Source organism: Enterobacillus tribolii, assembly GCF_003363015.1.
GTDB classification, from domain to species: Bacteria; Pseudomonadota; Gammaproteobacteria; order Enterobacterales; family Enterobacteriaceae; genus Enterobacillus; species Enterobacillus tribolii.
Genome location: NZ_QRAP01000009.1, coordinates 57,367 through 115,037, shown reverse-complemented (window position 1 = coordinate 115,037; position 57,671 = coordinate 57,367). Strand labels below are relative to the sequence as shown.

47 protein-coding genes and 1 pseudogene (2 of these 48 only partly in view) are annotated in these 57,671 nt (G+C 56.3%); 32 read left to right on the top strand and 16 right to left on the bottom strand.

Going from position 1 to position 57,671, the window contains the following annotated elements:
- The 5 genes from C8D90_RS17810 to C8D90_RS17790 form a co-directional block, all read left to right on the top strand.
- Positions 1-78 carry the 3' portion of a molybdopterin-dependent oxidoreductase Mo/Fe-S-binding subunit gene (locus C8D90_RS17810; protein ID WP_115459810.1) on the top strand. It extends 2,802 nt beyond the left edge of the window, so only the last 78 of its 2,880 coding nucleotides appear in the window; its start codon lies off the left edge, out of view; its stop codon occupies positions 76-78.
- Between the two features lie 258 nt (positions 79-336).
- Entirely contained in the window at positions 337-1,743 is a 1,407-nt protein-coding gene (locus C8D90_RS17805; RefSeq protein WP_115459809.1) for a nucleobase:cation symporter-2 family protein, read from the top strand.
- A 29-nt stretch (positions 1,744-1,772) separates the two neighbouring features.
- A complete protein-coding gene (gene guaD, locus C8D90_RS17800; protein WP_115459808.1) occupies positions 1,773-3,089 on the top strand; it encodes a guanine deaminase in 1,317 nt (438 codons plus the stop codon).
- A 515-nt stretch (positions 3,090-3,604) separates the two neighbouring features.
- A complete protein-coding gene (locus C8D90_RS17795; RefSeq protein WP_115459807.1) occupies positions 3,605-4,972 on the top strand; it encodes an NCS2 family permease in 1,368 nt (455 codons plus the stop codon).
- 243 nt (positions 4,973-5,215) lie between these two features.
- Positions 5,216-6,865 (top strand): Na+/H+ antiporter, encoded by a 1,650-nt coding sequence (locus C8D90_RS17790; RefSeq protein WP_115459806.1) that lies wholly within the window; start codon positions 5,216-5,218, stop codon positions 6,863-6,865.
- A gap of 48 nt (positions 6,866-6,913) precedes the next feature.
- On the opposite strand, the gene C8D90_RS17785 is transcribed toward C8D90_RS17790, so the two are convergent.
- Positions 6,914-7,828, bottom strand: a complete 915-nt coding sequence (locus C8D90_RS17785; RefSeq protein WP_115459805.1) for a LysR family transcriptional regulator — start codon at positions 7,826-7,828, stop codon at positions 6,914-6,916.
- A 163-nt stretch (positions 7,829-7,991) separates the two neighbouring features.
- Between C8D90_RS17785 and C8D90_RS17780 the strand changes: the two genes are divergently transcribed.
- On the top strand, positions 7,992-8,414 hold the full coding sequence (locus C8D90_RS17780; protein WP_115459804.1) for a CidA/LrgA family protein: 423 nt from the start codon (positions 7,992-7,994) through the stop codon (positions 8,412-8,414).
- Positions 8,407-9,096 carry an LrgB family protein gene (locus tag C8D90_RS17775; RefSeq protein WP_115459803.1) on the top strand — a complete coding sequence of 230 codons (690 nt, stop codon included), beginning with the start codon at positions 8,407-8,409 and terminating at the stop codon, positions 9,094-9,096. The genes C8D90_RS17780 and C8D90_RS17775 overlap by 8 nt, the downstream gene beginning before the upstream one ends.
- A gap of 15 nt (positions 9,097-9,111) precedes the next feature.
- Here C8D90_RS17775 and C8D90_RS17770 read toward each other — a convergent pair whose 3' ends face one another.
- A complete protein-coding gene (locus C8D90_RS17770) occupies positions 9,112-9,447 on the bottom strand; it encodes a DUF2002 family protein (protein ID WP_115459868.1) in 336 nt (111 codons plus the stop codon).
- Positions 9,448-9,657: 210 nt separating this feature from the next.
- On the opposite strand from C8D90_RS17770, the gene agp reads away from it, so the two are divergent.
- Entirely contained in the window at positions 9,658-10,974 is a 1,317-nt protein-coding gene (gene agp, locus C8D90_RS17765; protein WP_115459802.1) for a bifunctional glucose-1-phosphatase/inositol phosphatase, read from the top strand.
- Positions 10,975-11,144: 170 nt separating this feature from the next.
- On the opposite strand, the gene C8D90_RS17760 is transcribed toward agp, so the two are convergent.
- Positions 11,145-11,504 (bottom strand): hypothetical protein, encoded by a 360-nt coding sequence (locus C8D90_RS17760; protein WP_115459801.1) that lies wholly within the window; start codon positions 11,502-11,504, stop codon positions 11,145-11,147.
- Positions 11,505-12,353: 849 nt separating this feature from the next.
- Between C8D90_RS17760 and C8D90_RS17755 the strand changes: the two genes are divergently transcribed.
- The 11 genes and pseudogenes from C8D90_RS17755 (at position 12,354) to C8D90_RS17710 (ending at position 28,499) form a co-directional block, all read left to right on the top strand.
- Positions 12,354-14,003, top strand: coding sequence for a ShlB/FhaC/HecB family hemolysin secretion/activation protein (locus tag C8D90_RS17755; protein WP_376744969.1), 1,650 nt, complete (start codon positions 12,354-12,356; stop codon positions 14,001-14,003).
- A 1-nt stretch (position 14,004) separates the two neighbouring features.
- Entirely contained in the window at positions 14,005-14,532 is a 528-nt protein-coding gene (locus C8D90_RS17750; protein ID WP_115459799.1) for a toxin-activating lysine-acyltransferase, read from the top strand.
- A gap of 15 nt (positions 14,533-14,547) precedes the next feature.
- The gene (locus C8D90_RS17745; RefSeq protein ID WP_115459798.1) at positions 14,548-23,601 is read left to right on the top strand and encodes a hemagglutinin repeat-containing protein; all 9,054 of its coding nucleotides are present in this window, start codon (positions 14,548-14,550) and stop codon (positions 23,599-23,601) included.
- Positions 23,598-23,831 carry a hypothetical protein gene (locus C8D90_RS17740; protein ID WP_115459797.1) on the top strand — a complete coding sequence of 78 codons (234 nt, stop codon included), beginning with the start codon at positions 23,598-23,600 and terminating at the stop codon, positions 23,829-23,831. Before C8D90_RS17745 ends, C8D90_RS17740 begins: the two co-directional genes overlap by 4 nt.
- A gap of 234 nt (positions 23,832-24,065) precedes the next feature.
- A pseudogene (locus C8D90_RS17735) lies at positions 24,066-24,308 on the top strand (helix-turn-helix domain-containing protein); the annotation flags it as partial.
- A gap of 36 nt (positions 24,309-24,344) precedes the next feature.
- Positions 24,345-25,292: a VENN motif pre-toxin domain-containing protein gene (locus C8D90_RS22275; protein WP_230473046.1), complete on the top strand. Its 948-nt coding sequence runs from the start codon at positions 24,345-24,347 to the stop codon at positions 25,290-25,292.
- Between the two features lie 20 nt (positions 25,293-25,312).
- Positions 25,313-25,771: a hypothetical protein gene (locus C8D90_RS17725; protein WP_115459796.1), complete on the top strand. Its 459-nt coding sequence runs from the start codon at positions 25,313-25,315 to the stop codon at positions 25,769-25,771.
- Between the two features lie 62 nt (positions 25,772-25,833).
- Entirely contained in the window at positions 25,834-26,103 is a 270-nt protein-coding gene (locus C8D90_RS22015; RefSeq protein ID WP_147291382.1) for a hypothetical protein, read from the top strand.
- A 44-nt stretch (positions 26,104-26,147) separates the two neighbouring features.
- Positions 26,148-26,387 (top strand): hypothetical protein, encoded by a 240-nt coding sequence (locus C8D90_RS17720; protein ID WP_115459795.1) that lies wholly within the window; start codon positions 26,148-26,150, stop codon positions 26,385-26,387.
- Positions 26,388-26,643: 256 nt separating this feature from the next.
- The gene (locus tag C8D90_RS22010; RefSeq protein WP_147291381.1) at positions 26,644-27,081 is read left to right on the top strand and encodes a hypothetical protein; all 438 of its coding nucleotides are present in this window, start codon (positions 26,644-26,646) and stop codon (positions 27,079-27,081) included.
- A gap of 839 nt (positions 27,082-27,920) precedes the next feature.
- The gene (locus C8D90_RS17710; protein ID WP_115459794.1) at positions 27,921-28,499 is read left to right on the top strand and encodes an Ail/Lom family outer membrane beta-barrel protein; all 579 of its coding nucleotides are present in this window, start codon (positions 27,921-27,923) and stop codon (positions 28,497-28,499) included.
- 211 nt (positions 28,500-28,710) lie between these two features.
- Here C8D90_RS17710 and fis read toward each other — a convergent pair whose 3' ends face one another.
- Together fis and dusB are read right to left on the bottom strand one after the other, a co-directional pair.
- Positions 28,711-29,007: a DNA-binding transcriptional regulator Fis gene (gene fis, locus C8D90_RS17705; protein ID WP_000462905.1), complete on the bottom strand. Its 297-nt coding sequence runs from the start codon at positions 29,005-29,007 to the stop codon at positions 28,711-28,713.
- 21 nt (positions 29,008-29,028) lie between these two features.
- Positions 29,029-29,994, bottom strand: coding sequence for a tRNA dihydrouridine synthase DusB (gene dusB / locus C8D90_RS17700; protein ID WP_115459867.1), 966 nt, complete (start codon positions 29,992-29,994; stop codon positions 29,029-29,031).
- Between the two features lie 338 nt (positions 29,995-30,332).
- Between dusB and C8D90_RS17695 the strand changes: the two genes are divergently transcribed.
- Positions 30,333-30,809 (top strand): ASCH domain-containing protein, encoded by a 477-nt coding sequence (locus C8D90_RS17695; protein WP_115459793.1) that lies wholly within the window; start codon positions 30,333-30,335, stop codon positions 30,807-30,809.
- A 13-nt stretch (positions 30,810-30,822) separates the two neighbouring features.
- Here the strand turns inward: C8D90_RS17695 and C8D90_RS17690 are convergent, their stop codons facing one another.
- The 10 genes from C8D90_RS17690 to acuI all read right to left on the bottom strand — a co-directional run bounded on the left by C8D90_RS17690 (position 30,823) and on the right by acuI (position 40,009).
- Positions 30,823-31,563, bottom strand: coding sequence for a carbonic anhydrase (locus tag C8D90_RS17690; RefSeq protein ID WP_196238521.1), 741 nt, complete (start codon positions 31,561-31,563; stop codon positions 30,823-30,825).
- Positions 31,564-31,690: 127 nt separating this feature from the next.
- On the bottom strand, positions 31,691-32,572 hold the full coding sequence (gene prmA, locus C8D90_RS17685) for a 50S ribosomal protein L11 methyltransferase (RefSeq protein ID WP_115459792.1): 882 nt from the start codon (positions 32,570-32,572) through the stop codon (positions 31,691-31,693).
- An 11-nt stretch (positions 32,573-32,583) separates the two neighbouring features.
- Positions 32,584-34,032 (bottom strand): sodium/pantothenate symporter, encoded by a 1,449-nt coding sequence (panF, locus tag C8D90_RS17680; protein WP_115459791.1) that lies wholly within the window; start codon positions 34,030-34,032, stop codon positions 32,584-32,586.
- Positions 34,022-34,264, bottom strand: coding sequence for a YhdT family protein (locus tag C8D90_RS17675; RefSeq protein ID WP_115459790.1), 243 nt, complete (start codon positions 34,262-34,264; stop codon positions 34,022-34,024). Before C8D90_RS17675 ends, panF begins: the two co-directional genes overlap by 11 nt.
- 376 nt (positions 34,265-34,640) lie before the next feature.
- A complete protein-coding gene (gene accC, locus C8D90_RS17670; RefSeq protein ID WP_115459789.1) occupies positions 34,641-35,990 on the bottom strand; it encodes an acetyl-CoA carboxylase biotin carboxylase subunit in 1,350 nt (449 codons plus the stop codon).
- An 11-nt stretch (positions 35,991-36,001) separates the two neighbouring features.
- The gene (accB, locus tag C8D90_RS17665) at positions 36,002-36,466 is read right to left on the bottom strand and encodes an acetyl-CoA carboxylase biotin carboxyl carrier protein (protein WP_115459788.1); all 465 of its coding nucleotides are present in this window, start codon (positions 36,464-36,466) and stop codon (positions 36,002-36,004) included.
- Positions 36,467-36,521: 55 nt separating this feature from the next.
- Positions 36,522-36,974: a type II 3-dehydroquinate dehydratase gene (aroQ, locus tag C8D90_RS17660; RefSeq protein WP_115459787.1), complete on the bottom strand. Its 453-nt coding sequence runs from the start codon at positions 36,972-36,974 to the stop codon at positions 36,522-36,524.
- 241 nt (positions 36,975-37,215) lie between these two features.
- Complete coding sequence (msrQ, locus tag C8D90_RS17655) at positions 37,216-37,812, bottom strand: protein-methionine-sulfoxide reductase heme-binding subunit MsrQ (RefSeq protein ID WP_115459786.1); 597 nt, start codon at positions 37,810-37,812, stop codon at positions 37,216-37,218.
- Between the two features lies 1 nt (position 37,813).
- Positions 37,814-38,815, bottom strand: coding sequence for a protein-methionine-sulfoxide reductase catalytic subunit MsrP (gene msrP, locus C8D90_RS17650; protein WP_115459785.1), 1,002 nt, complete (start codon positions 38,813-38,815; stop codon positions 37,814-37,816).
- Between the two features lie 216 nt (positions 38,816-39,031).
- Positions 39,032-40,009, bottom strand: coding sequence for an acrylyl-CoA reductase (NADPH) (gene acuI, locus C8D90_RS17645; protein WP_115459784.1), 978 nt, complete (start codon positions 40,007-40,009; stop codon positions 39,032-39,034).
- Positions 40,010-40,471: 462 nt separating this feature from the next.
- Here acuI and csrD point away from each other — a divergent pair, with 462 nt between their 5' ends.
- The 9 genes from csrD (at position 40,472) to tldD (ending at position 54,088) form a co-directional block, all read left to right on the top strand.
- Entirely contained in the window at positions 40,472-42,406 is a 1,935-nt protein-coding gene (csrD, locus tag C8D90_RS17640; RefSeq protein WP_115459783.1) for an RNase E specificity factor CsrD, read from the top strand.
- A gap of 438 nt (positions 42,407-42,844) precedes the next feature.
- On the top strand, positions 42,845-43,888 hold the full coding sequence (mreB, locus tag C8D90_RS17635) for a rod shape-determining protein MreB (RefSeq protein WP_115459782.1): 1,044 nt from the start codon (positions 42,845-42,847) through the stop codon (positions 43,886-43,888).
- Positions 43,889-44,045: 157 nt separating this feature from the next.
- On the top strand, positions 44,046-45,092 hold the full coding sequence (gene mreC, locus C8D90_RS17630; protein ID WP_115459781.1) for a rod shape-determining protein MreC: 1,047 nt from the start codon (positions 44,046-44,048) through the stop codon (positions 45,090-45,092).
- Positions 45,092-45,580 carry a rod shape-determining protein MreD gene (mreD, locus tag C8D90_RS17625; protein ID WP_115459780.1) on the top strand — a complete coding sequence of 163 codons (489 nt, stop codon included), beginning with the start codon at positions 45,092-45,094 and terminating at the stop codon, positions 45,578-45,580. Before mreC ends, mreD begins: the two co-directional genes overlap by 1 nt.
- Before the next feature lie 74 nt (positions 45,581-45,654).
- Complete coding sequence (locus C8D90_RS17620; RefSeq protein WP_115459779.1) at positions 45,655-46,248, top strand: Maf family protein; 594 nt, start codon at positions 45,655-45,657, stop codon at positions 46,246-46,248.
- Positions 46,238-47,707: a ribonuclease G gene (gene rng, locus C8D90_RS17615; RefSeq protein ID WP_115459778.1), complete on the top strand. Its 1,470-nt coding sequence runs from the start codon at positions 46,238-46,240 to the stop codon at positions 47,705-47,707. Before C8D90_RS17620 ends, rng begins: the two co-directional genes overlap by 11 nt.
- 52 nt (positions 47,708-47,759) lie before the next feature.
- Positions 47,760-51,797, top strand: coding sequence for a YhdP family protein (locus C8D90_RS17610; protein ID WP_230473045.1), 4,038 nt, complete (start codon positions 47,760-47,762; stop codon positions 51,795-51,797).
- Complete coding sequence (nit1, locus tag C8D90_RS17605; RefSeq protein WP_115459777.1) at positions 51,794-52,636, top strand: deaminated glutathione amidase; 843 nt, start codon at positions 51,794-51,796, stop codon at positions 52,634-52,636. Before C8D90_RS17610 ends, nit1 begins: the two co-directional genes overlap by 4 nt.
- A 6-nt stretch (positions 52,637-52,642) precedes the next feature.
- On the top strand, positions 52,643-54,088 hold the full coding sequence (tldD, locus tag C8D90_RS17600; RefSeq protein ID WP_115459776.1) for a metalloprotease TldD: 1,446 nt from the start codon (positions 52,643-52,645) through the stop codon (positions 54,086-54,088).
- A 49-nt stretch (positions 54,089-54,137) separates the two neighbouring features.
- Here the strand turns inward: tldD and aaeR are convergent, their stop codons facing one another.
- Positions 54,138-55,049: an HTH-type transcriptional activator AaeR gene (gene aaeR, locus C8D90_RS17595; RefSeq protein ID WP_115459775.1), complete on the bottom strand. Its 912-nt coding sequence runs from the start codon at positions 55,047-55,049 to the stop codon at positions 54,138-54,140.
- Between the two features lie 429 nt (positions 55,050-55,478).
- Here aaeR and aaeX point away from each other — a divergent pair, with 429 nt between their 5' ends.
- The 3 genes in view from aaeX to aaeB are tightly spaced (at most 19 nt apart) and all read left to right on the top strand, a layout consistent with a single transcriptional unit that may run on beyond the window.
- The gene (aaeX, locus tag C8D90_RS17590; protein ID WP_115459864.1) at positions 55,479-55,682 is read left to right on the top strand and encodes a p-hydroxybenzoic acid efflux pump operon protein AaeX; all 204 of its coding nucleotides are present in this window, start codon (positions 55,479-55,481) and stop codon (positions 55,680-55,682) included.
- A gap of 19 nt (positions 55,683-55,701) precedes the next feature.
- Positions 55,702-56,625, top strand: coding sequence for a p-hydroxybenzoic acid efflux pump subunit AaeA (gene aaeA / locus C8D90_RS17585; protein ID WP_115459774.1), 924 nt, complete (start codon positions 55,702-55,704; stop codon positions 56,623-56,625).
- Between the two features lie 12 nt (positions 56,626-56,637).
- Positions 56,638-57,671: the 5' portion of a p-hydroxybenzoic acid efflux pump subunit AaeB gene (aaeB, locus tag C8D90_RS17580; RefSeq protein WP_115459773.1), read on the top strand. It continues 925 nt past the right edge of the window; only the first 1,034 of its 1,959 coding nucleotides appear in the window; the start codon lies at positions 56,638-56,640; its stop codon lies beyond the right edge, outside the window.

The following is a 57,671-nucleotide window of genomic DNA, read 5'->3' as shown; positions in this document are numbered from 1 at the left end:
GCCTGCGGTGTATGGCTGCGTGAGTGGCATTTCACGCCGGAAAAAATCCTGCGTGGGCTGAATAAACTCTCTGCCTGAATAAAGGAGCTGTAGCTATAGGATTATCTATTCGTTGATTGTCGAACCGGGGCATCAGCCGATGCTCCGGTGAACGATTCAATATATCGGGCTGTTCTGTCGTTGCGCCGGAAATATTCCCGAATAACGGGAAGAAATGAATAAGCGTAAAAAGCTTAGGGTGGGTTGTTTTTGTTGAGCGGCGTTGTACAGGGAATACGGCCGATTATATGTCGTTATTGAATCAGGCGATCGAATTTACTGTGAAGGAGTAAAGGGATGTCTGATATACAACACTCTACCGGGGATCTTATTTATCAACTGGAGGACAAACCTCCGTTTTACCAGGCGCTGGTCGGTGCCGTTACCCATCTGTTGGCGATTTTCGTGCCGATGGTGGCGCCCGCATTAATTGTTGGTACGGCGCTGGGGTTGTCCACTGAAATCACTTCTTACCTGGTTTCCATGGCAATGATCGCCTCCGGCGTCGGCACATGGCTGCAGGTGAATCGCTACGGGCCGGTGGGCTCCGGGCTGTTGTCCATTCAATCCGTTAACTTTTCTTTCGTGACCGTGATGATAGCGCTGGGCAGCGCGATGAAAAGCGACGGGCTGCATGAGGAACTCATCGTATCCACGCTGTTGGGCGTGTCGTTCGTCGGTGCGTTTCTGGTGGTTGGCGCATCTTTTATCCTGCCTTATCTGCGCAGGGTTATCACGCCGACGGTCAGCGGCGTAGTGGTGCTGATGATCGGCCTGAGCCTGATCAAAGTCGGCATTATTGATTTCGGCGGCGGCTTTGCGGCGAAAAGTGCGGGCACCTACGGTAATTATCAGAACATCGGCGTGGGTTTGCTGGTGCTGCTGGTGGTTATCGGCTTTAACTGCTGCAAAAGCGCGCTGCTGCGCATGGGGGGGATCGCCATCGGGCTGATCGTGGGCTACATCGTTGCGCTATGCCTGGGAATGGTCGATTTCTCCCCGCTGCAAAATCTGCCGGTCATTACGGTTCCCATTCCCTTCAAATACGGCTTTACCTTCGATATGCATGCTTTCCTGGTGGCTGGCACCATCTATTTGCTGAGCGTACTGGAAGCGGTGGGCGATATCACCGCCACGGCAATGGTGTCCAACCGTCCCATAGAAGGGGAAGAGTACAACGCGCGTCTGAGCGGCGGCGTGCTGGCGGACGGTCTGGTTTCCGTTATCGCCGCAGCGCTCGGCTCGCTGCCACTGACCACGTTCGCCCAGAACAACGGCGTGATCCAGATGACCGGCGTCGCTTCGCGCCACGTAGGCAAACTGATCGCCATCATCCTGGTGATTCTGGGGCTGTTCCCCGTCATTGGCCGCTTCTTCACTACCATTCCCGCACCCGTGCTGGGCGGGGCGATGACGCTGATGTTCTCCATGATCGCCATCGCGGGTATCCGCATCATCATTTCCAACGGCCTGAGGCGCAGGGAAACTATTATCGTGGCGACCTCCCTCGGTCTGGGGCTGGGCGTGTCTTATGACCCGGACGTATTCCGCGTGCTGCCGGATTCTTTGTACGTGCTGGTGGAAAACCCCATCTGCGCCGGCGGCCTGACGGCCATTATTCTCAATCTGTTATTACCCATGGGCAAAAAAGAGACGCAGGGCGCCGGTGCGATCCGCACTGCTGCGGACGAAGAGGCGGAATAGACGCTGTTGCCTGATTAAAGGAGTCAACAATGGGGTGTGAAAATACGATCAAGGCCGTGCGCGGCAGCTTTCTGGATGTGACCGGCACCGTACAACATCCGGAAGAAATTGAGCCGAAGCTGCGTTTTATTCAGGACGGGCTGCTGTTGATCAAGCAGGGGAAAGTGAGCTGGTTCGGGGAGTGGGAGGAGGGGAAGCACCTGATCCCGCCGGATATCCGTATCCGGGATTACAGCGGCAAGATTGTGGTTCCTGGGTTTGTGGATACTCACATTCACTATCCGCAGAGCGAGATGGTGGGCGCTTACGGCGAGCAGTTGCTGGAGTGGCTCAACAAGCACACGTTCCCGGCCGAACGGCGCTACAACGATCTGGAATATGCGCGTGAGATGTCCGCGTTTTTTATCAAACAACTGTTGCGCAACGGCACCACCACGGCGCTGGTATTCGGCACGGTGCATCCTGAGTCGGTGGACGCCCTGTTCGAGGCGGCGCACACCATCAATATGCGTATGATCGCCGGTAAAGTGATGATGGACCGCAACGCGCCGGATTACCTGCTGGATACCGCGGAAAGCAGCTATACCCAGAGCAAGGCGTTAATTGAACGCTGGCACCGTAATGGCCGCCTGCTTTATGCCGTCACGCCGCGTTTTGCGCCGACCTCCAGCCCGGAGCAACTGGCGATGGCGCAGCGGCTGCGGGAAGAGTATCCCGATACCTATCTGCATACGCATCTGTGCGAAAACAAAGATGAAATTGCCTGGGTAAAGTCGTTGTACCCTGAGCAGGATGGTTATCTGGACGTTTATCATCATTACGGGCTGACCGGAAAGAACTGCGTGTTCGCGCACTGTGTCCACCTTGAAGAGAAAGAGTGGGATTGCCTGCACGATACCGGATCTTCCATCGCGTTTTGCCCGACCTCGAACCTGTATCTCGGCAGCGGCCTGTTCAATCTGCAAAAGGCCTGGCGCAAACGCGTCAAGGTCGGGATGGGCACTGATATCGGCGCAGGCACCACGTTTAACATGCTGCAAACGCTGAACGAAGCCTACAAAGTGGTGCAGTTGCAGGGATACCGGCTGTCTGCCTATGAGGCGTTTTATCTCGCCACGCTGGGCGGGGCGCATGCGCTGGGGCTGGATGACATCATCGGCAACTTTAACATCGGCAAGGAGGCGGATTTCGTGGTGCTGGAACCGACGGCGACGCCGTTGCAGCAGCTTCGTTACGATAACTCCGTGACGCTGATGGATAAATTGTTCGTCATGATGACGTTGGGGGATGACCGGAGTATTTACCGGACCTATGTGGATGGTCGATTAGTGTACGAACGCACATAGCAGAGGGTGCTTTTTGGTTGAAATAGGGGGCGGGAAGGTCAGATAATCGTTTGCTTTTTGATTATGGGTGGGTGGGAAACGTTTGCGGAGTAGTTTTTGTGGGTATTGGAAAGAGTTCCGTACGCTATGGCTCCCGAGCAATATGCGGCTCCGTGCGGCGTCCGGGCAGGGGCGGTGAGGCGACCGCCCCTGCACCCCGCGCCCAGGGTGCGGGCCGCATCCCCCGCCCGCTGCGCGGGTTCCCTCCTTCGCACATCGGGCCTTAACGCACCGGCGCGGGAAGGACGTCCCTTCCCCCCGCGCCTCGCCCCGCTTCCCGGCGGGGCGTGCTGGCCCGATGAGCTCGTCGGCGGGGGCTGAGGCCAGTGGCTTTGGTGTAGAAATATTTAAGTTGTATGGCGCGATGCGTCGTGATGAGAAAAATAAGTGGTAGTGCGGTTTTCTTTTTTCCGGGAAGTCTTCGCATAGCGAAACCGGGCAGGGTTAGGGTTTGTAAACATTCAGAGGGCATCGATATGTCTAGTCATGATTCTCAGGCGTCTCAGGGAGCGAAACCGAACGGTTCGCTTGACGCCTATTTTAAGATTTCTGCCAGAGGAAGCAGCGTGCGGCAGGAAGTGCTGGCGGGGCTGACCACGTTTCTGGCGATGGTGTATTCCGTCATCGTCGTGCCCAGTATGTTGGGTAAGGCGGGTTTTCCTCCCGGCGCAGTGTTTGTTGCGACCTGTCTGGTTGCCGGTTTCGGTTCGTTGCTGATGGGGCTGTGGGCCAACCTGCCGATGGCGATCGGTTGTGCTATCTCGCTGACCGCGTTTACCGCCTTCAGCCTGGTGCTGGGGCAGCAGATCAGTATTCCGGTTGCGTTGGGCGCGGTGTTCCTGATGGGTATTCTGTTTACCGCCATCTCCATTACCGGCATTCGTTCCTGGATTTTGCGTAACCTGCCGATGGGCATTGCGCACGGTACCGGCATCGGTATCGGGCTGTTCCTGCTGTTGATTGCGGCTAACGGTGTTGGGCTGGTGATTAAGAACCCGCTGGAAGGTTTACCGGTGTCGCTGGGCCACTTTACGTCTTTCCCCGTTATTATGACCCTGCTGGGCCTGGCGGTGATTTTCGGTCTGGAAAAGCTGAAAGTTCCCGGCGGTATCCTGCTGGTGATTATCGCGATTTCCGTTATCGGCCTGATTTTTGACCCAAGCGTGAAATATCATGGCTTCTTTGCGCTGCCCAGCTTGGCGGGTGAAGATGGCAAGTCGCTGATTTTCAGCCTTGATATCATGGGCGCGCTGAAGATGGCGGTATTGCCGAGCGTGCTGGCGCTGGTGATGACCGCGGTGTTCGACGCCACCGGGACCATCCGTGCGGTGGCCGGGCAGGCTAACCTGCTGGATAAAGATGGTCAGATCATCAACGGTGGAAAAGCGCTGACGGCAGACTCCGTGAGCAGCATTTTCTCCGGCCTGGTCGGCGCTGCGCCGGCTGCGGTGTATATTGAATCTGCCGCAGGAACCGCCGCAGGCGGGAAAACCGGGCTGACGGCCACGGTCGTCGGGATTCTGTTCCTGGTGATCCTGTTCCTCTCTCCGCTCTCTTACCTGGTTCCCGGTTACGCCACGGCGCCGGCGCTGATGTACGTGGGCCTGCTGATGCTGAGCAACGTAACGAAGCTGGACTTCAACGACTTCGTTGACGCGATGTCCGGCCTGGTTTGCGCAGTCTTCATCGTGCTGACCTGTAACATCGTTACCGGGATCATGCTGGGCTTCAGCACCCTGGTGATTGGCCGCATCTTCTCCAACGAATGGCGCCGCCTGAATATCGGCACCGTCATCATTGCTGTTCTGCTGGTGGCATTCTACGCCAGCGGCTGGGCTATCTGAGTATTCTCTGCTGCTTCCGGGAATATAACCGGAAGCAGCAGTTATTCTTTTCTGCGTTTTCAGTCTTTTCCCACCTTCAACTGCACATTTTCCTTTAGGCCGAAATTGATATGGTGCTATTTTTAATGGCACTGCCAAACATATGTGTATATCCGCCGTGAGGTAATACCCGGTTCCGCGACGCACCGGGCGTTTGCGGATCGCGGAAAACACGCAGCAACATGTAGTGAGCCTAAGGAAAGCATGGAAATCTTCTTTACTATTCTGATACTTATACTGGTTGTTTCTCTTTCCGGGGTGGTGACGCGCATGCTGCCGTTCCAGATCCCGTTGCCGCTGATGCAGATCGCCATCGGGGCAATGCTGGCCTGGCCGCATTTTGGTTTGCATGTCGATTTCGATCCCGAACTGTTTCTGGTGCTGTTTATCCCGCCGTTGCTGTTTGCCGACGGATGGAAAACGCCGACGCGCGAGTTTTTGCATCACGGCCGTGAAATATTGGGGCTGGCGCTGGTGTTGGTGCTGATCACCGTGATCGGCGTGGGGTACTTCCTGCATCTGCTGCTGCCGGACGTGCCGCTGGTGGCCGCGTTTGCGCTGGCGGCGGTACTTTCCCCCACCGATGCCGTGGCGCTTTCGGGGATCGTCGGTAAAGGGCGCATTCCGAAAACCATCATGGGCGTGCTGGAGGGCGAAGCCCTGATGAATGACGCGTCCGGCCTGGTTTCGCTGAAGTTCGCTATCGCCGTGGCGATGGGAACCATGGTGTTTACCGTGGGCGGCGCAACGCTGGAGTTCCTGAAGGTGGCCGTGGGCGGCCTGCTTGCGGGCGCGGCCATTACCTGGCTGTACAGTAAGTCGCTGCGCCTGATGAGCCGCTGGAGCGGCGACGATCCGGCCACGCAGATTGTATTCCTGATGCTGCTGCCGTTTGCCAGCTACCTGATTGCGGAACATATCGGCGTCTCCGGCATCCTGGCCGCCGTGGCGGCGGGGATGACGATCAGCCAGTCCGGCGTTATCCGCAACGCGCCGCTGACTATGCGCCTGCGCGCCAACAGCGTATGGGCGATGCTGGAATTCGTGTTTAACGGCATGGTGTTTATCATGCTGGGCCTGCAACTGCCGGGCATTCTGGAAAGCTCAATCATCCAGGCCGATCGCGACCCGACCATTCAAACCTGGTATCTGTTTGCCGACGTGGCGCTGGTGTACGTGGTTCTGCTGTTGCTGCGTTTTACCTGGCTGTGGGCGATGCGCCGTTTCAGCCGTCGTTTCCTGAAACGTAACCCGATGCAGTTCGCCAGCTACACGATGCGTGAACTGTGGATCGCCTCTTTTGCCGGCGTGCGCGGGGCGATTACCCTGGCGGGCGTGCTCTCCATTCCTTTGTTCCTGACCGACGGTACGCCGTTCCCCGGCCGTTATCAGCTGGTGTTTCTGGCGACCGGCGTGATCCTGTTTTCTTTGGTTATCGGCGTTATGGTGTTGCCGCTGCTGCTGCGCGGCGTGGAGGTTTCCGATTCCCGCGTTTACCGTGAGGAAGAGCGCATGGCGAAATCGATCTCCGCCGAAGTGGCGATTGAAAGCCTGAAAAAGATGCAGGAACGGCTGGAAGCGGATACCGAAGAGAATATCGATCCGCAGGTGCTGACGGAGGTCAGCTCACGGGTTATCGGTAGCCTGCGCCGGCGCGTCAGCACCAAAGAGAACGCCGAGGAAACGCTGAAGGTGGAAAACCTGGAGCGCCGCTTCCGCCTGACCGCGCTGCGTGCGGAACGCGGGGAACTGTATCACCTGCGCGCGACGCAGAAGATCAGCAACGAAACGCTGCAAAAGCTGCTGCATGACCTTGATTTGCTGGAAGCGCTGCTGCTGGAGAAAAGCGAGTAACGCGAAGAGTAACCGGGCAGCGCGTGCTGCCCGGAAAGGTCGGGGCGCTCAGCGCTGGGTGAGGTGTTCCGGGTGCATCACGCCGTCCGGCCAGAAGTCCCGGCAGCGGGCGATCCAGGCCTGAGCGCTGTGGGAAAGATAGCGCCCGTGGCACCAAATCAGCCCCAGCCGCCACATCAGCGCCGGCTCCAGCGGTATCCAGAGCAACGCATGCGGGTCCAGCCGCTGGCAGATGGGTTCCGGCAAGATTGCGATACCGACGCCGGTTTGTACCATGGCAGCGAGAAAATCCCACTGGCCGCTGCGGACCGCAATCTGCGGCGTAACGCCCTGCGCGCGGAACGTTTCCATCAGTTGCCGGTAAAGCGCAAAATCTTCGTTATAAATCAGGATATTCTGCCCGGCCAGGTCACGGATGTGCAGCCGGGTTCGCCTCAGCCAGGGCGTCGTGCGCGGCACCAGTACACACATCGGGTGGCTGAACAACGGCAGGGAATCAATGTCCGGGTTGTCGTCGTCCGACAGCGCGGTCAGCGCCAGATCCAGCTCCCCGGAAAGTACCGCCTGTTCCACGGTCAGCCCGCCGAATTCGGAAATAAGTAATTCAATGCCGGGGTAACGCTGGCGAAACTCACCGATCAGCCCGGCGATTTGGGTGCCCACCATCGGCGGGATCCCCAGCTTGAGCCGGCCTTTCTTCAGGCTGCTGATGTCTTCCAGCTCGGCGCGCAACTGGCCGAACTGATCGAGGATCGCCACGCCGCGCTGATACACGGCCTGCCCGCTGTCGGTAAGGTGCAACTGGCGCCCTTCCCGGATCAACAACGTACATTCCAGCTCATCTTCCAGATTTTTCAGCATCTTACTGATGGTGGGTTGGGTAACAAACATCTTCTCTGCCGCGCGGGTAAAACTCTGCTGGCGCACCACTTCAACGAAATAACGCAACGTTCTGACGTCCATTGACACCCTCAACGAAGACACATAGCGCACGCCGGGTATCCGGTGTTCAGACGATATCTAAACCATTCACGCCGCGCATGATTTCAATAATATTAATTCATTTTATGCCGTTCTTCCGCTGCCACTATACTGGCCGCCTTTCGGCCATCATTTCGGGGTTTTCATGTCACTGGCGTTGCGCTCCGGCGCGCCTTCTTTCCTCAACCGCATTCAGGTGCCGGTTCAGGTTGCGCTGTATGCCGCACTGTTTATCGTTGCCCAACAGGCGGTCACCGTTTTTCATCTCCCGCTCCCCGCCAATATCGTCGGCATGCTGATGATGTTGTTGCTGATCGCGGCGCGCATTTTGCCCCTTAACTGGGTCAGGGCCGGTTCACGCTGGTTGCTGGCGGAAATGCTGTTGTTTTTCGTGCCGGCGGTGGTGGCGGTGGTGAACTACGCGACGTTGCTGATGACGGAAGGATGGAAGATTTTTGCAGTTATCGCGTTGAGCACGTTGCTGACCTTAGGGGCGACGGCGCTCGTGGTGGACCGGGTGTATCGCCTGGAAATCTGGCTGCAACGCAGGCGCCGTCGCCATGAGTAATATGCTGCTCAGCGTAAGCTGCCTGCTGGTGACCCTGGCGCTCTATTTCAGCAATAAGCGGCTTTATCGTCGCATCCACAAGGTGTGGATGATGCCGCTGGTTCTGACGCCGTTGATTTTGGTGCTGTTTCTGGTTGCCGGCCGCATTTCTTATCAGGATTACATGGGGGAAAGCCACTGGCTGCTGTGGTTGCTGGGGCCGGCAACCATTGCCTTTGCCGTGCCGGTGTATGAGAACATGGCGGTGATCCGCCGTCACTGGATGTCGCTGAGCGCCGGAGTGATAACGTCGACGGTGGTGGCGGTGGGCAGCTCGGTATGGCTGGCGCGCCTGTTTATGTTGCCGGAAGCGCTGCAGCGCAGCCTGGCGGTGCGTTCCATCACGACGCCGTTCGCGCTGGCGGCGGCGAAGTCGCTGGGCGGTGAGCCGGACCTGGTGGCGCTGTTCGTGGTCATCACCGGCGTATTCGGGATGGCGGTCGGCGACGTGCTGTTTCTGCGGTTGGCCGTGCGCAGCAGGATGGCGAAGGGCGCCGGGCTGGGCGCTTCGTCGCACGGCGCCGGAACGGCCAGGGCGTATGAAATCGGTCAGACCGAAGGCGTGGTCTCGAGCCTGGTGATGATGCTGGCCGGCGTCGTCACCGTGGTGCTGGCGCCGTTTATCGGGCGCCTGCTATGGTGACGCCCGGTATGCGTGTTACCTGAACATTCGCTCCAGATAGCGGGTCAGCATGGCGCGTGAGGTAAAGCCGTGCGGAATGCCGACGTAAACCGGCGCTTCGCTGTCCGGATCACGCGGGAAGCGGTCGTAAGCGGGGCTTAACTTACGCTCTTCGGCAGGATGTGCGAATTTAAGACTTTTCTTACCCAAATCAGGATGAATAACCAGCGCCGTACGGCCCATTCTGGCTTCCCGGTTGACGTAAACGTAGTACTCTCCCTTATAAAATCCATACGCCTTGTTAGTGACGTAGTCCCTGATGAATCCCGAATGTTCAAGGACTTGTGCAACTTCATCAGGACGTAAATACATCATCGGCTCTCCCGTTTGTTAGCGTGATAATGGATGACCTTATCGCGCATTCGTGCTCAGACAACCGGACTTTTCTGGAAGAGAAAGCACGTAAATTCCCTGCTTTTTTTATTCTGTGACATTTTCCCGGGTATTTTTCTTATAGGTATCTAAGATGTACTAGCTTGGAAAATCACTGATTCTTATATAAAAACAGAAGGATGGATTGCCATGAAAAAAAGAATGCCTCTTTTCTCCCTTTCCGCACTGGCCCTGGCTTTGCCTTTGTCGCTACAGGCCGCAGAAGCGCCCGCGGCGCCCGCCGAGGGTTATCAACTGGAGCAGGTGCTGATTTTCAGCCGCCACGGCATCCGCGCGCCGTTGGTGGGGTATGGCGATATTCTGGCGGAGTCGACGCCGCATACCTGGCCGGTATGGAAAACCGAGGGCGGGTTGCTGACGCCGAAGGGCGGGGAAGTCGAGGTACTGTTCGGTAAATATCTGCGCACCTGGCTGGCTCAGACAGAAATCCTGCCTGCCAACGGATGCCCGACCGAAGGCAGCGTTTTTGTCTATGCCAACAGCCTGCCGCGCACGATTGATACCGCAAAAAGCTTTGTCAGCGGCGCTTTCCCTGACTGTTCACTGACCGTGAACCATCAGGAGAAAATCGGCACCATGGACCCGACCTTCAACCCGATCGTAACAGCAGAGGTTACGGAGACGTTTAAGCAGAAGGCCATTGACTCGATCAACAGCCATGCGGGCGAAGGCGGCATTGAAGGGCTGAACAAGCGCCTGGAGCCGAACTACAACGTGCTGCAGCAGGTGATGGATTACGGCCAGTCCAAGGTCTGTACCGAGAAGAAAACCTGCTCAATGGCTGCTCAGCCTAACGAAGTGATTATTGAGCAGAATAAGGAGCCGGGTATCAAAGGGCCGTTGCGCGTGGGTACCGGGGCGTCTGACGGCTTTATGCTGCAGTATTACGAAGGCTATCCGCTCAATGAGGTGGCGTGGGGGAAAATCACTGATGCTAAACAGTGGCAGCAGTTGGAAGAGATCAAAAACCTGTATCACGAAACCCTGTTCGGCTCCTCTGCCATCGCGCAAAATGCCGCGGCTCCGTTGCTGAGGTTTATCAGCGCAGCGCTTAACGGCACGCCGGACGAGAGCAATAAGCTGGCGGAGCAGGCGCATAAAGCGAAGGTAGCGGTGATGGTCGGCCACGACTCCAACATTGCTTCACTGCTGGCCGCGATGAAGACCGCGCCTTACGAACTGCCGCAGCAGTATGAGAAAACACCAATCAGCGGCAAGATCGTTTTCCAGCGCTGGCATGATAAGAAGGCTGATAAGGATCTGATGAAGATTGAATATGTGTATCAATCAACGGATCAGATCCGTAACGCAACGCCGCTGACTGCGGATGCACCGCCGATGCGTGTGACGCTGGAAATTGACGGCTGCAAAACGGACGCGAACGGCTTCTGCCCGATGGACGATTTTAAAACGGCCATCGCCAGCGATCTGAAAGGCGGCGAGTAAACAGGGTTCCCCGTCAGCGGCCGGTGACGCTGACGGGGATGACTGCATAAGGAAAGTGTGGGAAAGACAGGTTGGCAATCGGCCTGTCGCCGAATATGCTGCCGGTTGTTTACAGCGGCAAAAAAAGGGAACCATACTGGTTCCCCCCGCGCAAATTTACGCGAACTCGGTTAGAAAATATAAGTATAGTTTTGACGGGCTTTATAATCGCGAATAAACAGGTTCTGCCCGCTGATATGACCATTGAAATGGGAACGGGTTTTGTAGTTATAACCGTGAACCTTATTATCTGCAATTCTCAGCATTACCTGGGCATGCGTGCCGTAGTCGTAAAAGCTGAGATCGGTAGTTGAATTTCCTGAGAAATAGCAGCGAGCTGAGGTGTCGTAGCCAGAAACTTTACCGCGCGTGGTATCTGCGGCAACGGAAACATAATGACGGGTGGCGTTGTTATAAACGGCTAAAATCGGTTTCTTAAGCGACGCGGAGCCAACGATAGCGGCAATACGTGCAAACAGAGTATTTTCCATACTGCGAATTCCTTTTGTTTATCAATGAAGTTTGCGATGGATAAAGTACTACAGGGGCGGTTGTGCTACCAGAGGCGCTCCTGATTATCAGAAATTCGGCCTTTTTTTAACCGCGGGAGACAGGGGGGGAGGTATACATTTGAAGGGGAAGGGCTGATATCTTCTTAGATATGCGCTTTCTTGTTGATTAGCGATGAGCATCAGCGTATCGGGTTAAGGGATTCTCCATAACGTATGCAAAAAGCAGGGGGATCAAAGGGAAATTGATGTAATGCTCTCTGCTGAAATGTGAAGCCCTGTTATTGTTTATTATCTCGTGTCCACAGGGGTATTCATTTTTCTTTATTCGATTAAGCGATGGGCAGAGAGAAAAATGAAGCACCTGCTATTTATTGTTTGTACGTTTGCTGTTGTGATTATTGCAGCGTTGCATTTGGCGTTTTTGTTATGAATATCTTTTTTATGGGCCAATATCATTATCCTTGGCAAAATTTATCATTATAAATCATGCGCATACCCTGGTGTTTCTTTGCATTTTTGCACACTTTGATAATACTAAAATAAATAATAAGAAAACGAAGGGGTTAATTATTTGATTGGTGAATATTTCACTTTCTATAAATTAAATATCGTAATGCCCGATGAGAATGAAAAAATAAGCGTTTTATAAGTATTTATTAATTTACACGATATTGCCAACTAAGGTATAGGGTTGATACCATGCTTACGGCCAGATGATGGCGTGGTTCTGACAGCGTTTGGCATAGCTAAGGTATGTATATTTTTTGTGACAGGGATCGTCATGCGCAATTGCTTTTTCCTTTTTCCCGGCCAACCGGCGTACGCCTGCTGCCGTTGACGTGTTTGCTGCTTATCGGCCCGCTGGGTGCCGCGCCGCAGGAAACAAACCAGTTTATTCATCAGGAACAACAGCAAAAAGCGCTGGAGCAACAGCTCACGCCGCCGACGCCGGATATCCGGCTCTCACCGCCTTCCACTGCGACGGGGAAGCTGATTTTCCCGGCCGAGACACCCTGTTTCCCAATCCGTCATGTTGAGCTGTCCGGCCAGGAAGCTCTGCCTCACTGGCTGCCGCTCCGGCGTATCGCCGGGCGGGCGGAAGGGTTTTGCCTGGGCAGCAAGGGCATCAATATGCTGATGAGCGCAGTGCAAAACCGGCTGGTTGACAGCGGCTATGTCACGACGCGCGTGCTGGCGCCGGCGCAGGATTTAAAAAGCGGTACGCTGCAGCTGGTCATTGTGCCGGGTAATATCCGCCGGGTCATGCTGACGCAAGACAGCAGCCGCTACGCCACGCTGTACAGCGCTTTCCCTGCCCATGAAGGCAACCTGCTCGATCTGCGTGATATCGAGCAGGGGCTGGAAAACCTGCAACGTCTGCCTACCGTGCAGGCGAGTATGGAGATCGTCCCCGGCGAGCAGCCGGGAGAAAGCGATATCGTGCTGCAACGCCAGCAGAGCAAAATCTGGCGCGTGGGGGCGTCGCTGGACGACTCCGGCACCCGCAGCACCGGTCGTTACCAGGGCGGGTTAACGCTGTCACTGGATAACCCGCTGTCGCTGAGCGACCTGTTTTATATTTCCGGCACGCATGACCTGAATACCCACGGCGGCAAAGGCACCAAAAACCTGACCGGCCACTACTCGGTGCCGTTTGGTTACTGGATGTTCAGCGTTAACGCCAACGATTATGACTACCACCAAACCGTCGCCCAGCTAAACGGCGACGCCCGTTACAGTGGCAACAGCAAAACGCTCGGCGCACAGCTCAGCCGCGTGCTGCACCGTAACGGCAGCCAGAAAACCACCCTGACCTACGACGTGACGGTGCGCGAAAACAAAAACTTCATCAACGACACCGAAGTCGAGGTGCAGCGCCGCCTGACCTCTGCCTGGAAACTGGGCCTGCAGCACCGTCATTACCTGACGTGGGCAACGATCGACGCCGGCGTCAGCTACCAGCGTGGCACCCGTTGGTTCGGCGCCCGTCCCGCACCGGAAGAATACTGGGGGGAAGCTACCGCGCTGAGCAAAATCCTGCGTTTCGACGCCCAGGTTGACGTGCCTTTTCACCTTGGCGGGCAGAACTTCCATTACAACGCGCAGTATTCACGTCAGATGAGCAACACGCCGCTGACCACGCAGGAGCAGTTCTCCATCGGCGGACGCTGGACGGTGCGCGGCTTCGACGGCGAACGTTCGCTGAGCGCCGACCGTGGCTGGTATGTACGCAACGATCTCGGCTGGTACACGCCGCTGCCGGGTCAGGAGCTGTACCTTGGCGTTGACTACGGCGAAATCGGCGGACGCGGTAGCGAAAATAATGTCGGCAAGCGCCTGGCGGGCGGCGTGGTTGGTCTGCGCGGCAGCGCTTTGCGCACCGGTTATGACCTGTTTGCCGGTATTCCGCTCTCCAAGCCGGACGGCTACCACACCAGCCCGGTCACTTTCGGTTTCAACCTGAACTGGAGCTACTGAAATGAGGCTCGGGGACTATGACGTTCAGGCGCCGATGCTGCTTGGCGGCGGGATGAGTGAGGCCGAAGCGCTCGGCGCCGCGGTCTGGCTGTGGATGCATTCTCCGATGCACCGCGACACCCCGCTGTATGCGCTGCCGACCCTGTTGCTGCCTGCGATCAAGCGTCAGCAGTACGCCATCGCCAGCCGTGGCGGAAAACCGGTGTTTTACCTGAGCTGGATGTGGCTCAGTGAGGACGCCGAGCGTCGTTACCTCACCGAAGCCGCTGTTCTCACGCGCGATGAGGACTGGGCCAGCGGTGAACGTATGTGGTTGCGCGACTGTATTGCGCCTTTCGGCGACATGTTGCCGATGCGCCGGCTGATCACCGGTTCGCTGTTTCCCGATCGCTGTTTTCGTTCGCAATATCACCGCGGGGAAAGCCGCGGACAGTGCGTTATCAATTTTCGCGGGGACGACGTGACGTCCGCGCAGGCCAAACTCTGGCGCGCTGCCCATCCTCTGGCGGCCCCGGTGTGTGAAAGGTAAGTCAAGGACGCTGCCATGAACAAGAATCTGTATCGTATCATTTTCAACAAGGCCCGCGGCATGCTGATGGTGGTGGCGGACATCGCCCGTTCCGGACGCGCCGGTAGCGGACGAGCTTCCCGGCCGGGTCATGCGCCGGGGAAATTGACCGGCACGCTCAATCCGCTGCGGTTGTGCCTGTGGCTGGCGTTGGGCGCGGTGCTGCCGGTGCAGGCCGGCGTGGTGGCGGACCGCAACGCGCCGGGCAACCAGCAACCGACCATCATCAGCAGCGCCAACGGCACGCCGCAGGTGAATATTCAGACCCCGAGCCAGGGCGGCGTTTCACGCAACGTTTACAGCCAGTTCGACGTGGACAAAAAAGGCGTCATCCTCAATAACTCCCATGCCAACACCCAGACCCAGTTGGGCGGGATGATCACCGCCAACCCGTGGCTGGCGAAAGGTGAAGCGAAGGTGATCCTCAATGAGGTCAATACCCGCGATCCGAGCAAGCTCAACGGCTTTATTGAAGTGGCGGGCCGAAAAGCGCAGGTGATCATCGCCAACCCGGCAGGCATCACCTGCGACGGCTGCGGGTTCATTAACGCCAACCGCGCTACGCTGACCACCGGCAATGTGCAAATGAACAACGGCTTAGTCACCGGTTATGACGTTGAGCGCGGCGAAATTGTGGTGCAGGGCAACGGGCTGGACGCCAGCCGGGCGGATCACACGGACCTGATTGCCCGCTCAGTTAAAGTAAATGCCGGTATCTGGGCCAACGAACTGAACGTCACCACCGGCGCCAACCGGGTTGATGCACAGCATCAGACCATCAGCGCGAAAAGCGCCGATAGCGCGACCCGGTCTGCTTTCGCGTTGGACGTGTCACAGATTGGCGGCATGTACGCCGGAAAAATCCGCCTGCGCGGTACTGAGCAAGGGTTAGGGGTGCGTAACGCCGGCACCATCGGCGCATCGGCCGGCGACGTGGTGGTCAATGCGGACGGCAGTATCAGCAACAGCGGCGCCATCAGCGCGGCTCAGAATTTGCGCATCGATGCGCAGGGCGGCGTCAGCAACCAGGGCACGCTTTATGCTTCGGGCAATACGTCCCTGACCGCGCGCGATGCGGTCAATAACAGCGGCATCATTGCCGCACGCAACGACACAACCCTTAACGCAGCGTCAATCACCAACAGCGCCTCCGGCGCGCTTGCCGCCGGGATGAACGGCGACGGCAAACTCGGCGGTAGCGGCAACCTGACGCTCAACAGCAAGGGCATGCTCACCTCCAATGGCCAGAACCTTGCTGCGTCGTCGATGAATGTTCACGCCAGCGCCATCGACCTGAGTGGCAGCCAGACCGGTGCGACGGACATCACCCTTAACGCAACCCAGGGCGACATCAGTACCGCCAATGCCAGCGTGGCCGCCAGCGGAAAGCTGAGCGCCATCACCTCCGGGGTGGTGAATAACGACGGCGGAAAAGTGTCTGCCGACAAGCTGGAACTGACCGCCCGCCGGCTTTCTAACCAGAAAGGCACGTTACAACAGGTCGGCAAGGCCGATCTCCAGCTCGCCATGCAGGAAGGCATCAATAACCGCGCCGGCACCATTGCCAGCAACGGTAACAACCTGACGCTCAGCGGCAGCGCCATTAACAACCAGCAGGGCAGCATCATCCATGCCGGCGAGGGGCGGCTTGATATCCGTACTGGCCGTTTTGACGGCGATGGCGGCACCATGGTCAGCAATGGCAGCCTGGCGCTGCGCGGTACGGACCTCAAGCTGGATAATACCGTCACGCAGGCGGGCAACATCACGATTCAGGCGGACAGTCTGTCACACCGCAAGGGTCAGATGACGCACAGCGGCAAGGGCCGGATGCAGCTTGATATCGCCAATGCGCTGGATAACCAGGGCGGCACGATTACCGCCGGCGGCAACATCGCGCTTAACGCCGCTCAGCTTAACAACCTGAGCGGCAGCCTGATCGCCGCCGACGCCAGCGACCTCTCGCTGTTCCTCACCGGTGAACTCGACAACCGTGACGGATTGATTGCTGCTGCGGGCAGCCTGAATTCGCTCAGCAACACCGTGGATAACCGTGGCGGGCTGATTCAGGGCGGCACCCTGCTTAGCCTCGATACCCGGGGTTACACCCTGCTCAATGCTGACAGCGGCGAACAGGGCGGCCTGCTCAGCTTTGGCGACATGCGGCTTACTACCGGCGACATCGATAACCATAACGGCCTGATTGCGGCTAAAACCCTTGACGCCGCTACCGGCAACATCAACAACCAGTCCGGCAGGCTGGTTGCGGATGCGCAGCTGGCGCTCAGCAGCGGGGCGATCGATAACCGTGCGGGAGCCCTGCAATCCGGCGGTGAACTGCGCCTGGACAGCCGGGGTGAAAAACTCGACAACGCGGCAGGCCTGCTCGCCGCCAACGGTGCGCTGGCACTTGCCGTCGGCGAGGTAGATAACCGTAACGGCCAACTGCTCAGCGGCGCAGGCGCCACGCTGAACACCGCCGGGTTCGACAACCGGGGCGGCCAATTAACCGCGCTCGGTGATTTCTCCCTGACCACGTTAACGTTGCAAAACGACGATGCGGGGATGATTCAAAGCGGCGGCGATCTGCGCCTTGATACGCAGAATATGCGCCTCAGTAACGCCAACGGCGGCGGTATCACCAGTCAGGGCAACCTGACCTTGTTCAGCGGCGATGTGAATAACCAGAGCGGTTTTATCATCAGCAACCAGCAACTGACCTTCAACGGCGGTGCGGTTAATAACCGGGCGGGGCAGATCGTTGCGCTCGGCGGGCTTTCCGCGACCAGCCTCGCGCTGGACAACACAGGCGGCACCCTGCAATCCGGGGGAGCATTGCACTGGGACACGCGCGGTTACCTGCTCAGCAACCTGAACGGCACGCTGAGCGCACAGGGCGCGCTGACCCTTAACGCGGGCGATACCGACAACCGCAACGGGTTGCTGGCGGCAGGCGGGGCGATAAACCTTGCCACCGGCGCGCTGGATAACCGCAATGGCGGGCAGATTGCGGCAACAGAGAGCCTGACCCTGACCAGCGCGGATATCAACAACCAGCAGGGCCAGATCCAGGCGTTGGGTGAGCTGACCCTCAATGCCCTGAGTGCATTGCTTAACAACAGCGACGGGCTGATTCAGGGTGGCGGCGCCGTAACGCTGAACGCCGCGGATGTGTTGAACCGGGATACCCTTGCCGAAGGCAAAGGCATTCAGGGAAGCGACGTGAGTGTTAACGCGGGCGGGCTTGATAACACCGGTGGTAAGATTTTGGCGGACAATGCGCTCAGCCTGGCGCTTGATGGCCTGCTCAACAACAGCAACGGCCTGCTCAGCACGCAGAAAACTGCATCCATTACGGCGCATGACGTTCTGAATACCGCCGGCAGCATCGAAGCCGGTGAGAACCTGCGGCTGAAAGCCGATGCTCTCAGCGGCGACGGCAAACTGCTTTCGCTGGGCGATATGACCCTGACGCTGAACCAGGATCTGCATAACACAGGTTCGATTCAGGCCAACCACGATCTTCACATCGCCACCACGGGAAGCGTGATTAACGATGTCCTGATTCAGGCCGGTAACCTGCTCGACGTCGCGGCGAACGCCATCCTCAACAATCAGGATGCGGAAATCAGTGCCGGCACCACCCAGTTAACCGCCGCTAACACCATTACCAACTATGGCCTGATTGACGGCTTTTACACGCGCCTGAACGGCGCCACGGTCAATAACATCGGCAGCGGGCGCATTTACGGCGATGCGCTGGCGATCCAGGCCGGTACGCTCAACAACCTGGCACTGGATGGTCAGGCGGCCACCATTGCTGCCCGCCAGCGGCTGGATCTCGGGGTCGGCGTACTCAACAACCGCGATCATGCCCTGATTTACAGCGACGGCAGCCTCGCCCTTGGCGGCACGCTCAACGCCGATTATCTCGCCACCGGGCAGGCTTCGGTGCTCAATAATCACAGTTCAACCATCGAATCCGCCGGCGATATGGCACTCAACGTTGCCACCCTCAATAACGTTAACGATCGTTTCGAGCTGGAAAATGTATTGGTGTCTCAGGAAGACATCTCCGAATATGAAGTCGCGCGCCTCAACAACGGCGTGCGCTACAACGACAAAGATTACAACATCTACATTTACTGGGATGAGGTGCGCATTTTGTGCATCGAAGGGGTTATCTGTCACACCACCGACGGCGACCGATTCACCCATTACCAGTACACCCGCACCGTCACCGAAGACCGGGTGAAAGAGAGCGAGCCGGGCAAAATTATTGCCGGCGGCGATCTCAGCATTAATGCCGACAAGGTGTTCAACGACAAGAGCCAGATCGTCGCCGGCGGCCAGCTGGCATTGCAGGCGCGTGATGTCGAGAACGTGGAAGTGGCGGCTTACCGCCAGATTAACGACGATGGCACCGCCACCAACTACTGGCGTAAAAGGAATAAAGGCGGCGATTCCTCCAAAATGGAGACGGTGGATTACACGCCGCCGACGGTTATTCAGGGTATCACCCTCAAACCCAGCACCATTGAAGAATATACCCAGACGCAGGGCAGCGGCCTGAGCCTGGACGATCGCCAGGCGGCGGATATCAACGGCGACATTCAGGGCACCGGCAGCCTGAACCTGGGCGACATTAACGCGCCGGGTGCGGGGGCTGCGCTGCCTTCGGCGCCGGGTGCGGTGACTTTACCGCCGGGCAAAACCTTCGAAGTGAATGCCGGGGAAGACGGCAACGTAGTGCGCATCACCGGTCCCAACACCCAACTGCCGGACAACAGCCTGTTCCAGGTCCGTCCGGACAGTACCGCCGGTTATCTGGTTGAAACCGATCCGCGCTTCACCAATAACAAGAAGTGGCTCGGCTCCGATTACATGATGGAGGCCTTCACCACCGATCCGAACAACGTGCTTAAACGCCTTGGCGATGGTTACTACGAGCAGAAGCTGATTCGCGAACAGGTTATCGCCATGACCGGCAACCGTTACCTCGGCGGCTACAATAACGACGAGGAGCAGTACAAGGCGCTGATGAACAATGGCGTCGAGTTCGGCAAAAAATACGGCCTGACGCTCGGCGTGGCGCTGACGCCGGAACAGATGAGCCTGCTTACCGGCGATATGGTGTGGATGGTGGCGCAGACCGTGCGCCTGCCGGATGGCAGCACCCAGCAGGTGCTGGTGCCGCAGGTTTATGCGGTGGTGAAAGAGGGCGATCTCGACGGCAGCGGCGCGCTGCTGGCGGGTAAATACGTCGCCCTGAACCTGGCCGGCGACCTGACCAACAGCGGCCGTATCAACGGGCAGCAGAGCACGCAGATTCTGGCTGACAATATCAACAACCTGGGCGGCATCATTCGCGGTAATGATGTGGCTTTGCAGGCCCGCACCGACATCAACAACGTCGGCGGCATGATTTCCGCCGGCCAAAGCCTGCTGGCGGGGGCCGGACGTGACATCAACGCCACCACCACGACCCGCACGGCGCAAAGCGCGAACGGTGATTTCTCCCGCACGACTATCGATCGCGTCGCGGGCTTCTACGTCGAACAACCGGACGGCAAGCTGGTGTTGCAGGCCGGGCGTGACGTGAACCTTACCGCTGCGCAGGTGGTCAACAGCGGTGACGGCGGGCAAACCACCCTTGCCGCCGGGCGCGACCTGAACCTCGGCACCGTGACCACCGGCAGCCGTGATGACCTTAATTTCAGCAACAACAACTGGGCGCACCATGCGCAGACCCAGCAGGTTGGCAGCGACGTGGTGGGCAAAGGCGACGTTACCCTGGCGGCGCAGCACGACGTCAATATCACCGCCGGTAACGTTTCTGCCGGGCAGCAGCTTGGCGTTGCGGCCGGCAACGACATCAATGTTCAGCACGCGACTGACACGGCCAGCTTCGACCAGTATTACAAAACAACCGGCAGCAGCAGCGTCGGCTCAAAAACGACCAGCGAGACACGCCACACGTTCAACGAACAAAGCGTGAACGGCAGTCGCCTTGGCGGCGACACCGTGACGATGCAGGCCGGCAACAACCTCACCGTCACCGGCAGCAGCGTGGCCGGCACGAATGACGTCAGCCTGAGCGCCGGTAATAACCTGACCATTCAGGCCGCCACGGAAAGCCGTGACGAGATGCACATGTACCGCGAGAAAAAGAGCGGCATCTCCGGCACCGGCGGGATTGGCGTCAGCGTCGGCACCCAAAGCGTGAAGACCACGGACGACAGCACGACGCTGAGCAGCGTGGGCAGCACCGTCGGCAGTGCACAGGGCAACGTCAGCCTGACCGCGGGTAATCAGCTGACCGTCAAAGGTTCTGACGTGCTCAGCGGCCAGAACATGACGCTGACCGGCAAAGAGGTCAATATCCTGGCGGCAGAGAACCAGAGCAGCCAGACACACAAGGTTGAGCAGAAGCAGAGCGGGCTGACGCTGGCCCTCTCCGGCGCGGCGGGCAGTGCGCTCAGCGGTGCGGTCCAGGCGGTGCAGGACGCGAAGAAAGAAGACGACAGCCGCCTGAGCGCCCTGCAGGGCACCAAAGCGGCGCTGGCCGGGGTGCAGGCTTCGCAGGCGCTGCGGCTGGATGATGCCAAAGGGGCGGCCGACGCCAGTAATAACAACACCATTGGCGTCAGCGTTTCGTACGGCAGCCAGTCGTCCACTTCCACCCAAACCCAGACCAACACCACCTCGCAGGGCAGCTCGCTGACGGCGGGCAAGAACCTCACGGTCAACGCCACCGGCGGCGACCTTAACGTTCAGGGCAGCCAGCTTCAGGCGGGCAGCGACATACTGCTTTCCGCCGAACGCGATGTTAATCTGCTGTCAGGACAAAACACCTCGCGGCTCGATGGCAAAAACGAGAGCCGTGGCGGTAGCGTGGGCGTTGGTATCAGCGCGGGCGGCGGCGGCATGGGCGTGAACATCTCCGCCAGCGCCAACAAAGGCAAAGGCTCCGAGAGCGGCAATGGCACGACGCATACCGAGACGACCGTCAACGCCGGCAATCAGGTCACTATCGTCAGCGGGCGCGACACCACGCTCAAGGGTGCACAGGTCAGCGGCGAGCGCGTGAAGGCCGAGGTCGGGCGCGACCTGACGCTGATATCCGAGCAGGACAGCGACCGTTACGACATGAAGCAGCAGAACGTCAGCGGTGGCATCAGCGTACCAGTAGGGACGGGCATCGGCGGTTCGCTGAGCGTAAACGCCAGCCAGGACAAGATGCACAGCAATTACGACTCGGTGCAGGAGCAGACCGGGATTTTTGCGGGTAAGGGCGGTTTTGATATCACGGTTGGCAAGCATACCCAGCTTGACGGCGCGGTGATTGGCTCAACGGCCACGTCAGACAAGAACCGTCTGGATACCGGCACGCTGGGCTTCAGCGATATCGAGAACAAGGCTGACTTTAAGGTTGAGCACCAGAGCGCGGGGATGAGCACCGGCGGCAGCATCGGCGGGCAGTTTGCGGGCAACATGGCGAACTCACTGCTGGTCGGCGCGGATAATGAAGGGCATGCCAGCAGCACGACTAAATCGGCGGTGTCGGAAGGGACTATCACCATTCGCGATAAGGAAAACCAGCAGCAGGACGTGGCGGATTTAAGCCGCGATGTCGAGCATGCGAACCAGACGCTGTCGCCTATCTTCGACAAAGAGAAAGAGCAGGAGCGTCTGAAGCAGGCGCAGCTGATTGGCGAGATAGGTAATCAGGTAGCGGATATCGCGCGTACGGAAGGGGATATCGCGGCGACCAGGGCGGCGAATGAGAAGCTGAAGAATATCGAACAAAGTGATGTCGATGCGGCGAAGAAAGCGCTGGCTCAGCAGGGTAAAACCGACATTACTGATAAAGATATTCAAAATCAGATTTACCAGACGGCTTATGACCAGGCGATGAATGAGTCCGGGTTTGGGACCGGGGGTAAATATCAGCAGGCGATCCAGGCAGCAACGGCAGCGGTGCAGGGATTAGCTGGCGGGGATTTGAAAGCGGCGTTGGCCGGCGGGGCTGCGCCTTATTTGGCTGAAGTCGTAAAAAGCATGACAACGGATCCGGTCACTGGCAAGGTGAATGCAGAAGCCAACCTGACCGCACATGCCATTTTGAATGCCGCGCTGGCGCTCGCTCAGGACAAAAATGCCATGGCAGGCGCAGCCGGAGCGCTGACCGGTGAAGCGATGGGCATGTTGGCGCTGGAGTTGTATGGTAAGAAAGCTGATGAACTGACGGAGACGCAGAAACAGACTATCAGCGCGTTTGCTACGTTGGCGGCGGGGCTGGCCGGAGGGCTTGCTGGAGACAGTACAGCAGATGTTGTGGCCGGGGCGCAGGCTGGGAAGACGACGGTGGAAAACAATAGCATGGGGGCTGTTGGTTCAGATCTTGGCTTTTGGTTCGCCAAAATACCGGACTGCGATATTACTTGTAAAGGTCAGCTAGCTGGGGACATTGCAGAAGCAAATGCAGCAGTGTCTGCGGGAATGATCAATGTTACTGGTCTTAGCTTATTGACGGCCGAACAGGCAGCGATGTGGGCACTGGGAGCGGGAATGAACACTGCGTTTCAGTATGCTGATAAAGGAGAAATCAACCCTGTGAATGCTGTTATTACTGGTTGGGCAAACGTAGCCAGTATGGGGCACGGCTTCTGGGGTACAGTGGGTTGGAATGCTGGTGGTGGTGCGCTAATTAATCAGATTAATGGTGATGATCCTCTTACTGGTGCAATTACAACAGGGGCTGGTGCTGGCTTAGGTTATGGTGTGGGTAACTACTTAGTGAAACCTGCAGCTAACTCGGCAGGAAAATGGCTGACAGGTGGCTGGGATCCAAAATTTGATCCGAATTGGCTGAAGTATACAGATATAAGAGGGCAATTGGGAGTAAGGAAGGATATGTTACCGAACAATATCCCTGGAGCTTTGGGAAATACAAGCGGTAGCTTTTTATCAGAGTTCGGTAGTTCGGTTATTCAGGATAAAATAGATGGGAGGAATAATAAAAAATGAAAAATTTATTTTTTTTATTAGCGCTTATAGCTATCTGTTCCTTTGGGCTGTTCTTTATTGGAGTTGTTTTTTACGCCTGTATAGAAGTATTTTTCTATTTTTTCCAAAATATCCCAATTTCTTTCGAAATTTTTCAATTTAGAAGGATGTTGAAAATGAGCATTTGGGGTGGGTTTTTTTTAGGTTTTGGCATCACTTTTCTTCGTTTACTAAAAATAAAAGGGTTTTGATGTTGAGAATAATGCGCTGAGTGATATTGTAGAAAATAAAATCTCAGGCATGACGCAGCAGGAGAAGTATCAGAATGCGCAGAAAGAGCTTGTGGCTGCAGTTGAGGCGTGGATTTGCCCCTATATATCCAGATGTATTAGTCGCGACTTGATCTGACATATGGCCTTGAAAGTTGAGAGTTACCGGTTTTGATATGGGTGTCGAATCCTTATACAAAACACGAGGTAACTCTCATGGTTCATACTACCAATTCCGTTATCAAACACAAAGCTGGTTTGCTCAATCTGGCTGAAGAACTCAGCAATGTATCGAAAGCCTGTAAAATCATGGGTGTTTCACGTGATACATTATATCGTTACCGCGAACTGGTCGATGAAGGTGGCGTGGATGCGCTGATAAACCGGAGTCGCCGCGCACCAAACCTTAAGAACCGTACCGATGAGGCCACTGAGTGGGCGGTGGTTGATTATGCTATCCGAACTCAGTGAAGACAAAAACGGACTATTTCTGCATTGGCAACACTGGCTGGTGGGCTTGCTGGAGGCTTGGCAGGAGACAGTACAGGAAGTGCTGTGTCTGGAGCGCAGGCGGGTAAAGTCACCGCTGAAAATAACGCCACAAGTATGGGAATGCTCCAGCGAATACAGGCACAAAATATTCTCACTCTGGCTGCGTTGGCGGAAGCTGGGGGCGGTGATGCGCAAGAGGCCGCTGCCCTGGCATTGACCAAGAAAGTAAAAGCAGGTCTGAGTACATCCTGCCTGGCAAATGATGTCTGCGTCATAATGGCCATTGTGGCTGCTCAGCAGGATAAGAATGCTAATGTTTCCGGCCCGACAGATTTGCCGACAAACACGGGTGGAGATCAACTGGTAGATGCAGGACAGTTCCCGAATAATACGGGTGGTAAACAGACATTATATCCAAATGAAGTGTCTAATGACACAGGGCATCATGGTGAAGTTACAGATGTGGGTAAGAACCACACAGGAAACGATAGCGGTGTTCCAGATATTGGTGATATCACGACCATAACACCTATCTCTGATAATCCATCATTGGACGATCTGATTTATTTAAACGAAAAAATTCCTGGTCTTGAGGACGTTAGACCAGAAAACCCAGGATATCCTGCAAATCAAAGTGTTGTTGATAAAGTGAAAGATCCGAATTTTATCAGTTGGATTTCAAATACAGATTGCACTGATTGCTCAGATATTGCTCCTAAATTACTCGAAGTTGCTGGGAGACAGGAGAAAATTATTGAAGTTAGACCATTAAAACCTAACACATTGAATGTATACGAAAATGGGTATATGGAGAATAATATGACGTTTCACCAAGTATATACTGATGGTCGCTATGTTTATGATCCTCGAATATCTTTAAATCCAATACATAAGGGTGATTGGGAAAAACATATCAAAGCTATTAATCCTGATGGTGTAAATATTTCATAAAAACCACGAGGATTTAAATAATGCAAGTGGAAAAGGGAAGGGAGTTAATATCAGTTATTGAAAAGCTTGGAGAGATAGAGTGGCAGCGTTGCCACTCTAGATACCCAGTTTTCAGATTTAAAGATCAAAAAGAGTTTACAGAGGATAGGTCTACTAGACCACCTGCAACAAGTTTTCGATTCAAAAATGAAGATCCACAAATAATTAATTTATTGCAACACGCCATTAACTCATATAAAGGTAAATTGCAATGGATTATGGATAGTCAGAAGAAAGAATACGGTTCGGGAATAAATAGAGTTATTTATCCAAAACATGTCCATGATATGAAACATAAAGCTATACAAATATATAAAATGCCAGTTGAGAAATACATGGCTTTATATGAGCCTGAATTTGGTCCTATTGCCTATGATGATCTTGTTGATTTGACTAAGCATGTCATTTTTACTTTGAGAAATTCTGGGATTGATATTTAAAAACACTCAGAAAGGCTATTGTTTTATGATGGACTATTTTCTGGCTATTTAAACTAAACTTTATGACTCTATTAAAATTGAAAAGTAAATCCGCTCATGGAGCAGGAGTATTAGGAATTGATGCCAGCACTTGGTATAGAGAGGGTAAGCTTATCAGCTTGGGGAGTAATAAATGGGGAAATTTAAGAATGGATGGTTTTGATCCGAAATATAATCCTAAGCTGCAAGGTGGAACAATTCAAGGACAATTAGGTATATCGAAAAATATGAAACCAGTTCAATTTCCAGGTGTATTGGGTAATATGGAAGCATCTGCTACTACTGAAGGCTAAAATTATATTTTGCAAGAATAAATTAAAAATTGAGGGGAGGACAGGTGATAACAAAAAGTAAAGGATTAAGGTTCTTTATCATAGTCGGTATTTTAAGCGGTTTTGCAATATTCATCATTGCAGTGATGACTTTTCTTATTAGTCATGGTGTGACCAATTTATTTATGGAACGAGAGTTTATGTTTCCATTTGACTATGTAACAAAAGCATTAATAATGGGAGTGGTGGCAGGTTTTTTAGTAGGAGGAGGGATGTGGATTCAAGAGTACAAAAAACGTAATTAATTTAGAAATGTATATTGGACAAGATCCCGGCACTGCAGCCTGGGTCAGGTGGTAATTTGATGCCTGGAATGCTTGATAGAGGTAATACTTATAGAGGTAACTTAATAAATGTTAATGATCCCACGAGCTCCAACATACATGATCAAGGTAAACATGCAGATCAATCACATTACAATATCGATATTAGGTCCATCGATAAAAATGGTGTGGAAATTAAGAAAAAGCCTGCAATATTTATAGATAATTGAGGTGATTAATGCTTGTATCAGATATTGATAGATATATACATTTAGGTAGAAATGCAAACATTTGCGTTTATCGTGAGAAATTATCCGGGTTGGATATTATTATACAGTCACTCTATATAATACCAAGAGGAAATAATAATTATGCTATACAAGTTGTTTTTGATCCAATTGGGATGATTGACTATGGGGAGGGCTGGGTATGGGAAACATCTGGCATTTCTGTCAACGCAGCAATAACAATTGTTGAGGAGTTTTCGGGGCTCCCCTTAATAGCATGGGAGAATATTTCAAAAACAGGGAAACTAGAATCTCTTACATTAGAGCTAGAACGTGAGGAAGTAAGGAGACAAAATAAAGAATTTATTAGTGAATTCAAAGGGGGGGAGCCATTTCTTCCATCATTACCACAAACTGTATACTGGAAAGTTGTTCCTTACCCTCAATAAGCTAAAAAGTAAGCTTATGCAATGAAAAATAGTATGCCAACGTCAATTAAGAAGGTCACCACTGATAAGAAAGATAATTTGGTTAATACGTTCACGGGTAAGACGGTGGTGAGGTAACTATATGTTTATTGTTTACTTATGTGATAAAGTTATTGGTGAAAGCATTGCCTCATTGGAAGACTTTCCGGGAAATGAAAATAGAAACTGAACTTATACACAATCTCCCAAAAAATCTTCTGGACGAGAATATAACTGAATACGATATTTGGTTTCTAAATAACCAAGCTAAATACTATTTTGAAAAGTGCAATGATAATATATCCCCAAATTATAATAAGCATTTGGAATACATTAGCCTTCTTTTTTTAATGGTGCCCGATGAGCTAAAAAATAAGCTGGAATGGAAGGGGCCACGAAGATTTCAGTAAATAAGATAAGATCTTTTTTGCCAAGGTATTAGTCCATCGTTTCAATATATTATTGATATCCTGCTACTCTTCTTCTAAATTCGAATGCATCTTATTAGCACATCTTTTAACAACGCCATTCGGTAAAATAATAACTCTCGGCTATTCAAAACCAGAGTTTATACAACAAGAGTAGTCAATAGAAAGTCCGGAATTAAAAGTTAAAAATGCAATTTTAATGGTGTTTTTATCTAAAAAACTAATTTTTAATAAAATTAACCTCTAAACACTCCCCCCCTGACCAACATCCCCCTAAAAAACATAAAAAATATTTACACTTTATAGCGACCTGATATAATCCGGCTCGTTTCAAACTGTTATCAAAAAATATTCTGTCGTACATAACCTTTTCCCAAATTAAGGATAATCTAAATGAAAAAGCTTGCCATTGCCGCGGCTATTCTTTCAATCCTCACCATCTCCACCCAAGCCAATGCCGATTCTCAAACAATTACCGCCGGTTACGCTTACGGAAAGGTTCAGGATCTTAAAAACCTGAATGGCATTAACATCAAATACCGCTACGAATGGGATTCCCCCTTCAGCGTTATTGGTTCTTTTACTTATATGAGCGGTGACAGCGATTATTCATATTATTTAGGTCGTGACTATATAAAGAACGACGTTGATATGAAGTATTACTCTTTCTCTGCTGGCCCGGCCTACCGTATTAATCAATACATCAGCATCTATGGTTTGCTCGGTGTTAACTACAACAAAGCCGACTACAAAACCCATTGGTACAACTATGAAGGCAGAGAGAATCTTGTCGACATGGGTACAGAAAATGGCTCTCAGAGCAAAAGTTCCTTTATGTACGGCGCAGGTATCCAAATCAACCCTCTCGACTATCTGGCCATCGACATCGGCTACGAAGGTTCCAGCTTTGATGATGGCAGAAAAAGCCACTCCATTAATGGTTTTAACATCAACGTCGGGTATCGCTTCTAATCAAATTAAATACCGCCATAACATTTGGCGGTATTAACCTTTCCCTCAGAAAAAGATGAAAATAGGGAGCATGGCACTACAGGCTTCATGAAATCCACGATACAGTTTTTTACACCTTCAGCGTCTCCCGAAAGTTAACCCCCCAAAAAGAAAAAGGCACCTTCACCAAACAGTGAAAAGCGCCTTTTTTCAAGGAATTAACTGACTAGTATCAGTTCATACCATATTTTTTCAATTTCTTACGCAGCGTACCGCGGTTGATACCCATCATCAGGGCCGCACGGGTCTGGTTGCCGCGGGTGTATTGCATCACCATGTCCAACAGGGGCTGTTCCACCTCAGCCAGTACCAGCTCATACAGGTCGTTTACGTCCTGACCGTTCAGTTGAGCAAAATAGTTCTTCAGTGCTTGTTTAACCGAGTCGCGCAGGGGCTTTTGGGTTACCTGATCCTGTGAGTTTACGGTAGAAACGGTCAGTACGTCAGAATTTACGCGTTGTTCGAACATAGTTCTGTCAGCTCTTTTTTGTTACGCAAGATTTTCGAAGTATGCCTCCAACGCCTCCAGCTGTGCGCTGGCGTCCTCTATGGCGTTGAATGTGCGCCGAAACTGGTCATCCGGGGCGTGTTCCTGGAGATACCAGGACACGTGCTTGCGGGCGATGCGCAATCCCTTACCGGAACCGTAAAAACGATGCAGTTCCCGTACATGCGCTATCAGCAAGCGCCTGACTTCCGCCAACGGCATGGGCGAAAGCAGCTCCCCTGTGTCCAGATAATGCTGGATTTCCCGGAAGATCCAGGGTCTTCCCTGAGCGGCCCGGCCTATCATCAGAGCATCCGCTCCGGTGTAGTCCAGTACCGCCCTGGCTTTATGCGGGTCAGTAATGTCTCCGTTCGCGATGACCGGAATGGAAACAGTCTGCTTAACTGTCCGGATGCTGTCGTATTCGGCGTGACCATTAAACAGGCAGGCTCGCGTCCTGCCGTGAATCGTCAGCGCCTGAATGCCGCAGCGTTCGGCCAATCGGGCAATTTCAACACAGTTACGGTGCTCCGGCGCCCAACCCGTACGGATTTTCAGCGTGACCGGTACATCCACCGCGGCAACCACCGCGCGCAGAATGCGTTCAACCTGCTCGGGATACTGCAATAATGCCGATCCCGCCAGCTTGCGGTTCATCTTCTTGGCCGGGCAACCCATGTTGATGTCGATGATTTGCGCGCCGCCGTCAGCGTTAATTCTGGCCGCCGCCGCCATCTCATCGGGATCGTTACCGGCAATCTGCACTGCCCGGATCCCAGGTTCATCAAAATGCACCATGCGCAGTCGTGATTTATCCGTACGCCACACCTCCGGATTGGAGGAAAGCATCTCGGATACCGTCATTCCAGCACCCATTTCATGACACAACGTGCGAAAAGGGCGGTCGGTGATGCCGGCCATCGGGGCGGCGATCAGGCGATTTTTAAGCTGGATATGTCCAATGCGCATCGACAGAGAGTTGACCATACTGTGTCTGTAAGGGCGCGTATCTTACGCATTTTTCCGCCCAGATGAAAGGCCAAACTTTGAACAATCCGCTGTTATAGATCAAGGAAATCTCTCAGTTCGCTACCATATTGCATAATTATTGTTATTTTACATTGAGTTAAACATTTTTGACTATTTAGTGCTCTTTTTTATTTTTCTTACCGGATTCGTTGCCTGGCGGGGCTGTCAAGGCGATAAACGGACGAAATAGCAACTTTGTGCCACACTTATTGTTCATAACGAAAATTGCTCATAACGAAAATGATTTATCACGGGAACAAATCATTTCAGGAGAAATCATGACGGACGAACTGGAGCGTTTTTGGCAGGAAACCTTGCGCCGTCATCCGGCGCTGGCCGGCAGAAGCTGGCGAACTGACTATTTCGGCAACCCCGGCCAACAGGCGCAGGAATTGGCCGGGCTTATCGTGTGTGGTGAGAAAAAAGCGACCTGTTCCTTGCTGGAGGACGATGAACCGTTACCCGCGCCGGGGATGATTTCCCTGGTGCTGGATGGCCGTGAGCGCCCCGTAGCGGCGATAGAAACCACGCATGTGTCCCTGAGGCGCTTTCGTGACGTTGACGCCGTATTTGCCGCCGCAGAGGGTGAGGACGATAAATCGTTGTACAGCTGGCGGAAGGCGCACCGGGAGTTTTTCGGCAACATTCTGGAGGCGCGCGGAGAGGCATTCCGCGATGACATCTGGCTGGTGTGCGAGCATTTCCGGCTGCTGTATGCCGAAGACAAAAACGCCGCCCCGAACGGGACGGCGTAAAACGAGTGCGGAATTACTCTACGATCACCCGTCCGTGCAGCGGCTGCACCGGGCGGTTGTTGTGGTGATGCATCGTTGCGGCGAATTTCTCCACCTGCTGCTCGGAAACGGTCATCGGCTGTTTTAATACCAGCCAGCGCACGCCTTCGGTGCAGGGCGGGGTCGTCAGGGAGCCGCTGAAGCGGTAGTAGCTTAAATCGGCCGGAAACAGCCCTCTCAGCTCCATTTTCTCCTTGATACTGACGGTTTCACCGGCTTTTCCCGGCATCTGTTGCCAAAGCTTTTGCAACTCCGGGTTTTCCTTGCCGATCTGGAACATCACGGCAATAACCGCGATTTCGTCTTTGTCATTTTTATGGACGAAGTGCGCTTCCAGCGGGAAGGATTTACCGTCGATGGTGTTTTCGCTCGGGGTATGGAAATGGAACTGTTGCAGGGAGAATTTCTCATTATCCAGCGTCAGCTCATCGCCGCCATCGTCGTTCACCTGCACGGTGTGCCCGTTGTTGATTTCCGTCAGTGGTACGTCGCCGAAGCGAAAATCGAGGGGAGCCAGATGCGTTTTCTGTGTGGAAGTGATGTTGACCGGTGATTGATTCATACCGGTTTTGCATTGGTTGAAGTCCGGGGAAAGATCGCCCCAGTGTTCCGGCGCGCCATCGCCTTCATAAGACCAGGCCGGATGTTCGCTGGCATAGGCGCCGGCACTGCCGGTCATCAGCAATGCTGTCATCAATAAAGTCAGATATTTCATTGTCTTTGTCCATAAAGCTAAATTAGATAACCCGTTGGTTACAGCGGTTATTATATGCCTGGTAACAAAGACGGCCTAGCCGAGAGGAGTCCTGAAAACCGCCCAAAAAGGGCGGTTTTTGTAAGGATTATTTTCTGACGCCGGTGATACGGCACCACTCTTCACGTTCGGCAACGGGGTCGAGGATGAATTTATCCTGATACGCTTCTCCTACGCCGGCAGCCTGCGTTGCCAGCACACCGGAGAGGCCCAGCAATCCACCTGAAACCGGCAGATCGCCGATCAATGGCGCCAGCTCACGCAGCGGGCCGGCAAGAATATTGGCGACGACGACATCAGCACGCAGATCGGCGGGCTGATCTTTCGGCAGGTACAGTTCAAGGCGCTCAGACACGCCGTTACGCTGCGCGTTGTCGCGGCTGGCCTGAATGGCCTGGGGATCAATATCGATCCCGATAGCGCGCGCAGCACCCAGCTTCAGCGCCGCAATCGCCAGAATGCCGGAGCCGCAGCCGAAGTCGATTACCGTTTTGCCCGCCAGATCCAGACCGTCAAGCCATTGCAGGCACAGGGCGGTGGTGGGATGGGTGCCGGTGCCGAAGGCCAGGCCGGGATCGAGCATCACGTTCACGGCATTGGGGTCGGGAATATCGCGCCAGCTCGGGCAGATCCACAGCCGTTTGCCGAACTGCATCGGGTGGAAGTTATCCATCCATTCCCGCTCCCAGTCCTTGTCTTCCAACTGCTCAACCTTGTGGGCAAAACCTGCGCCCAGCAGCGGATGATGCTCCAGCTCCGCGACCACGACGGCCATGTCGGTTTCCGCATCATACAGGCCGATAACGTCGGTATCGCCCCACAGCAGCGTTTCGCCCGGCAGCGGCTCGAATACCGGATTATCGTGGGTATCCTGAAATGTCACGGAGACCGCGCCGCTTTCCATCAGTGCGTCGCTCAGCGCTTCCGCCCGATCGCCGGTGGTGTTGATTTTGATTTGAATCCAGGGCATAGCACACTCTCTCAAATGGATGATTCAGGTTCAGCCGCCGGGGAAGGGGAGCCGAAACGGTTTCCCACCACGAAGGCAATCAGGCCGAGCACCAGCGCAGGAATGATCGGATGCAGGCTGAAAGGTTGCAGTTTGGCGGCGGCCAGCACGGTATAGCAGCCCGCGCCGCTCACCATGGAGCACAGGGCGCCTGCGGCGTTGGTGCGCTTCCAGTAAAGCCCCAGCACCAGCGGCCACAGGAATACGGCTTCCAGCCCGCCAAAGGCCAGCAGGTTCAGCCAGATGATCATTTCCGGCGGACGCCAGGCGGCCAGCAGTAACAGCATCCCGAGGAGCAGGGTAGACAGCCAGGACAGCCGCGCCAGCCGCTTCTCGTTGTTGATCGCCTGCGGGCGCATGCCCAGATAAAGATCTTTGACGATCGTAGCAGAAGACTGCAACAGCTGGGCGTTGATTGTCGACATGATGGCGGCCATCGGCGCGGCAAGGAAGATCCCGGCGGCGAACGGCGGCAATACCTGCACCATCAGGGTGGGGATCACCAGGTCGGGAATGGTGAGATCGGGCAAAATGGCCCGGCCAAGCGCGCCGGCCAGGTGCATGCCGAACATCAGCACCGCTACCACAACGGTGCCGATGATGATCGCCCGGTGCACCGCTTTACTGTCTTTGTAGGAAATGCAGCGCACGGCGGTATGCGGCAGGCCGATAACGCCGAAGCACACCAGCACCCAGAACGACGCCATAAACGGCACGCTGAGGATATCGTCCGCGCCCTGTGGGGAAACCAGCTTTGGATCGATATGCTGCAATTTATCCACCGCCGCATGTAAACCACCGGCGGCGTGAACCACGGCAACCAGCAACAGCACGGTGCCCAGCAGCATCACCAGCCCCTGCATGGCGTCGTTGAGCACGCTGGCGCGAAAGCCGCCGAATGAGGTATACAGCGCAATGCTGATGCCGAAAATTAACAGCCCGGTGTCGTAGGGAATGCCCGCCGCAGACTCCAGCAGACGTGCGCCGCCGATAAACTGCACCGTCATGGCGCCGACGAAGGCGACCAGCAGGCTGAGGCTGGCGAGCCACACCAGCAGGCGGCTCTGATAACGCGCATACAACATATCATTGAGCGTAATGGCATTATATTTACGCGCCAGGATAGCGAACTTCTTACCCAGAATACCGAGCGACAGCCATACCGCCGGTAACTGAATCATCGCCAGCAATACCCAGCCCAGCCCGTACTTATAGGCTGCGCCGGGGCCGCCGATAAACGAACTGGCGCTGATGTAGGTTGCGGTCAGCGTCATGGCCAGCACAAAGCCGCCCATCGAACGTTCGCCGATAAAATAGTCGTTAAGAAAGTTATTTTTCTGCCGGCGGCGGTAGGCGTATACCGACAGCCCGAACACCAGCAGCAAGTAGCCGATTAACGGCAGGATAACGTCAGTCTGCACGATCGCCTCCGAGCGGAATATCCCGGAACACCAGGCGCACCATCACCCAGCACAACAGGATGAATACCAGCGGCAACAGCAGGCAGGCCATTTCAAACCAATGCGGCAGACCGGTAATACCCTGCACGCTATCCGGCACATAAGCCATCACAATCCAGCCGGCCAGATAGGCCAGCGTCAGCCAGAGCGCCCACCGGGCTTCCCGGTGAGCCTGCGCAAAACGTGAGTCCATACACACACTCCGTCAGCCAAAAAGCAAAGGGCCGGAAACCCGGCCCAATACGAAATACATTTAAAAAAGCAGCACAACGGCCACTGGCGTCATGACCCGCCTCTTTCCCCTGTCAGGTCAGCACGCCCAGCATGGATGCCGGGCGGGGCGGGGATGGGCAGGAAGCCCTTCCGCAGCCGGTGCGTAAAGACCTGACAGGGGGAGGAGGGGACCCGTGCAGCGGGCGGGGAATGCAGCCCGCACCCTGGCGCGGGAGTGCAGAGGGCGGTCGCTGCCGCCCTTTGCCCGGACGCCTGAAGGGAGTCACATAAGGATCTGATGCTTATAGCGTACGGAACCTCTTCAGGCCCACATACACCTCTCAACACCAATTCCCTTATCTTTCCTGTAACCCCAACTTCTTCTCCAGATAATGGATATTCGTCCCACCATGCTGGAAGTTTTCATCATTCATGATCTTCAGCTGAAGATCGATATTGGTCTTGATCCCATCGATGATCAGCTCCGCCAACGCATTCTTCATACGGGCGATCGCCACATCACGGTTCTCACCGTAACAGATCAACTTACCGATCATGGAGTCATAATACGGCGGCACAGTATAGCCGGCATAAATATGAGACTCCCAACGCACGCCGAATCCTCCCGGTGCGTGAAAACGCGTGATCTTTCCGGGGCTGGGCATAAAGGTTTCCGGATCTTCCGCGTTAATACGGCATTCCACCGCATGGCCGCGCACCTGAACCTCATGCTGCTTGATGGACAACGGCTGACCGGCAGCAATACGCAGCTGCTCTTTGATCAGATCGACGCCGGTGATCATCTCGGTAACCGGATGTTCCACCTGAATACGGGTGTTCATCTCGATGAAGTAGAACTCGCCGTTTTCGAACAGGAACTCGAAGGTGCCTGCGCCGCGGTAGCCGATATCCAGGCAAGCTTTGGAACAACGCTCGCCGATGTAACGGCGCAGTTCCGGCGTAATGCCCGGCGCCGGCGCTTCTTCCACCACTTTCTGGTGGCGGCGCTGCATGGAGCAGTCACGCTCGGCCAGATAGATGGCGTTACCCTGACCATCGGCCAGCACCTGAATTTCGATGTGGCGCGGATTCTCCAGGTACTTCTCCATGTAAACCATGTCGTTGTTGAAGGCGGCTTTGGCTTCCGCTTTCGTCATGGCAATGGATTGTTCCAGATCTTTGTCGCCGCGCACGACGCGCATGCCGCGACCGCCGCCGCCGCCGGAAGCTTTGATGATCACCGGATAACCGATGCGCTTGGCGATGGCTTTGTTCTTCGCCATATCTTCGCCCAACGGGCCGTCAGAACCCGGCACGCACGGCACGCCTGCTTTCTTCATCGCGTTGATGGCGGAAACCTTGTCGCCCATCAGGCGGATGGTTTCAGCGCGTGGACCGATGAAGATAAAACCGGAACGTTCAACCTGTTCGGCGAAGTCGGCGTTTTCCGACAGAAAACCATAACCCGGGTGAATTGCCACTGCGCCGGTGATTTCGGCGGCGGAGATGATCGCCGGGATGTTCAGGTAGCTTTTGACCGACTGCGCCGGTCCGATGCAGACGGTTTCATCCGCCAGCAACACGTGTTTCAGATCGCGATCCGCAGCGGAGTGAACGGCAACGGTTTTGATCCCCAGCTCTTTACAGGCCCGGAGAATACGCAGCGCGATCTCACCACGGTTAGCGATAACAATTTTATCTAGCATGGATCGCCCCGTTATTCGATGACAACCAGCGGCTCGTCAAATTCAACCGGTTGACCGTTTTCAACCAGAATGGCTTTCACCACGCCGGACTTGTCGGCTTCGATCTGGTTCATCATCTTCATGGCTTCTACGATGCACAGGGTGTCACCTGCGTTTACCTGCTGGCCGATTTCCACGAATGCCTTGGCATCCGGGCTCGGCGTGCGGTAGAAAGTACCCACCATCGGAGAACGCACGATATGGCCGCTGATCGCTGCCGGCGCGTCGGACGCAGCGGCGGCGGCAACCGGTGCTGCCGCTGCCGCAGGTGCGGCCGGAGCTGCCATCGGTGCGGCGTAATACGGCTGCATCATGGGAGCGGTGGCCGGCTGACCACGGCTGATGCGCACTGACTCTTCGCCTTCAGAGATTTCCAGCTCAGAAATGCCGGATTCTTCAACCAGCTCGATCAGTTTTTTAATTTTACGAATATCCATGTGTGATTCCGTACTCGTTGTTGTTGCGTAGAAATAGCGGGGTTCGTGATGAACCCTAGTCAGATTTTTTCAGGCGGTTCATCGCCGCCTGCAGGGCAAAACCGTAACCATCGGCGCCCAGCCCGCAGATGACGCCAACGGCGATATCCGACAGGTAGGAGTGATGGCGGAAAGGCTCCCGGGCATGCACGTTGGAGAGGTGGATTTCGATAAAGGGAATTTCCACCGCCAGCAGCGCATCGCGCAGGGCGACGCTGGTATGGGTGAACGCGCCGGGGTTGATCAGGATGAAATCCGTATTGCCGCGCGCCGCATGAATGCGGTCGATCAACGCGTGCTCCGCGTTGGATTGCAGATGGCTGAACGCTGCGCCGAGCGAAGCGGCCTGCTTCTCCAGCGAATCAACGATCGCCGGCAGCGTGGTGTGACCGTACTTATCCGGCTCACGGCTGCCCAGCAGATTCAGGTTGGGACCGTTCAAAAGCAAAATGTGAAACTTATCAGCCATTGTGCTGCTATCTCCGGCAATCAGACGAACATCGTCAAAAATAACCCGACGTCACCGCTTTGTCACCTTTTCCGTGCGGGGTTCGCCGGGAAAAAGAGATTGAGGTCGGGCATTATAATGATTTCGTGGCATTTCGCAGCTAAATACTCGTCGAATCAGCGAAGATATTCAACAACAAACGTCACCGGTTCACGGCACGTTAACGGAAATTACGCTTAAAAAACTGTGCAAGTTCCAGCCGTTACCGCCACCATTGCCGAATTTTCCGATAACGGGATGCTAACAGAATTGTGGCGCCGATCGCATAAAAAACAGGCAGTGGAGACAAGGATTTAACCGACCAGAGGTAGTGAATCGGCGCCAGAATGGCGGCGAGATAGACAAAATTGTGCAGTTTTTGCCAGCCGGTTCCCAGCTTTTGTTGCGCCCAGCGGGTAGACGTCGCGGCTAAGGCCAGCAAAATCAACCAACTGGTGATGCCGAGCGTCAGATAGGGGCGCTTGATCAGTTCACTGCCGAGCAGGGTGAAGTCCAGCCCCAGCTCCAGCACGGTATAGCTGATCAGGTGCAAGGTCGCCCAGGCGAAACACCATAGCCCCAGCAACCGGCGGCAGCGGATGAGCAGGGGCTGTTTGGCGTAACGCGCCAGCGGCGTGACGAGCAGCGTCGCCAGCAGGAATTTAAGCGCCATTCTGCCGGTAAAATGCTGGATATCCTTGGCCGGATCGGCGCTGAGCCAGTTTTGGTTAACGGCCAGTATCAGCCAGCATAACGGCAGTAAGGCCAGCAGCCAGATAACGCCTTTCAGCCAGAGAATCTGTCGGGGATTCAGGCGCATATTAAAAATTCTCCCGCAAATCCAAACCCCGGTACAGCGACGCGACCTGCTCGGCATAGCCATTAAACAGCAGCGTGGGCTGACGTTTTACATCCAGCAGGCCGCCGGACCCGATGAGGCGTTCGGAGGCTTGTGACCAGCGCGGATGATCGACGTGCGGATTGACGTTGGCATAAAAACCGTACTCATTCGGCGCGGAAAGGTTCCAGGTGGTGGGCGGCATGTCATGCACCAGCCGGATACTGACGATGGATTTGATGCCTTTAAAGCCATACTTCCACGGCACTGTCAGGCGGATCGGCGCACCGTTTTGCGGCGGCAGCGCTTTGCCGTAAACGCCGACGCTGAGCAGGGTCAGCGGGTGCATGGCCTCATCCATGCGCAGCCCTTCCACATAGGGGTACTTCAGCCCGCCGCCGATAAAGCGATCTTTCTGTCCCGGCATGTTTTCAGGATCGTACAGGGTCTGGAACGCGACGTAGCGGGCATTGCCGGTCGGCTGCGCATACTTGATCAGCCGGCTCAGCTCAAACCCGACCCAGGGCACCACCATCGACCAGGCCTCGACGCAGCGCATGCGGTAAATCCGCTCCTGTAGCGGGAAAAGCCGCAAAATGTCGTCCATATCCAGCGTAATCGGCTTCGCTACCTCGCCTTCCAGGCGGATTTTCCAGCCGTCGAGCGGCAGCGTTCCTGCGTTGGCGGCGGGGTCGGCCTTATCCAGCCCGAATTCGTAATAGTTGTTGTAACCGGTGACCTTGTCTTCCGGCGTCAGCGCCAGTTTCGCCTGGTATTCCGCCGGTTGGGCGAACGTCAGTGGTTTGCCGGAAGGCGCTTTGGGCCGGTCGTGGCCTTTGAACCAGGAGAGGATATCCGCCTGAGCGCCCGGCGTCAGCGCGAGCGCGGCGGTCGTTATCCCCAGCGCTTTCAGAACCCGCCGCCGCTGGTGGAAAATGTCCTCTGGCGTTACGTCCGCGTCGGTGAAGCGGCCATCTCTTTTCATTTATGTTCTCTCCCAAATGAGCAAAACATCCGGATCTGGATGCGAAGGCGCTTCCTGCGTACGGAATTCCGTAAAATCTATATACTTCTAGTATGAATGTATTTGCCTGATTGGCGATAAACAGCGGGTCAATGAAGGTAAAATCAGAGCGGGTTCGGAGTGAACCCGCTTTATGCATCATGCCGGATGGCGTTGCTTATATAAAGGGAGAAAAAATTACCGGACTTTAACCAGCGTTCTTCCCGTCACTTTATTCTCCAGCAGCGCAGCCGCCACCTCCGCAGCTTTATCCAGCGAAATTTCCGTTGCGGCCTGGTGGTAGAAGCTTTCCGGCAACAACTGCGCCAGGCGTTTCCAGGCTTCCTGCCTTCTTGTCTGCGGCGTCATTACTGAGTCCACGCCCTGCAGACGCACATTACGCAAAATGAACGGCATTACCGTCGTCGGCAACAGGTAGCCTCCCGCCAGTCCGCAGGCAGCGACGGTACTGTTGTAGTCCATCTGCGCCAGCACTTTCGCCAGCACTTTGTCGCCGACGGTGTCGATGGCGCCGGCCCACACCTGCTTCTCCAGCGGGCGGGCATCTGCGCTGAATTCGCTGCGCGGCAATACCCGTTCAGCGCCCAGCGCTTTCAGATAGGCCTCATTGCTCTCGCGTCCGCTGACCGCCACTACGCGATAACCCAGCGCTTTCAGCAACGCTACTGCGGTGCTGCCCACGCCGCCGCTGGCGCCGGTGACCAACACCTCGCCCGATTGCGGCGTTACGCCGCCGTCTTCCAGCGCCATTACGCACAGCATGGCGGTGAAACCGGCGGTGCCGATAATCATCGCCTTGCGCGGATCCAACCCGTCGGGCAGGGGAACCAGCCACTCACTGTTGACCCGCGCCTGCTGCGCCAGCCCGCCCCAATGATTTTCACCTACGCCCCAGCCGGTAAGGATAACCTGCTGACCAGTGTGAAAACGGGGATCTTCGCTGTGGTGTACCGTGCCGGAAAAATCGATGCCCGGCACCATCGGGAAGTTACGGATGATTTTGCCTTTTCCGGTGATCGCCAGGGCGTCTTTATAGTTCAGACCGGACCAGAGCACGTCAACCAACACGTTCCCGGCGGGAAGATCATCGGTGGTCAGGGTTTTCAGGCTGGCGAGGGTCTTGCCGTCCGTGTTGTCGAGTACGAGCGCTTGCATGATGGCTCTCCGTTGATGATAGATAATGGCTGCCGCCACGGAATGACCGGTGGCGGCACTGAATCTTTTGCTTATCGCACGCTTTCGCCCCGGATTTTTTGCCAAAGGCGCATTTTTTCATAAAATAAGTGGCCGGATGTCGTGAAAAGACTGCAAAACGTTTTTTTTGCATTAAGCTATGAATGAGAAAATTGTAAGCAAAAAAGCGGTTGTCCGCGCTAAGATTGATAAAAATCGTCTTTACGGCGGGTTTTATTCGTTATGCTTTATCCGCTGATTTGGCGCTCTCTCTCCGGAGATCGTACAGTGAAACATAAGCCGGACTATCAAAGTTCATTGAACCGGGTTTGTCTTTGATGCAGCGCAACCCGGTAATCAGAAGTTGTGTTTATTGTCAGGTGCCGGCGACATCCGCGGGCAAACGGGTATTTTCATCGACAGAGGCGACGGGCATATACAGGGATGCGTATCACGACCAAACTTTTTGCATTAATCACTGTATTGGTATCCGTGGCCATGCTGCTCATGTTGCTGGGGAGTTCGCTGAGTTTTTTTTATCAAAACAACCAGCGGACGGAATACAACCTCAATACACTGACGACTTCGCTGGATCAGGCATTGCTGACCGAAAGCCGCCCGGAAATCAAAAAATGGTTGCCGGCGCTGATGCGTTCGACGGGCGTGGTCGAGCTGGCGGTGATGAACAACGGAAAGGTGGTGTATGAACATCACTTGCCCGGCACCTACGGCAACGCCTGGGAAACCTACAATAATCTGCGCACTTACTATACCCAGCTGATGCATTTCCCCGGCTACTCGCTGCGCCTGGTGTACGTCGACCCGATGTCCAGCTTCAGCCGTTCGCTGCGTTCTACCTTATCCATCTCTTTCTCTATCGCCATCATGATCGTGATCCTGATGCTGTGCTACCGCTGGCTTAAAGAGCAGACCGAGGGGATGGAAAAGCTGGAGCGCCGTGCCCGTCGCATCCTGGCAGGTGACGGTGAAAACGTGAAAACCGGCGATATCTATGAGTTCCCGCCCAACGCCAGCAGCGCCATCGATCGCCTGCTGCATGATCTGAGTGACGCGCGCGAGGAGCGCAGCCGGGTAGATACGCTGATCCGCTCTTTTGCCGCCCAGGATTCAAGCACCGGGCTGAACAACCGCCTGTTTTTTGATAACCAACTGACCACGCAGTTGGAAGACGAAGGCGCGCACGGCGTGGTGATGATGGTGCGCCTGCCTGATGTCGATACGCTGCGGGTGAAGCAGAGCCTGCGCGAAACCGAGGAGTTCCGCAACGGTATCGTCAACCTGCTTTCCACCTTCGTGATGCGTTACCCTTCCGCGCTGCTGGCGCGCTATTTCCAAGCGAACTTCGCCATCATGCTGCCGCACCGCTCCCTGAAAGAAGCGGAAGGATTCGCCGCCCAGCTCATCAATGCGATTGATTCGCTGCCGCCGATGCCGGGCGTTCCCAAAGACGAAGTGATGCATATCGGTATTTGCCTCTACCACTACGGGCAAAGCGCAGAGCAGATTATGGACGCCACGGAGCAGGCCGCGCGTAACGCTATGCTTCAGGGCGGCAACAGCTGGTTTGTGGATTACAACCAGACCAACGAGGTGGTGCGCGGCAGCGTGAAATGGCGCACGCTGCTGGAGCAAACCATCACGCGCGGCGGGCCGGTGCTCTATCAGAAGCCGGCGGTTTCCGCCGAGGGCGAGGTTCATCACCGCGATATCATCGCCCACATCTACGACGGCAAACAAACGTTGCTCAGCGCGGAGTTTTACCCGCTGGTGCAACAGTTGGGAATGACGGAAAGTTATGACCGCCAGATGTTAAGTCGGATAATTCCTTTATTGCGTCAGTGGCAGGATGAAACGCTGGCATTTCCCGTCAGTGTTGACTCATTATTGCAGCGCAGCTTCCAGCTCTGGTTACGTGACACGCTGCTGCAAAATGAAAAATCACTGCGCCAGCGAATTTTATTTGAACTTGCAGAGGCGGATGTGTGTCAACACATCGACCGTTTGCGTCCGGTGGTGCGTTTGATTCAGGGAATGGGCTGTCAGGTTATCGTGGCTCAGGCGGGTCTGAAAGTGGTCAGCACCTCTTATATCAAGCAGTTGCAGGTCACGATGGTGAAACTGCACCCCGGGCTGGTCCGCAATATCGACAAGCGGGTGGAAAACCAGCTTTTCGTGCAGAGCCTGACCAGCGCCTGTGAAGGTACGTCGGCCTGTGTGTTCGCCGCCAGCGTGCGCACCCGCGAGGAATGGCTGACGTTAAAGGCGAAAGGAATTGCCGGCGGGCAGGGGGATTTCTTCGCCCAACCGAAGCCGGTGACGATTGCACAAAAAAAATATTCGCGCCGTTACAAAGAATGACCTTTTTGTCCCGTGAAATTCACGTAGAATAGCGCGCAAACCAATACTCAGGTGGTTGGTAGGTGCTTACGTTTTCGTGGCGCCGCCGGCGACCGTAAAAAGGTCTCAGGGCAGGTTGTGTCTGTTAATTAAACAGGCGGCCCGACAAGGCATTCGCCCGCGGGCGGGTGCGATTTCAGGTGCCGGAAAGGCACTTTCGGTACGGGGTTGTATCCCTTTCGTCTTTCAAACCGCAGCGAATCCGCTGCCATCTGAAATTCTGCGGGAATGCAGTGCCGGACGTTGATTCCGCGCTGTGCGGGCCCGTGGTACCGAACACACAGACAGTACACGTTTTCACCGGAGCAGGACGTTTTTACGCCTTGTCGCTGCTCCGTGTGGTTGGTAAAGTAGGCGGATTTTGTTTTCCGCCCCCAGCTTTCAGGATCAGCCTTTAGTATGTTTAAGAAATTCCGTGGCATGTTTTCCAATGACTTGTCCATTGACCTGGGTACCGCCAATACCCTCATTTATGTAAAAGGACAGGGCATTGTACTGAACGAACCGTCGGTTGTGGCGATTCGTCAGGATCGCGCAGGCTCTCCCAAAAGCGTCGCTGCCGTTGGTCATGAGGCCAAGCAGATGCTGGGACGTACGCCGGGTAATATCGCGGCTATCCGCCCGATGAAGGACGGCGTTATCGCTGACTTTTTCGTCACCGAAAAAATGCTGCAATACTTCATCAAACAGGTGCACAGCAACAGCTTCATGCGCCCGAGCCCGCGCGTGCTGGTGTGCGTACCGGTCGGCGCCACGCAGGTTGAGCGCCGCGCCATCCGTGAATCCGCGCAGGGCGCCGGAGCACGTGAAGTCTTTTTGATTGAAGAACCGATGGCCGCCGCAATCGGCGCCGGGCTGCCGGTTTCCGAAGCGACCGGTTCCATGGTGGTGGATATCGGTGGGGGTACTACCGAAGTGGCGGTTATCTCCCTGAACGGCGTGGTGTATTCCTCCTCCGTGCGTATCGGCGGCGACCGTTTTGACGAAGCCATCATTAATTATGTCCGTCGCAACTATGGTTCATTAATCGGTGAAGCCACCGCAGAACGTATTAAACATGAAATAGGTTCGGCTTATCCGGGTGATGAAGTGCGTGAGATCGAAGTCCGCGGGCGTAATCTGGCAGAAGGTGTGCCGCGCGGTTTTACCCTGAATTCCAACGAAATCCTCGAAGCATTGCAGGAGCCGCTGACCGGCATCGTCAGCGCGGTGATGGTGGCGCTGGAGCAGTGCCCGCCGGAACTGGCTTCCGATATCTCCGAACGCGGTATGGTTCTGACCGGCGGCGGCGCGCTGCTGCGTAACCTCGATCGTTTGCTGATGGAAGAAACCGGCATTCCCGTCGTGGTCGCGGAAGATCCGCTGACCTGCGTCGCGCGTGGCGGCGGTAAAGCGTTGGAAATGATCGACATGCATGGCGGCGATTTGTTCAGTGACGAATAATCCGCTGGCGGGCGGGCGATAAGCCGTTTTTCGCCCGTCGGGTGAACCGCGTACCGTCACCGGGCTGAGAGTTTTCTCCGCCCGGTGACGGCGTATCGTGGGGTCGCTAATCCTGCCGGAGACGTTGTTTCTCCGCAGTCGAGGATACCGCTATTTTATGAAGCCGATTTTTAGCAGGGGACCTTCCCTGCAACTCCGACTTTTTTTGGCCGTGGCTGTTTCATTGAGTCTGGTTATTGCGGACAGCCGGTTCGGCTCGTTTTCGCAGATCAGAACTTACCTCGATACCGCGGTCAGTCCTTTCTATTACCTGTCAAACGGCCCACGCCAGTTTCTTGATAACCTGTCGGAAACGCTGGCGACCGGCGATCAGCTGGCGCTGGAAAATCGCGCCCTGCGGCAAGAACTCTTATTAAAAAACAGCGATATCCTGCTGCTGGGGCAGTTCAAGCAAGAGAACGCCCGCCTGCGCGAGCTGCTCGGTTCTCCGTTGCGTCAGGACGAGCACAAAATGGTGACGCAGGTGATTTCCAACCTGCCCGATCCCTACAAAGATCAGGTCGTCATCGACAAAGGATCTTCCAGCGGCGTTTATCTCGGTCAGCCGGTGATCAGCGACAAAGGCGTGGTGGGCCAGGTGGTGGCGGTGGGGCAGCTGACCAGCCGGGTTCTGCTCATCTGTAACGCCTCGCATTCCCTGCCGATTCAGGTGCTGCGTAACGACATCCGCGTGCTGGCCGAAGGCAGCAGCTGCGCCTACGACTTAAAGCTTGAAAACCTGCCCAGCAATACCGACATCCGCGTCGGGGATGTGCTGGTGACCTCCGGCCTGGGCGGCCGTTTCCCGGAAGGCTATCCGGTTGCCGTGGTGTCATCGGTGACGGTGGATACCCAACGCGCCCATACCGTCATCAAGGCCCGTCCGACCGCCGGCCTGCAACGCCTGCGCTATTTGCTGCTGCTGTGGGGCGCCGATCGCAATGGCGTGATGCCGTTGCCGCCGGACGAAGTTTACCGCGTGGCGAATGAGCGCCTGATGCAGATGCTGCCTCAGGTATTGCCGCCGCCGGGCAGCGCGGCGTCCACCTTTGTCGGGCCGCCGGCGCCGGAGGCCGTGAATCCGCCCGCGGCCAACGCCCAGCAAGCCACGCCTGCCGCGTCGCCGCCGGCCCGTACACAGCAACGAAATCGGAGAAGTCAGTGATGGCTGGTTATCGTAGTCACGGACGCTGGATTATCTGGCTTTCCTTTTTGGTTGCGCTGATCCTGCAAATTATGCCCTGGCCGGAGCAACTGATGATGTTCCGGCCCAACTGGCTGGCGCTGTTCCTGATTTACTGGGTGATGGCGTTGCCGCACCGGGTGAACGTCGGCACCGGGTTTATCCTGGGGTTGATCTGGGATTTGGTTCTGGGCTCCACGCTGGGTATCGAGGCGCTGGCGTTCAGCCTGCTCTCTTATCTGGTGGCGTTCAAATGTCAGCTGTTCCGCAACATGGCGTTGTGGCAGCAGGCGCTGGTAGTGGCGTTGCTGACCATCACGATGGACCTGATCGTGTTCTGGGGCGAGTTCCTGGTTACCGATGTCTCTTTCCGCCCGGAGGTATTCTGGAGTAGTGTGGTAAACGGCGTCCTGTGGCCCTGGTTGTTCCTGCTGATGCGGAAAATCCGTCGCCAGTTCGCCGTACAATAATCCGGGGCGACCCTGCGTGATATCACGCTATATGCTGTAATTCTGTATACAGTGACAACACGTGAGAGAGATGAATGACTGCTCTGTACCTGGCCTCCGGCTCGCCGCGTCGCCGTGAGTTGTTAACCCTGATGGCCGTGCCGTTCGAGCGGCTGACGCTTGAGGTGGAAGAAGTACGCCGGCCGGATGAACCGGCGCTCGACTACGTGCGCCGGCTGGCGCAGGATAAAGCGCTGGCGGGCGTACAGGCGGCGCCGGAAGATTACCCCGTGCTGGGAGCGGACACCATCGTGGTGCTGGCCGGCAGGGTGCTGGAAAAGCCGCGTGACGCCGGGCATGCCGCAGAGATGCTGCGTGCGCTTTCCGGGCGTACGCACCAGGTCATTACCGCCGTCGCGCTGGCCGACCGCCAACGGCATCTTTGCTGTCATGTGGTCACGGATGTCACTTTCCGTATGCTTTCCGAGCAGGATATCCGTCATTATATCGACAGCGGCGAGCCGATGGACAAAGCCGGCGCTTACGGCATTCAGGGGCTGGGCGGCTGCTTCGTGCGGTCGATATCCGGCAGTTATCATGCCGTCGTGGGATTGCCGCTGGTGGAAACGCGGGAGCTTCTGGACAAATTTATGGCGTTACGGGAGGTTAGCAGAGATCATGGCAGCTGAGTTATTGGTAAACGTTACGCCGTCGGAAACGAGGGTCGCTTATATCGACGGCGGGATCTTGCAGGAGATTCATATTGAGCGCGAATCCAAACGGGGAATCGTCGGCAATATATACAAAGGGCGTGTGAGCCGGGTTCTGCCCGGAATGCAGGCGGCCTTTGTAGATATTGGCCTGGATAAAGCCGCTTTCCTGCACGCTTCCGACATCATGCCGCACACCGAGTGCGTGGCGGGAGATGAGCAAAAGAATTTCCACGTGCGCGACATTGCCGAGCTGGTACGCCAGGGGCAGGATCTGATGGTTCAGGTGGTCAAGGATCCGCTGGGCACCAAAGGCGCGCGCCTGACCACCGACATCACGCTGCCGTCGCGTTATCTGGTGTTTATGCCGGGAGCCAGCCACGTCGGCGTTTCCCAGCGCATCGAGAGCGAAGAAGAGCGCGAGCGCCTGAAGAGCATCGTCTCCGATTACTGCGATGAGCTGGGCGGATTCATTATCCGTACCGCGGCGGAAGGCATTGGCGACGAGGAACTGGCGCAGGACGCCGCGTTTCTCAAACGCCTGTGGATCAAGGTGATGGAACGCAAGCGCCGCAATCAGACCAAATACATGCTTTACGGCGAACTGGCACTGGCCCAGCGCGTGCTGCGCGACTTCGCCGGCGCGGCGCTGGATCGCATCCGGGTTGACTCACGACTGACCTGCGATCTGCTGCGGGAATTTACCAGCGAGTATATTCCGGAAATGACCGCCAAGCTGGAGCACTATGGCGGAAAACAGCCTATCTTTGATCTCTACGACGTGGAAAATGAAATTCAGCGCGCGTTGGATCGTAAAGTAGAACTGAAGTCCGGCGGCTATCTGATTATCGACCAAACCGAGGCGATGACCACGATAGACATCAATACCGGCGCTTTTGTCGGTCACCGCAACCTGGATGAAACCATTTTCAACACCAACATCGAGGCGACGCAGGCGATAGCCCGCCAGCTGCGGCTACGTAACCTCGGCGGGATCATCATCATCGATTTTATCGACATGGGCAGCGAGGATCACCGCCGCCGGGTGCTGCATTCCCTGGAGCAGGCGCTGAGTAAAGATCGCGCGAAAACCAGTATTAACGGCTTTTCTCAGCTCGGTCTGGTGGAGATGACGCGTAAGCGCACGCGCGAAAGCGTAGAGCACGTGCTGTGCAGCGAATGTCCCACCTGTCGCGGGCGCGGGACGGTGAAAACGGTGGAAACCGTGTGCTACGAAATCATGCGTGAGATCGTGCGTGTTCACCATGCTTATGACAGCGATCGTTTTCTGGTTTATGCCTCTCCGGCAGTGGGTGAAGCGCTGAAAAGCGAGGAATCCCATGCGCTGGCCGAGGTGGAGATTTTTGTCGGCAAACAGGTCAGGGTGCAAATTGAACCGCTCTACAATCAGGAGCAGTTTGACGTGGTTATGATGTAATGACGCGTAGCCGTGCAGCGCGGGGCTACGGGCGGATAACAAGGAGAGGTGCGTGAGGCGACTGCCCGGTTTTTTGCTGGCGAGCATAGCCGTACTGATCGTGCTGTCGGCCCTGCTGATCAGCGGGCTGCGGCTGATTCTGCCCAATGTGGAGCATTTCCGGCCGCAAATCGTCGCGAAAATAGAGCAGCTCACCGGCGTACCGATCCGCCTCAGCAAGCTGGAAGCCAGCTGGCAGTCCTTCGGTCCGACGCTGGAAGTGCGTGATCTGTCGGTAGTGACGGGGGACACGCGCTGGAACGTAGACCGCATCACCGTGGCGCTGGACGTTTGGCAATCCCTGCTGCACCTGCGCTGGCAGTTCCGCGATCTGACCTTTTACCGGCTGTGGGTCGACAGCGACAGAGTGCTGGATCTGAGCAAGCGCGGCAGCGGCGATATCGAATCCGATAAGCTCAGCGACATCTTTCTCTACCAGTTTGACCACTTTATCCTGCGCAACAGCCGCCTCTCCTTTCCCAGTCCTTCCGGCGCCCGCATCACGCTCGACATTTCTGAACTGGCCTGGCTCAACACCGCAACCCGGCATCGCGCGGAAGGGCGCATCGCGTTTTCTACCCTGGATAATCAGCACGGCAGCCTGCAGGTGCGGATGGATCTGCATGACGACAACGGGCTGCTGAGCGACGGCAAAGTTTACCTCCAGGCCGACAGAATCGACGTAACGCCCTGGCTCAGCCGCTGGGTAAGCAGCCAAACCGGCCTGGACAGCGCGGAATTCAGCCTGGCGGCCTGGCTGACGATTAAGGACAGCGAAATCACCGGCGGCGACATGCTGCTGAGCCAGGGAAGCGCGACCTGGGTGGAAAACGGTTCCGGCTGCGCGCCGGCCTGGTACACGCTGATGGCGCCGGACAGAGGCGGCGGCAACGGCACCTATGCCGGCCTGGTGGCGCCGAAAGCGGCGGCCGGAAAAGCGGTGCGTGAGTTGCCGCTCTGGGCGATACTTTCCGCGCAGACGCACTGCCCGGTGGGCATTGAGCAGGCTATGTGGCAAAACCTGCTGAACGCGTCGCCGCGCATTACTGCGCAACATACCCAACTGCACGATTTGTCGGTAGATAACCTGACGCTGCACGTAGCGCGCAAGGCGCGGGGCTGGCAGTTCGATATTCCCCGCCTGAACCTGGTAACGGACGGCAAGCCCTGGCAGCAGGGGCTGCTGAGCGTGTTGTATCTGCCTGAGGATGCGCGGTTGCCGGGGCCGGCCCAGCAGGAAGAACTGCGTATCCGCGCCACGCGCCTGCAACTGACGCAATTGGGCGAAGTTCTGCCCACCTTCGTTGCCTTCCTGACCCCGGCGGTTGAGAAACTCTGGAACGGCCTGCAACCCAGCGGGGATATTCCGCGTCTGGCGCTCGATATTCCGCTCAGGCAGCCGGAGCGCACCCGCATTCTGGCAGACTGGCGCGATGTCAGCTGGAAGCACTGGACGTTGCTGCCCGGCGTCAGCAACTTTTCCGGCGAGGTTTCCGGCAGCGGCATGAATGCCCGTCTCCGCTTTGCGCTGGCGGAAACCCAGATGCCTTACGGCAGTATGTTCCGGGCGCCGCTGGACGTGCGTCAGGCGCACGGCGATATCGGCTGGCGCAATGATGAAACGGGCTGGACGCTTTCCGGAGAAGGGCTGGACGTACAGGCGAAATCGCTGTGGGTGAACGGCGGCTTCAACTATACCCAACCGCGTCAGGGCGAACCCTGGCTGAATATCCTGGCCGGTATCCGTCTGGACGACGCCCGCGATGCCTGGCGTTATTTCCCTGAGCCGCTGATGGGCACCCGGCTGACCGACTACCTCTCCGGCGCGCTGGAAGGGGGAAAGGTCGACAACGCCACGCTGGTGTTTAACGGGAATCCGCGCCACTTCCCGTACCCGCAACACGACGGACTGTTTGAAGTTTTCGTTCCCCTGCGTGATGCCACATTCCGCTTTCAGCCGGACTGGGCGCCGCTGACCGATCTGACCATCGACCTCGATTTTATCAACGACGGCCTGTGGATGCGCGCACCAAGCGGCAAGCTGGGCGATGTCGATGCGAAAGACGTCACAGCGAATATTCCGGTGTACCGCGATGAAAAACTGCTGATCGATGCCAGCGTTGCCGGCAACGGCGATGCGGTTCATGACTACTTCAATCAGTCACCGCTGGCTAATTCGGTGGGTAGTACGCTGGAGATGCTGCAGGTCGGCGGAAAAGTGAATGGTCGCTTACATCTTGATATCCCGCTGCACGGTGACGCACATACCCGCGCCACCGGCGAGGTGACGCTGGCGGACAACACGCTGCGGGTGGCGCCGATAGCCAGCACGCTGGAAAAGGTCAGCGGACGGTTCCGTTTTGACGATGGCGCGCTGGAGAGTTCGACCATTAACGCCATGCTGTACGGGCAGCCCGTCGATGTGCAGTTCAGTACCCAGCCCGGCACGCAGGATTACGGCGTTAACGTTGGGATAAACGGCAATTGGCTGCCTTCCCGGCTGCCCGGCGTGCCGGCAGAAGTCGCCCGTCAGCTTGACGGCGCCGCGCCGTGGAACGCCAGGGTTGATATTACGCTGCCACACCGTGGCTCGCCGCGTTATCAGGTCAGGCTGAATGCGGATCTGAAGGGAGTGAGCAGTCACTTACCTTCTCCATTGACGAAGAAAAAAGGCGAGGCGATGCCGCTGGACATCAGCGCGCAGGGCGACATGAATGGTTTCACCGTGAGCGGCAGCGCCAATAAAAACAACGGATTCAACAGCCGCTGGCTGCTGCATAGCCGGGGTGTAACGCTCGATCGCGCTGTTTGGCACCAGGGGGCGACGAAGACGCCGGAACTGCCGGGAGACAAATCGATCGCGCTGACCTTGCCGGCGCTGGATGGTGGGGAGTGGCTGGCGCTGCTGAGTCCGGCGGTTTCTCAGGGCGGCGGCGCGGAGTTCGACTATCCGCGGCGGGTAACGCTGACGACGCCGTCGCTGCGCCTGGCCGGCCAGCAATGGCACGATGTGCGGCTGGAGGCGGACCGCAAGCCGTCGATGACCAGCCTGAACGTGAAAGGCCGCGAAGTGGACGCCGCCGCTTCGCTGGAGCAGGGGAACGTACTGCGCGCCAATATCGCCTATCTCTATTACAACCCGCAGTGGGGAACGCCGAAGGCCGGCGAGGCATCACCGGCCGATCTGCTGCCGCCCGAGGGGCGACAGGTATCGTTCCGCAACTGGCCGGCTATGCTGTTGCGCTGCCAGGATTGCTGGGTGATGGGGCAACGCCTGCGTAAGGTTGAAGCGGACCTGAAGCCGCAGGGGAATAACCTGCAACTGGAAAACGGCCTGATCGACACCGGCAGCACCCGCCTGACGCTTTCCGGCAACTGGGCGCAAACCGGTGCTGAAGAGAGTACTGCGCTGCGTGGGAAGCTCAGCGGCGCCAACATCAGCAACAGCACCAACTATTTCGGTATCTCCACGCCGCTCAAAGACGCGCCTTTCAGTCTGGATTTCGACCTGCAATGGCAGGGCGCGCCCTGGCAGCCGAAGGTGGACACCCTGAACGGCAATCTGAACAGCAAGCTGGGTAAAGGCGAAATCGCCGATGCCGGCGGCGGCCGTGCGGGCCAGCTGTTGCGCCTGGTCAGCTTCGATGCCTTGCTGCGTAAGCTGCAGCTTGATTTCAGCGACACCTTCAGCAGCGGTTTCCCCTTTGACGGCATCCGCGGCACGGCGAAGATTGACCGCGGCGTGCTGACCACCCGCGACATGCTGGTGGACGGGCTGGCTGCGGATATCGCCATGAACGGCCAGATAGATTTGGTGCAGCGCAAAATCAATATGGAAGCGGTGGTCGCGCCGGAGATTTCCGCGACGGTCGGCGTTGCGACGGCGTTTGCCATCAATCCGGTGGTCGGGGCCGCGGTTTTTGCCGCGTCTAAAGTCCTGGCCCCATTGTGGAACAAGATTTCTCTGATACGCTACAACATAACCGGCAGTCTGGAACATCCGGTCATTAACGAAGTATTACGCCAGCCGAAAGAGGAGAAGGCACGATGAGAAATGCCAACGTCGCATTATTACAACTGTGCAGCGGGGATAACGTCCGCTCTAATCTGGCGCAAATAGAACAGCAGATTAAACAACTCAACAATAATATCAGGCTGGTGATGACGCCGGAGAATGCGCTGCTGTTCGCCGACGCGGAGGCGTACCGTCAACAGGCGGAGAAAGAGGGTGATGGGCCGCTTCAGGCCGCAGTGCGCGACATGGCGCGCCGCTACGGCGTGTGGTTGCTGATTGGCTCCATGCCACTGATCAGCCGCGAGGATGCGTCGCGCATCACCACCAGCAGCCTGCTGTTCGACGACCAGGGAGAGCTGCGCGCCCGTTATGATAAACTGCATATGTTCGACGTTGATATCAACGACAGCCATGGCCACTACAACGAATCCAATACTTACCAGCACGGCGAGCACCTGACGGTGGTGGATACCCCGGTAGGGCGGCTGGGCATGACGGTTTGCTACGACCTGCGTTTCCCCGGTTTGTATCAGGCGCTGCGCGCCAGGGGCGCGGAGATCATCTCCGTACCGGCGGCGTTTACCCGCGTAACCGGCGAGGCGCACTGGGAAATCCTGCTGCGCGCCAGGGCGATCGAAAACCAGTGTTACATTCTGGCGCCCGCGCAGGTCGGGCGTCATGGCGCCACGCGCCGCACCTGGGGCCATACGATGGCGATTGACGGCTGGGGCAACGTGTTGGAGCAGAACGCCGACGCAGTCATGGCAAGCAAAGTAAAAGTTAACGTGCACACCCTGGAGCAACTGCGCAGCCAGATGCCGGTGGCGCAGCATAATCGATTCCAGCCCACGCTGGTTAATCTACATCGGGAGTAAACCGTTATGAGTCTGACCCTGGTCAGTGAGCAGTTACTAACCGCCAATAAACTGAGTCATCAGGATCTGTTTTCTGTATTAGGCGCGTTGGCGGAGCGCAGGATTGACTATGCCGATCTTTATTTCCAGTCCAGCTTCCATGAGTCCTGGGTGATTGAAGACCGCATCATCAAAGACGGTTCTTACCATATCGATCAGGGTGTCGGCGTACGCGCCGTCAGCGGTGAAAAGACCGGTTTCGCCTACGCGGACCAGATCACGCTCAACGCGCTGCAACAAAGCGCCGCCGCGGCGCGCAGCATTGTCCGTGAGCAGGGCGACGGCAAGACGCGTACGCTGGGCGAAATCACGCATCCGGCGCTGTATATGGCGCGCGATCCGCTGCAAAGCCTGAGCCGGGAAGAAAAAATCGCCCTGCTGCACCGGGTGGATGACGTGGCGCGCGCCGCCGATCCGCGCGTGCAGGAGGTCAGCGCCAGCATTACCGGCGTCTACGAGCAGGTTCTGGTGGCCGCGACCGACGGCACGCTGGCGGCGGACATCCGCCCGCTGGTGCGCCTTTCCGTCAGCGTGCTGGTAGAAGAGGACGGGCGCCGTGAACGCGGTTCTTCCGGCGGCGGCGGGCGTTTCGGTTACGATTACTTCCTTGAAACCGCGGACGGCGCAATCCGTGCGGAAGCGTTCGCGAAAGAAGCCGTGCGCATGGCGCTGGTGAACCTTTCCGCCGTGGCGGCGCCGGCGGGAAGCATGCCGGTGGTGCTGGGCGCGGGCTGGCCGGGCGTGCTGTTGCATGAAGCGGTGGGCCACGGGCTGGAAGGCGACTTCAACCGCCGCGGCACCTCGGTGTTCAGCGGCCAGATGGGGAAACTGGTTGCTTCGCCGCTGTGTACGGTGGTGGATGACGGCACAATCAGCGGTCGCCGCGGTTCGCTGGCGATTGACGACGAGGGTGTGCCGGGGCAATACAACGTTCTGATTGAGAACGGCATTCTTACCGGCTACATGCAGGACAAGCTGAACGCCCGCCTGATGGGCATGGCGCCGACTGGCAACGGCCGCCGCGAGTCCTACGCGCACCTGCCGATGCCGCGCATGACCAACACCTACATGCTGGCCGGGCAGTCAACGCCGCAGGATATCATCAGCAGCGTTGAATACGGCCTCTATGCGCCGAACTTTGCCGGCGGCCAGGTTGACATTACCTCGGGCAAATTCGTCTTCTCGACGTCGGAAGCGTATTTGATCGAAAACGGCCGCGTTACCAGCCCGGTAAAAGGCGCGACGCTGGTCGGCTCCGGCATTGAAGCGATGCAGCAGATCTCCATGGTCGGCAATGATTTGTCCCTGGATAAGGGCGTCGGCGTATGCGGTAAAGAAGGGCAAAGCGTGCCGGTCGGCGTGGGCCAGCCGACGCTGAAGCTCGACAGCATGACCGTCGGCGGTACTGCCTGATAAGACGATAACGCCCCCGCAGCGATCCTGCGGGGGCGTTTTGATCGCGTTATCGGTGCTCCTGATAAATCTGCGCAACCCGCGTAAAATACGTCGTTAAATAGTTCATACACACTTCCACCTTCAGCGGCAGCTTGTCCTTCTCGGTATACAGGGCATACACCGGCCGCGGATCCGAGTGATAGCGCCGGAACAAAATTTCCATCTCACCGCTATTAATCTCTTCGATAACCCACATCAGCGGCACGTAGGCGATCCCCACGCCGGCTTTCAGCCAGCGGATGATCGTCTGCGAATCATTGGTGGCGAAGCGCCCGTGCGGCGTCACCCGGGTGGTGATGCCTTCTGGTGAAATCAGCTCAAAATCCCTGTCCGGGCGCACGCTGTACTCCAGCCAGGAGAAGTTGACCATATCCGCCGGCTTTTCCGGCGTACCGTTAGCCGCCAGATAACCGCGCGAGGCGCAAACCACCATCGGCATAGATCCCAGGCGGCGGGAGAACAGGCTGGAATCCTGCAAATCGCCCACGCGCACCACGATGTCCAACCCGTCGGCGATCAGGTCCGGCGCGGGAATACCGGTGATCAAATCGACGGTCAGGCCGGGGTATTCTTTCAGCATTTCCGCCGTGATATTCGCCAGTACGTTCTGCGCCATGGTGGAAGAACTGCCGATGCGCAGCGTACCGGTCGGGGTGTTGTTGAAGGCGTACAGTTGTTCGTGCACCTCCTGCGCCTCCTGCAACATACGGCGGCATCCCTGGTAGTAAATCCGCCCGGCTTCGGTCAGGCCGATACTGCGCGTGCTGCGGTTGAGCAGCTTGACGTTCAGCTCCGACTCCAGTTTGGAGATGGTCTGACTGATGGATGAGACGCTCATTTCCAGCAGGTTTGCCGCGCGGGTAAAAGAGGTGCATTCCACCACTTTGGCAAAAACGGCCATACGTTTGAGTCGTTCCATTATTTATTCTGCCTAAATGTCAATCGCAAGAATCGGCCATCAGGCCGCGGAGTTAGGACGATAGCGCCTTCTTAAGAATAGGCGAAACGCAGCGGATTGTTAAGTTGAAGTGAAAAGTGATTTAGGTCACATATCCTGTACGGGGTGATAATTATTGCGCTAATATAGCCCACAATGAACTAAAGTTGGGTTTAGACGCAAACTGCGCGACGTACATCTCATCCCGGACTTTGTGGCAACACATCCCCGAAAGATTCTTTCATCCCCATCCCCGTGAACAACCTGCTGGTAAAAGAGGTGAACGGCGCGTTGGCGGAGAAGATGTGCGTGACGTCCGGCGCCCGGCCATTCGTCCCGGCGCCGGCGGCCCGACGGAGCGCATTACCACACATCGCACGTTTTTATTTATCGCACATTGTAGGGGGAGATATGGGGTTGTTACCGGTGATGGTTATCTTCGGACTGTCATTCCCGCCCGTCTTCTTTGAGCTTTTAGTGGCCTTACTTCTGTTTCTCGTATTTCAGCGTGTGCTGCAACCAACCGGAATCTATGATTTCGTTTGGCACCCTGCGTTGTTCAACACCGCGCTGTATTGTTGTTTGTTCTATTTGATTACCTGCTTATTTGTCTGAGGTCACAGTGAATCAGTTAATGATAAGAACAAGCCGGATCGCGGTGACGGTTGTCATCGTGATACTGGCGGCCATCGCGATCTTCAGGGCCTGGGCGTTTTACACCGAGTCTCCCTGGACCCGCGACGCTAAATTTACGGCTGACGTAGTGGCGATTGCGCCCGACGTCAGCGGGTTGTTGTCCGAGGTTCCCGTTCAGGATAACCAATTCGTCAAAAAGGGGCAGGTGCTGATGATTATCGATCAGCCCCGCTATAAAGAGGCGCTGAATCAGGCCGAAGCCGACGTCAGCTATTATCAGGTGCTGGTGGCGGAAAAAGCCCGTGAAGCGGGGCGTCGCGTGCGCCTCGGCGTGCAGGCCATGTCGCAGGAAGAGATCGACCAGTCCGGCAACGTGCTGGCGACGGTACGCCAGCAGCTGGCGAAGGCCATCGCCACGCGCGATCTGGCGAAGCTCGATTTAGAACGCACCGTGGTGAAAGCACCGGCGGACGGCTGGGTCACCAACCTGAACGTGCATGCCGGCGAGTTTATTAACCGCGGCTCGACGGCCGTGGCGCTGGTGAAAAAAGACTCCTTCTACATCCTGGCCTATATGGAAGAAACCAAGCTGGACAGCATCCAGAAGGGCGACCGGGTGGAAATCACGCCGCTGGGCAGCAACCGCATTCTGTATGGCACCGTCGACAGCGTTTCCGCCGGCGTGCATAACTCCAGCTCGACGCCCGACAGTAAAGGGCTTGCCACGGTGGATTCCAACCTGGAATGGGTGCGCCTGGCGCAGCGCGTGCCGGTAAAAATTCTGCTCGACGAGAAAGATCAGGAAAACCCGTACCCGGCCGGCACCACGGCGACCGTGGTGGTAACGAATCAAAAAGGCGCGCAGCGTAAGTCCTCTTCTCCGGTGGTGATGTTGTTGCACCGTCTGCGTGAATTCGGCTAAGCGGGGCTGGCAATGAACGGTGCGCTGTTTTTACGCCTGCGCTTCGCCTGCAAGCTGACGTTTGCCATCGTGCTGGCGTTATTCCTGGGCTTTCACCTGCAACTGCAAACGCCGCGCTGGTCGGTGCTGACGGCGGCCATCGTCGCTGCCGGTCCGGCGTTTGCCGCCGGCGGCGAGCCTTTTGCCGGCGCGATCCGCTATCGTGGCTGGCTGCGTATTATCGGTACCTTCCTCGGTACCGTCGCCGGGCTGCTCATTATGGTGCTGTTCGTGCGTGCGCCGCTGGTCATGCTGCTGCTGTGCTGCGCCTGGGCCGGCGTTTGTACCTGGCTCTCGTCGCTGGTGCGGGTGGAAAACTCGTATGCGCTGGGGTTGTCGGGCTATACCGCGCTGATTCTGGTGGTGACCAGCTATACCGACCCCATGCTGGCGCCGCAGTTCGCGGTAGAACGCTGCAGCGAGATCGTGCTGGGCATCATGTGCGCGATACTGGCCGATATTCTTTTCTCTCCCCGTTCGATAAAAAGCGACATTGACCGCCAGGTCAGCACCCTGATGGTGGAGCAGTTTCAGCTGTTGCAGCTCTGCATCCGGGGAGAAAGCCGCGAGGTGGTTGACAAAGCCTGGAACGCCCTGGTCAGGGACACCAACACGCTGAACGGGATGCGCAGCAACCTGGCGCTGGAGTCTTCGCGCTGGGCGCGCTGTAACCGCCGCCTGAGGGCAATGAATACACTGTCGCTGACCATGATTACCCAGGCGTGCGAAACCTTCTTCATCACCAACCAGGATCCGGCGCGGATTAAGAGCGAGATCCAGGAACTGGTTCTGATGCCGGTTGAAACCCTGCAGGACGTGCATAAACGCATGAAGCACCTGCGCCAGCTTATCGCGGTGACCAACAGTGCGGATATTCCGCTGACCATCAGCAGCTGGGTTGGCGCAGCCACCCGTTACCTGCTGCTGGCGAAAGGGGTACACACCAACGGCAGCATCAACAGCGTTGAGGAAGGCGTGCTGGAAGAGGAGATCATCATCAAGTCCTC

Coding starts and splice junctions, on each gene's coding strand:
- C8D90_RS17805 (WP_115459809.1), top strand. CDS start 337: ATGTCTGATATACAACACTCTACCGGGGATCTTATTTATCAACTGGAG.
- guaD (WP_115459808.1), top strand. CDS start 1,773: ATGGGGTGTGAAAATACGATCAAGGCCGTGCGCGGCAGCTTTCTGGAT.
- C8D90_RS17795 (WP_115459807.1), top strand. CDS start 3,605: ATGTCTAGTCATGATTCTCAGGCGTCTCAGGGAGCGAAACCGAACGGT.
- C8D90_RS17790 (WP_115459806.1), top strand. CDS start 5,216: ATGGAAATCTTCTTTACTATTCTGATACTTATACTGGTTGTTTCTCTT.
- C8D90_RS17785 (WP_115459805.1), bottom strand. CDS start 7,828: ATGGACGTCAGAACGTTGCGTTATTTCGTTGAAGTGGTGCGCCAGCAG.
- C8D90_RS17780 (WP_115459804.1), top strand. CDS start 7,992: ATGTCACTGGCGTTGCGCTCCGGCGCGCCTTCTTTCCTCAACCGCATT.
- C8D90_RS17775 (WP_115459803.1), top strand. CDS start 8,407: ATGAGTAATATGCTGCTCAGCGTAAGCTGCCTGCTGGTGACCCTGGCG.
- C8D90_RS17770 (WP_115459868.1), bottom strand. CDS start 9,447: ATGTATTTACGTCCTGATGAAGTTGCACAAGTCCTTGAACATTCGGGA.
- agp (WP_115459802.1), top strand. CDS start 9,658: ATGAAAAAAAGAATGCCTCTTTTCTCCCTTTCCGCACTGGCCCTGGCT.
- C8D90_RS17760 (WP_115459801.1), bottom strand. CDS start 11,504: ATGGAAAATACTCTGTTTGCACGTATTGCCGCTATCGTTGGCTCCGCG.
- C8D90_RS17750 (WP_115459799.1), top strand. CDS start 14,005: ATGAGGCTCGGGGACTATGACGTTCAGGCGCCGATGCTGCTTGGCGGC.
- C8D90_RS17745 (WP_115459798.1), top strand. CDS start 14,548: ATGAACAAGAATCTGTATCGTATCATTTTCAACAAGGCCCGCGGCATG.
- C8D90_RS17740 (WP_115459797.1), top strand. CDS start 23,598: ATGAAAAATTTATTTTTTTTATTAGCGCTTATAGCTATCTGTTCCTTT.
- C8D90_RS17725 (WP_115459796.1), top strand. CDS start 25,313: ATGCAAGTGGAAAAGGGAAGGGAGTTAATATCAGTTATTGAAAAGCTT.
- C8D90_RS22015 (WP_147291382.1), top strand. CDS start 25,834: ATGACTCTATTAAAATTGAAAAGTAAATCCGCTCATGGAGCAGGAGTA.
- C8D90_RS22010 (WP_147291381.1), top strand. CDS start 26,644: ATGCTTGTATCAGATATTGATAGATATATACATTTAGGTAGAAATGCA.
- C8D90_RS17710 (WP_115459794.1), top strand. CDS start 27,921: ATGAAAAAGCTTGCCATTGCCGCGGCTATTCTTTCAATCCTCACCATC.
- fis (WP_000462905.1), bottom strand. CDS start 29,007: ATGTTCGAACAACGCGTAAATTCTGACGTACTGACCGTTTCTACCGTA.
- dusB (WP_115459867.1), bottom strand. CDS start 29,994: ATGCGCATTGGACATATCCAGCTTAAAAATCGCCTGATCGCCGCCCCG.
- C8D90_RS17695 (WP_115459793.1), top strand. CDS start 30,333: ATGACGGACGAACTGGAGCGTTTTTGGCAGGAAACCTTGCGCCGTCAT.
- C8D90_RS17690 (WP_196238521.1), bottom strand. CDS start 31,563: ATGAAATATCTGACTTTATTGATGACAGCATTGCTGATGACCGGCAGT.
- prmA (WP_115459792.1), bottom strand. CDS start 32,572: ATGCCCTGGATTCAAATCAAAATCAACACCACCGGCGATCGGGCGGAA.
- C8D90_RS17675 (WP_115459790.1), bottom strand. CDS start 34,264: ATGGACTCACGTTTTGCGCAGGCTCACCGGGAAGCCCGGTGGGCGCTC.
- accC (WP_115459789.1), bottom strand. CDS start 35,990: ATGCTAGATAAAATTGTTATCGCTAACCGTGGTGAGATCGCGCTGCGT.
- accB (WP_115459788.1), bottom strand. CDS start 36,466: ATGGATATTCGTAAAATTAAAAAACTGATCGAGCTGGTTGAAGAATCC.
- aroQ (WP_115459787.1), bottom strand. CDS start 36,974: ATGGCTGATAAGTTTCACATTTTGCTTTTGAACGGTCCCAACCTGAAT.
- msrQ (WP_115459786.1), bottom strand. CDS start 37,812: ATGCGCCTGAATCCCCGACAGATTCTCTGGCTGAAAGGCGTTATCTGG.
- msrP (WP_115459785.1), bottom strand. CDS start 38,815: ATGAAAAGAGATGGCCGCTTCACCGACGCGGACGTAACGCCAGAGGAC.
- acuI (WP_115459784.1), bottom strand. CDS start 40,009: ATGCAAGCGCTCGTACTCGACAACACGGACGGCAAGACCCTCGCCAGC.
- csrD (WP_115459783.1), top strand. CDS start 40,472: ATGCGTATCACGACCAAACTTTTTGCATTAATCACTGTATTGGTATCC.
- mreB (WP_115459782.1), top strand. CDS start 42,845: ATGTTTAAGAAATTCCGTGGCATGTTTTCCAATGACTTGTCCATTGAC.
- mreC (WP_115459781.1), top strand. CDS start 44,046: ATGAAGCCGATTTTTAGCAGGGGACCTTCCCTGCAACTCCGACTTTTT.
- mreD (WP_115459780.1), top strand. CDS start 45,092: ATGGCTGGTTATCGTAGTCACGGACGCTGGATTATCTGGCTTTCCTTT.
- C8D90_RS17620 (WP_115459779.1), top strand. CDS start 45,655: ATGACTGCTCTGTACCTGGCCTCCGGCTCGCCGCGTCGCCGTGAGTTG.
- rng (WP_115459778.1), top strand. CDS start 46,238: ATGGCAGCTGAGTTATTGGTAAACGTTACGCCGTCGGAAACGAGGGTC.
- nit1 (WP_115459777.1), top strand. CDS start 51,794: ATGAGAAATGCCAACGTCGCATTATTACAACTGTGCAGCGGGGATAAC.
- tldD (WP_115459776.1), top strand. CDS start 52,643: ATGAGTCTGACCCTGGTCAGTGAGCAGTTACTAACCGCCAATAAACTG.
- aaeR (WP_115459775.1), bottom strand. CDS start 55,049: ATGGAACGACTCAAACGTATGGCCGTTTTTGCCAAAGTGGTGGAATGC.
- aaeX (WP_115459864.1), top strand. CDS start 55,479: ATGGGGTTGTTACCGGTGATGGTTATCTTCGGACTGTCATTCCCGCCC.
- aaeA (WP_115459774.1), top strand. CDS start 55,702: ATGATAAGAACAAGCCGGATCGCGGTGACGGTTGTCATCGTGATACTG.